At 44.5% G+C, this 57671-nt stretch carries 63 protein-coding genes and 2 pseudogenes (2 of these 65 only partly in view); 23 read left to right on the plus strand and 42 right to left on the minus strand.

Features of this window, described 5'->3' with window-relative positions; genetic code table 11:
• From NSS79_RS32640 to NSS79_RS32655, 4 genes are all read left to right on the plus strand, one after another.
• Positions 1–117, plus strand: partial view of a sigma-70 family RNA polymerase sigma factor gene (locus NSS79_RS32640; protein WP_342437595.1) — the final stretch only. It extends 279 nt beyond the left edge of the window; the window shows 117 of its 396 coding nt (coding positions 280–396); its start codon lies off the left edge, out of view; its stop codon occupies positions 115–117.
• A gap of 3 nt (positions 118–120) precedes the next feature.
• Positions 121–276, plus strand: coding sequence for a YvrJ family protein (locus NSS79_RS32645; RefSeq protein ID WP_342440486.1), 156 nt, complete (start codon positions 121–123; stop codon positions 274–276).
• Between the two features lie 4 nt (positions 277–280).
• On the plus strand, positions 281–478 hold the full coding sequence (locus tag NSS79_RS32650; RefSeq protein ID WP_342437596.1) for a helix-turn-helix domain-containing protein: 198 nt from the start codon (positions 281–283) through the stop codon (positions 476–478).
• Positions 479–575: 97 nt separating this feature from the next.
• On the plus strand, positions 576–1058 hold the full coding sequence (locus tag NSS79_RS32655) for a cell wall hydrolase (RefSeq protein WP_342437597.1): 483 nt from the start codon (positions 576–578) through the stop codon (positions 1056–1058).
• Positions 1059–1106: 48 nt separating this feature from the next.
• On the opposite strand, the gene NSS79_RS32660 is transcribed toward NSS79_RS32655, so the two are convergent.
• From NSS79_RS32660 to NSS79_RS32680, 5 genes are all read right to left on the minus strand, one after another.
• The gene (locus NSS79_RS32660) at positions 1107–1847 is read right to left on the minus strand and encodes a hypothetical protein (protein ID WP_342437598.1); all 741 of its coding nucleotides are present in this window, start codon (positions 1845–1847) and stop codon (positions 1107–1109) included.
• Between the two features lie 169 nt (positions 1848–2016).
• Entirely contained in the window at positions 2017–2469 is a 453-nt protein-coding gene (locus NSS79_RS32665; protein WP_342437599.1) for a hypothetical protein, read from the minus strand.
• Positions 2470–2645: 176 nt separating this feature from the next.
• Positions 2646–3149: an AbrB/MazE/SpoVT family DNA-binding domain-containing protein gene (locus NSS79_RS32670; protein ID WP_342437600.1), complete on the minus strand. Its 504-nt coding sequence runs from the start codon at positions 3147–3149 to the stop codon at positions 2646–2648.
• 239 nt (positions 3150–3388) lie between these two features.
• On the minus strand, positions 3389–3520 hold the full coding sequence (locus NSS79_RS32675) for a hypothetical protein (RefSeq protein ID WP_342437601.1): 132 nt from the start codon (positions 3518–3520) through the stop codon (positions 3389–3391).
• Between the two features lie 26 nt (positions 3521–3546).
• A complete protein-coding gene (locus tag NSS79_RS32680; protein ID WP_342437602.1) occupies positions 3547–4179 on the minus strand; it encodes a recombinase family protein in 633 nt (210 codons plus the stop codon).
• A gap of 803 nt (positions 4180–4982) precedes the next feature.
• Between NSS79_RS32680 and NSS79_RS32685 the strand changes: the two genes are divergently transcribed.
• Positions 4983–5453, plus strand: a complete 471-nt coding sequence (locus tag NSS79_RS32685; protein WP_342437603.1) for a hypothetical protein — start codon at positions 4983–4985, stop codon at positions 5451–5453.
• A 961-nt stretch (positions 5454–6414) separates the two neighbouring features.
• Here the strand turns inward: NSS79_RS32685 and NSS79_RS32690 are convergent.
• A complete protein-coding gene (locus NSS79_RS32690) occupies positions 6415–6783 on the minus strand; it encodes a hypothetical protein (protein ID WP_342437604.1) in 369 nt (122 codons plus the stop codon).
• A gap of 680 nt (positions 6784–7463) precedes the next feature.
• Here NSS79_RS32690 and NSS79_RS32695 point away from each other — a divergent pair.
• The gene (locus NSS79_RS32695) at positions 7464–8972 is read left to right on the plus strand and encodes an N-acetylmuramoyl-L-alanine amidase family protein (protein ID WP_342437605.1); all 1509 of its coding nucleotides are present in this window, start codon (positions 7464–7466) and stop codon (positions 8970–8972) included.
• 29 nt (positions 8973–9001) lie between these two features.
• Positions 9002–9547 carry a GerMN domain-containing protein gene (locus NSS79_RS32700; protein ID WP_342437606.1) on the plus strand — a complete coding sequence of 182 codons (546 nt, stop codon included), beginning with the start codon at positions 9002–9004 and terminating at the stop codon, positions 9545–9547.
• A 246-nt stretch (positions 9548–9793) separates the two neighbouring features.
• Here the strand turns inward: NSS79_RS32700 and NSS79_RS32705 are convergent, their stop codons facing one another.
• From NSS79_RS32705 to NSS79_RS32730, 6 genes and pseudogenes are all read right to left on the minus strand, one after another.
• The gene (locus NSS79_RS32705; RefSeq protein WP_342437607.1) at positions 9794–10312 is read right to left on the minus strand and encodes a transposase; all 519 of its coding nucleotides are present in this window, start codon (positions 10310–10312) and stop codon (positions 9794–9796) included.
• Positions 10305–10853, minus strand: a complete 549-nt coding sequence (locus tag NSS79_RS32710; protein ID WP_342437608.1) for a helix-turn-helix domain-containing protein — start codon at positions 10851–10853, stop codon at positions 10305–10307. The genes NSS79_RS32705 and NSS79_RS32710 overlap by 8 nt, the downstream gene beginning before the upstream one ends.
• Positions 10854–11211: 358 nt before the next feature.
• Positions 11212–11309 (minus strand): annotated as a pseudogene (locus NSS79_RS32715) (IS200/IS605 family transposase); the annotation flags it as partial.
• 126 nt (positions 11310–11435) lie between these two features.
• Positions 11436–11807, minus strand: a complete 372-nt coding sequence (locus NSS79_RS32720; RefSeq protein WP_342437609.1) for a hypothetical protein — start codon at positions 11805–11807, stop codon at positions 11436–11438.
• Positions 11808–12017: 210 nt separating this feature from the next.
• Positions 12018–13028, minus strand: a complete 1011-nt coding sequence (locus tag NSS79_RS32725) for a peptidoglycan DD-metalloendopeptidase family protein (RefSeq protein ID WP_342437610.1) — start codon at positions 13026–13028, stop codon at positions 12018–12020.
• 142 nt (positions 13029–13170) lie between these two features.
• Positions 13171–13461 carry a hypothetical protein gene (locus NSS79_RS32730; protein WP_342437611.1) on the minus strand — a complete coding sequence of 97 codons (291 nt, stop codon included), beginning with the start codon at positions 13459–13461 and terminating at the stop codon, positions 13171–13173.
• Positions 13462–13726: 265 nt separating this feature from the next.
• Here NSS79_RS32730 and NSS79_RS32735 point away from each other — a divergent pair, with 265 nt between their 5' ends.
• Positions 13727–14095, plus strand: coding sequence for a DUF1304 domain-containing protein (locus NSS79_RS32735; RefSeq protein ID WP_076110940.1), 369 nt, complete (start codon positions 13727–13729; stop codon positions 14093–14095).
• A 63-nt stretch (positions 14096–14158) separates the two neighbouring features.
• Here NSS79_RS32735 and NSS79_RS32740 read toward each other — a convergent pair whose 3' ends face one another.
• Complete coding sequence (locus NSS79_RS32740; protein ID WP_342437612.1) at positions 14159–14896, minus strand: YwqG family protein; 738 nt, start codon at positions 14894–14896, stop codon at positions 14159–14161.
• 128 nt (positions 14897–15024) lie between these two features.
• On the opposite strand from NSS79_RS32740, the gene NSS79_RS32745 reads away from it, so the two are divergent.
• A complete protein-coding gene (locus NSS79_RS32745) occupies positions 15025–15906 on the plus strand; it encodes a GNAT family N-acetyltransferase (RefSeq protein WP_342437613.1) in 882 nt (293 codons plus the stop codon).
• A 74-nt stretch (positions 15907–15980) separates the two neighbouring features.
• Here the strand turns inward: NSS79_RS32745 and NSS79_RS32750 are convergent, their stop codons facing one another.
• The 5 genes and pseudogenes from NSS79_RS32750 to NSS79_RS32770 form a co-directional block, all read right to left on the minus strand.
• Positions 15981–16937 carry a hypothetical protein gene (locus tag NSS79_RS32750; RefSeq protein WP_342437614.1) on the minus strand — a complete coding sequence of 319 codons (957 nt, stop codon included), beginning with the start codon at positions 16935–16937 and terminating at the stop codon, positions 15981–15983.
• Positions 16934–17491 (minus strand): sigma-70 family RNA polymerase sigma factor, encoded by a 558-nt coding sequence (locus tag NSS79_RS32755; RefSeq protein WP_342437615.1) that lies wholly within the window; start codon positions 17489–17491, stop codon positions 16934–16936. Before NSS79_RS32755 ends, NSS79_RS32750 begins: the two co-directional genes overlap by 4 nt.
• A 556-nt stretch (positions 17492–18047) precedes the next feature.
• Positions 18048–19287: pseudogene (locus NSS79_RS32760) on the minus strand (SMI1/KNR4 family protein).
• A 733-nt stretch (positions 19288–20020) separates the two neighbouring features.
• Complete coding sequence (locus NSS79_RS32765) at positions 20021–20902, minus strand: AraC family transcriptional regulator (RefSeq protein ID WP_342437616.1); 882 nt, start codon at positions 20900–20902, stop codon at positions 20021–20023.
• A gap of 129 nt (positions 20903–21031) precedes the next feature.
• Positions 21032–21868, minus strand: coding sequence for a hypothetical protein (locus NSS79_RS32770; RefSeq protein ID WP_342437617.1), 837 nt, complete (start codon positions 21866–21868; stop codon positions 21032–21034).
• Between the two features lie 684 nt (positions 21869–22552).
• On the opposite strand from NSS79_RS32770, the gene NSS79_RS32775 reads away from it, so the two are divergent.
• Entirely contained in the window at positions 22553–23479 is a 927-nt protein-coding gene (locus NSS79_RS32775) for a phosphotransferase (protein WP_342437618.1), read from the plus strand.
• Between the two features lie 179 nt (positions 23480–23658).
• Here NSS79_RS32775 and NSS79_RS32780 read toward each other — a convergent pair whose 3' ends face one another.
• Positions 23659–24588 carry an AEC family transporter gene (locus NSS79_RS32780; protein ID WP_342437619.1) on the minus strand — a complete coding sequence of 310 codons (930 nt, stop codon included), beginning with the start codon at positions 24586–24588 and terminating at the stop codon, positions 23659–23661.
• A 179-nt stretch (positions 24589–24767) separates the two neighbouring features.
• On the opposite strand from NSS79_RS32780, the gene NSS79_RS32785 reads away from it, so the two are divergent.
• Together NSS79_RS32785 and NSS79_RS32790 are read left to right on the plus strand one after the other, a co-directional pair.
• On the plus strand, positions 24768–25106 hold the full coding sequence (locus NSS79_RS32785) for a helix-turn-helix domain-containing protein (protein ID WP_342437620.1): 339 nt from the start codon (positions 24768–24770) through the stop codon (positions 25104–25106).
• Between the two features lie 205 nt (positions 25107–25311).
• Complete coding sequence (locus NSS79_RS32790) at positions 25312–26031, plus strand: SDR family oxidoreductase (protein WP_342437621.1); 720 nt, start codon at positions 25312–25314, stop codon at positions 26029–26031.
• Positions 26032–26180: 149 nt separating this feature from the next.
• On the opposite strand, the gene greA is transcribed toward NSS79_RS32790, so the two are convergent.
• Positions 26181–26666: a transcription elongation factor GreA gene (gene greA, locus NSS79_RS32795; protein WP_038597863.1), complete on the minus strand. Its 486-nt coding sequence runs from the start codon at positions 26664–26666 to the stop codon at positions 26181–26183.
• A 250-nt stretch (positions 26667–26916) separates the two neighbouring features.
• Here greA and NSS79_RS32800 point away from each other — a divergent pair, with 250 nt between their 5' ends.
• Both NSS79_RS32800 and NSS79_RS32805 read left to right on the plus strand, forming a co-directional pair.
• Positions 26917–28086, plus strand: coding sequence for an ATP-grasp domain-containing protein (locus tag NSS79_RS32800; protein ID WP_342437622.1), 1170 nt, complete (start codon positions 26917–26919; stop codon positions 28084–28086).
• A gap of 13 nt (positions 28087–28099) precedes the next feature.
• Positions 28100–28849, plus strand: coding sequence for an alpha/beta hydrolase-fold protein (locus tag NSS79_RS32805; protein ID WP_342437623.1), 750 nt, complete (start codon positions 28100–28102; stop codon positions 28847–28849).
• A gap of 110 nt (positions 28850–28959) precedes the next feature.
• Here NSS79_RS32805 and NSS79_RS32810 read toward each other — a convergent pair whose 3' ends face one another.
• From NSS79_RS32810 to NSS79_RS32840, 7 genes are all read right to left on the minus strand, one after another.
• Positions 28960–29247 (minus strand): DUF6509 family protein, encoded by a 288-nt coding sequence (locus NSS79_RS32810; RefSeq protein ID WP_038597869.1) that lies wholly within the window; start codon positions 29245–29247, stop codon positions 28960–28962.
• A 123-nt stretch (positions 29248–29370) separates the two neighbouring features.
• A complete protein-coding gene (gene rlmN / locus NSS79_RS32815) occupies positions 29371–30468 on the minus strand; it encodes a 23S rRNA (adenine(2503)-C(2))-methyltransferase RlmN (RefSeq protein ID WP_342437624.1) in 1098 nt (365 codons plus the stop codon).
• Positions 30469–30803: 335 nt separating this feature from the next.
• Positions 30804–32105 (minus strand): polysaccharide deacetylase family protein, encoded by a 1302-nt coding sequence (locus NSS79_RS32820; RefSeq protein ID WP_342437625.1) that lies wholly within the window; start codon positions 32103–32105, stop codon positions 30804–30806.
• A gap of 5 nt (positions 32106–32110) precedes the next feature.
• Entirely contained in the window at positions 32111–32833 is a 723-nt protein-coding gene (locus tag NSS79_RS32825) for a hypothetical protein (RefSeq protein ID WP_342437626.1), read from the minus strand.
• A gap of 237 nt (positions 32834–33070) precedes the next feature.
• Complete coding sequence (locus tag NSS79_RS32830) at positions 33071–33427, minus strand: nucleotide excision repair endonuclease (protein WP_342437627.1); 357 nt, start codon at positions 33425–33427, stop codon at positions 33071–33073.
• 102 nt (positions 33428–33529) lie between these two features.
• Entirely contained in the window at positions 33530–34504 is a 975-nt protein-coding gene (locus NSS79_RS32835) for an NAD-dependent epimerase/dehydratase family protein (RefSeq protein ID WP_342437628.1), read from the minus strand.
• A gap of 789 nt (positions 34505–35293) precedes the next feature.
• Positions 35294–35842 carry a TetR/AcrR family transcriptional regulator gene (locus NSS79_RS32840; protein WP_342437629.1) on the minus strand — a complete coding sequence of 183 codons (549 nt, stop codon included), beginning with the start codon at positions 35840–35842 and terminating at the stop codon, positions 35294–35296.
• Positions 35843–36362: 520 nt separating this feature from the next.
• Here NSS79_RS32840 and NSS79_RS32845 point away from each other — a divergent pair.
• Together NSS79_RS32845 and NSS79_RS32850 are read left to right on the plus strand one after the other, a co-directional pair.
• Positions 36363–37235, plus strand: coding sequence for an IS4 family transposase (locus NSS79_RS32845; protein WP_342437630.1), 873 nt, complete (start codon positions 36363–36365; stop codon positions 37233–37235).
• Between the two features lie 724 nt (positions 37236–37959).
• Entirely contained in the window at positions 37960–38304 is a 345-nt protein-coding gene (locus NSS79_RS32850) for a hypothetical protein (RefSeq protein WP_342437631.1), read from the plus strand.
• A gap of 366 nt (positions 38305–38670) precedes the next feature.
• On the opposite strand, the gene NSS79_RS32855 is transcribed toward NSS79_RS32850, so the two are convergent.
• The 5 genes from NSS79_RS32855 to NSS79_RS32875 all read right to left on the minus strand — a co-directional run bounded on the left by NSS79_RS32855 (position 38671) and on the right by NSS79_RS32875 (position 42257).
• Complete coding sequence (locus tag NSS79_RS32855; RefSeq protein WP_342437632.1) at positions 38671–39420, minus strand: hypothetical protein; 750 nt, start codon at positions 39418–39420, stop codon at positions 38671–38673.
• Between the two features lie 808 nt (positions 39421–40228).
• Positions 40229–40393: a hypothetical protein gene (locus tag NSS79_RS32860; protein WP_342437633.1), complete on the minus strand. Its 165-nt coding sequence runs from the start codon at positions 40391–40393 to the stop codon at positions 40229–40231.
• Between the two features lie 12 nt (positions 40394–40405).
• The gene (locus NSS79_RS32865) at positions 40406–40771 is read right to left on the minus strand and encodes a hypothetical protein (protein WP_342437634.1); all 366 of its coding nucleotides are present in this window, start codon (positions 40769–40771) and stop codon (positions 40406–40408) included.
• A gap of 60 nt (positions 40772–40831) precedes the next feature.
• Positions 40832–41059, minus strand: a complete 228-nt coding sequence (locus tag NSS79_RS32870) for a hypothetical protein (protein WP_342437635.1) — start codon at positions 41057–41059, stop codon at positions 40832–40834.
• A gap of 544 nt (positions 41060–41603) precedes the next feature.
• Positions 41604–42257: a hypothetical protein gene (locus tag NSS79_RS32875; RefSeq protein WP_342437636.1), complete on the minus strand. Its 654-nt coding sequence runs from the start codon at positions 42255–42257 to the stop codon at positions 41604–41606.
• A gap of 394 nt (positions 42258–42651) precedes the next feature.
• Here NSS79_RS32875 and NSS79_RS32880 point away from each other — a divergent pair, with 394 nt between their 5' ends.
• From NSS79_RS32880 to NSS79_RS32890, 3 genes are all read left to right on the plus strand, one after another.
• Positions 42652–43893 (plus strand): ISL3 family transposase, encoded by a 1242-nt coding sequence (locus NSS79_RS32880; protein ID WP_342436644.1) that lies wholly within the window; start codon positions 42652–42654, stop codon positions 43891–43893.
• 111 nt (positions 43894–44004) lie between these two features.
• A complete protein-coding gene (locus tag NSS79_RS32885; protein WP_342437637.1) occupies positions 44005–44274 on the plus strand; it encodes a PH domain-containing protein in 270 nt (89 codons plus the stop codon).
• Positions 44275–44310: 36 nt separating this feature from the next.
• Positions 44311–44622, plus strand: a complete 312-nt coding sequence (locus NSS79_RS32890) for an antibiotic biosynthesis monooxygenase (RefSeq protein WP_342437638.1) — start codon at positions 44311–44313, stop codon at positions 44620–44622.
• Positions 44623–44745: 123 nt separating this feature from the next.
• Here the strand turns inward: NSS79_RS32890 and NSS79_RS32895 are convergent, their stop codons facing one another.
• The 6 genes from NSS79_RS32895 to NSS79_RS32920 form a co-directional block, all read right to left on the minus strand.
• Positions 44746–45582, minus strand: coding sequence for an EcsC family protein (locus NSS79_RS32895; RefSeq protein ID WP_342437639.1), 837 nt, complete (start codon positions 45580–45582; stop codon positions 44746–44748).
• Positions 45583–45905: 323 nt separating this feature from the next.
• Positions 45906–46187 (minus strand): hypothetical protein, encoded by a 282-nt coding sequence (locus NSS79_RS32900; RefSeq protein WP_076113518.1) that lies wholly within the window; start codon positions 46185–46187, stop codon positions 45906–45908.
• Positions 46188–46266: 79 nt separating this feature from the next.
• Entirely contained in the window at positions 46267–47679 is a 1413-nt protein-coding gene (locus NSS79_RS32905; RefSeq protein WP_342440487.1) for a hypothetical protein, read from the minus strand.
• A gap of 71 nt (positions 47680–47750) precedes the next feature.
• Positions 47751–48446, minus strand: coding sequence for a DUF6033 family protein (locus tag NSS79_RS32910; protein WP_342437640.1), 696 nt, complete (start codon positions 48444–48446; stop codon positions 47751–47753).
• A gap of 194 nt (positions 48447–48640) precedes the next feature.
• A complete protein-coding gene (locus tag NSS79_RS32915) occupies positions 48641–50629 on the minus strand; it encodes an FAD-binding protein (protein ID WP_342437641.1) in 1989 nt (662 codons plus the stop codon).
• A 201-nt stretch (positions 50630–50830) separates the two neighbouring features.
• The gene (locus tag NSS79_RS32920; protein WP_342437642.1) at positions 50831–51637 is read right to left on the minus strand and encodes a MerR family transcriptional regulator; all 807 of its coding nucleotides are present in this window, start codon (positions 51635–51637) and stop codon (positions 50831–50833) included.
• Positions 51638–51841: 204 nt separating this feature from the next.
• On the opposite strand from NSS79_RS32920, the gene NSS79_RS32925 reads away from it, so the two are divergent.
• From NSS79_RS32925 to NSS79_RS32940, 4 genes are all read left to right on the plus strand, one after another.
• Positions 51842–52930, plus strand: coding sequence for a GIY-YIG nuclease family protein (locus tag NSS79_RS32925; RefSeq protein WP_342437643.1), 1089 nt, complete (start codon positions 51842–51844; stop codon positions 52928–52930).
• Positions 52931–53043: 113 nt separating this feature from the next.
• Complete coding sequence (locus NSS79_RS32930) at positions 53044–53634, plus strand: hypothetical protein (protein WP_342437644.1); 591 nt, start codon at positions 53044–53046, stop codon at positions 53632–53634.
• A 91-nt stretch (positions 53635–53725) separates the two neighbouring features.
• Positions 53726–54397 (plus strand): hypothetical protein, encoded by a 672-nt coding sequence (locus NSS79_RS32935; protein ID WP_342437645.1) that lies wholly within the window; start codon positions 53726–53728, stop codon positions 54395–54397.
• 313 nt (positions 54398–54710) lie between these two features.
• Positions 54711–54833: a hypothetical protein gene (locus NSS79_RS32940; protein WP_269322456.1), complete on the plus strand. Its 123-nt coding sequence runs from the start codon at positions 54711–54713 to the stop codon at positions 54831–54833.
• A 188-nt stretch (positions 54834–55021) separates the two neighbouring features.
• On the opposite strand, the gene NSS79_RS32945 is transcribed toward NSS79_RS32940, so the two are convergent.
• The 4 genes in view from NSS79_RS32945 to NSS79_RS32960 are tightly spaced (at most 15 nt apart) and all read right to left on the minus strand, a layout consistent with a single transcriptional unit that may run on beyond the window.
• On the minus strand, positions 55022–55834 hold the full coding sequence (locus tag NSS79_RS32945; RefSeq protein WP_342437646.1) for a S41 family peptidase: 813 nt from the start codon (positions 55832–55834) through the stop codon (positions 55022–55024).
• 3 nt (positions 55835–55837) lie between these two features.
• Complete coding sequence (locus NSS79_RS32950; protein ID WP_342437647.1) at positions 55838–56527, minus strand: hypothetical protein; 690 nt, start codon at positions 56525–56527, stop codon at positions 55838–55840.
• A gap of 1 nt (position 56528) precedes the next feature.
• Positions 56529–57134 carry a hypothetical protein gene (locus NSS79_RS32955; RefSeq protein ID WP_342437648.1) on the minus strand — a complete coding sequence of 202 codons (606 nt, stop codon included), beginning with the start codon at positions 57132–57134 and terminating at the stop codon, positions 56529–56531.
• 15 nt (positions 57135–57149) lie between these two features.
• Positions 57150–57671: the 3' portion of an ABC transporter ATP-binding protein gene (locus NSS79_RS32960; RefSeq protein ID WP_342437649.1), read on the minus strand. The gene runs 393 nt beyond the window's last position; only the last 522 of its 915 coding nucleotides appear in the window; its start codon lies off the right edge, out of view; it ends in the stop codon at positions 57150–57152.

Genomic DNA, 57671 nt, shown 5'->3' on the forward strand with positions numbered 1-57671 from the left:
CAAAAGCTAAATGATAAGGAAATAGCCCGGATATTGGGAGTATCTCAACAGAACATCTCGAAACACCGCTTAAAAGCTCTAACTAAATTGCGCAGCTTAATAACGGGAGGAGGATGAATGATGACGGAGAGTGACATTGCTACTTTTATTGCTAATTTAGGCTTCCCGATTGCAATTACTTTGTATCTACTTATTCGTTTTGAAAAGAAAATATCGGATCTAAGCGATGCCATTAATGGCTTGAAGAATGAAATACAAAAAAACGTAAAGCGGTGATTTTATGTTGGCCGAACTTTTAGCACAAGCACAGCAACACCACGATCAGGAGGCAACATTACATATCCTAGAATCTTTCACACCAAAGATCAAAGCCTCCTTGCGACAAGTACCCGCCAATGATCGAGATGATTTAAAACAGGAACTCTATGTCAAAATGATTGAGGTTATACAAACTTTTGATATTCGTGAACTGAAATAAAATTTAGAGAGTGGTTGTAAAATCTAAGGCTCAATTCTCTTTATATAATGAGACGCCGGTGATCCACAAAAAACTTAACTTAATGGAGGTAATATTTATGGCAATTGGTGATAAACTAAATTCGTTTAACGATCTTAAAGGACGCGACAGTGTCGATCTGTTGGCAAGAACACTGTACGGAGAAACGGAAAATGACTCTCTTTCACGTGTTGGTGTTGCATGGGTTGTTCTTAACCGTAAAAATGCTACAACAGGAGAATTTAGAAACCAGAATACCATTGAAGAAGTCGTCCTTCATAAAAATGCATTCTCTTGTTTTTGGGATAGTAACTTGGCTAAATGTCTTGCTCCAAATACATCAAGTGCAGTTTGGAAAAACTGTGTTTCTGTCGCTCAAAACGTCGCTTCCCTTGAAAATCCAATCGGAGACAAATTGTTTTATACTCAAATCGATGTTTTTAACGCCAATAGCAAAACTGAAAATGGGAAGCTCTTATATAAAATGAGTGGTAAATGGGTAATTGTCACTTCTAAAATCCTGAAAGGTCAACACATGTTCTTCAATTATACCAGTCAGTAAGATCAACAAAAAAAGCTTGCCCAAAGACTTTTTGGGACAAGCTTTTTTCTATTTTTCAATAGGTTTAACTTCAATTTGATCTGCAACAAATTCATTCTTGGTACTGTCGAATTTATAAGTGACATTGAAATCACACACATATGTGGTAGTTCCGGGTACAGCTGCCCCAAGTTTTAATTTTATTTTTTGATTTTCCAATGAATAAATATATACGTCACCAAAACCAAGGCGATCCTGTTTTTGATCCGGCACTGGGTCAAACCCATAATTAAAGTTATATTCTTTTCCTTTTGCTTTCACTGAAATGTCTAACGTATCGTCACCCTTTTTAGCAACATGCGTCTCGATCTGATTTGCAACAATCTCCTCATAGCTTTGTACTTTAATTTCGGATAGATCCTCGGCACTAACGACATGAATATCATAATTGTTTAAGCCTGTTCCTCGCCCAGTTTGGATGATAATTACGGCTTCTTCTTTTCCATCGCCTGTTACATCCGTATAATATACCTGCGGAGCAGTTCCAGTATCAACAGGGACATTCCAAGAAAAGTCTTTTTTATTCCCGTTAATATCCAGTGTTGCGCCATCGTTTTTTGTGTAAAATTTTACTTTTCCATCCTCTGAAGACCCCAGCAATTTTGCATCCGTATCTTGCACCGGCTGTGTTGTTACTTGTTTACTAGGAGACTCCTCCGTTCCTTGTGAAACTGTTTCAGGCTTATTTGATCCACATCCTGAAAGCAAAACGACACTCACCACCATCAATACACCAAGCTCTTTTTTCAAACCTAAAATCTCCTTTCGTCTACCTAACTGAAATTATATCAGAGCAAATGAACCCATGAATAACATAACATTAACATTATTTACGATTAAAGTTAAAATTATGTTATATAATCCAAACCAGTAAATGAAAAAAAGCGTCCCCGACAATCCAGGAGCGCTTATCTGATCCTCAGTTATATATGATTTGAGCTGTCTTCCATGATGGTCCACCATATGCGTGTTTCTTCACATCCCATTGCATCGTGACTTCCAGACTTTGATCATGCGAAGTATTCCCTGGGCTACTGCCTTTAGAGAATAGATGCTGTTCAATCCAGCGTATGCTCTCTTCTGGCACAATCGGCTTCTCATAGTGACGCTCATGGAAGATATGATCAAAGAACGCTATCCTAATTTTTGTTGCAATGTGTTCAATTCTATTTTGAACACCTGGAGGACTGTAGGAAGTAATGATGATTGTAACTAACTTGCCCTCTTTTAAATCTTCTTCCTGCCCGACTCTCATTTCTACGTCACAATCATAGACTGTGACTTCCCCTGCATCATTTGGAACCAAGTGGCCCGTTAGATAAGGCCATTTGAAACGATAGATTCCTGAATGCAATATTACTTCTGTTTTCATAGTAACACGCTCCCTCTTCATTAGTTTGATTACCTTACTCTTATAGTATAAATGGATCGCAATTATTCGAGTAGTGAAGCCGGAATCATGGTTCCACTTGCTTAAAACCAAACAACAGTTGCAACCAGGAAACAAAAAAAGTTGCAACCGATTTATCTATTCGCCACATCCGAAGATCAGTGGGCGGTGTTATTCAATTTTTTCACCAACTGACTGACTCGCCCCTGGGATATACCCAGCATCTCGGCCCACTTTTTTCGTGGTGCATCCGGGTACTGTTCCATGACCTTAGCCAGCCGGAGGAGTGTTTCCTTGCTTCGTGTCCATTTTGGTTTAATCGCTATTTCTTTTTCAGTGTTTACTTCCTCCAACGCAGCGGCCACTTCTGGATCGAATGCCGCTCCCCCTTCAGGCAATTTCTCGTTTCCGGAAACCTGTTCTAAACATGAACCACAGATGAAATAATCCTTAAAATAAGACAGCCCTTCCGTGGAAGAGCAAAACATGCACTCCAGGGTTCGATATTTCCTCAATGTCAGACGTTCATTTGCATCATCTACAAAATATTCAAACGGATCGCCAATATCAATCCCAAGTGTGCGCCGCAATTCCATCGGTAATAGAATACGACCCAAAGCATCCACCTTACGTACCATTCCGGTATTTCTATCTTTCCTCATAACAACTCCCTCTCCATTTTTTCCTTATTATACCATATGAAATATTTCACCTCATTCGGCCCTTAGTCATTTTTTTAATCGACCATACTTTAAATGTTCGTGTTTTAAACAAAAACAAGCCCGCTGCAGGAGCTGGCCATGAGTCTAAATTGTCTTAAAAACCGAACATTATAGTTCCCATCCTAAAAGTTTATGTAATTCGCTTGGATCAAATTGATTCCGATCTCGTTTTAACAGTTCTACAATAGCAGCCGCTTCACTTGCCATTCCTCCATGACCATACCGTCCGGTCGGTAAGGACGCGCAAGCTCGCGTTCAATCCATTCTTTCCGACCGGAGCGAATATTCACACCTATATACTGTAAATCCATGCACTACACTTCCCTTCATGTAAAAATCAATTTTCCTCGTACTCTCTTATAATTTTGTAAAAAGTGTTCTTCTTCAGCTCTAGCTTCTTCATGAATTCTACAGCCGATAGCTCATTATTCTTCCAGCCTTTATAGTTTGCATCCAGGATGCCCCTCTGCCCTTGTGTAAGAGTGTTCAGATTCATTTGCGGCCGTCCCAGGTGCTTCCCTTTTTTCTTGGCTTCAGCAATCCCTTCAGCCTGCGCCTGTTTGATCCCCTTACGTTCTTCTTCAGCCAACCAACTCAGGATCTGAAGTACCAGATCCATAATGAACTGCCCGATCCCCTCCAACTCTTGATATTTGCGCGTATCAAGAATGGGAATGTCGATTACCACAACATGAATTTTCGCATCGATCAGCCATTGCCACTCTTTCAAAATCTCCTGCTTATTCCGGCCAAAGCGATTGATAGACTTCACGAATAACGTGTCACCTTCTCGCAGCACACGCTTTAGAAGCTGATACTCTGAACGCTGAAAATCTTTTCCGCTTGCCTTATCAATAAACATGTACTCGTCTGGAATCCCCTGTTCTCGTAGCGCTGAAATCTGACGATCCTCATTTTGGTCTTTTGTAGATACCCTAGCATAGCCGAATTCTCTTGAAAATGTCCTCATAAAACCCTCCAACCGTTTATAAGTTTTCATCAATACCTTTAGGGACTGTTTTTCGGGCTTTATTTGGCAGTTTGCAAAGATATACCTTTACGGCCATTGGTAATTTCTAAAATTCATAATATTACGTTCCAAGATTCCATCCTCATGCCGACATCTAGGAGTGGGCCAACTGCAACGCTGGCTGCCACGACAGGATGTTAGCTGAAAATATTTTTATCAATGCACAGTGGGAATCCTTCAGCTCACCTGGCAACCGTGAGTTGGGTAACAATACGCCGAGCAGCAGGATGGTGCTTCAGCTTGCACATCCGGAGTCCCCACATGCCACCTTATGATCTGTGAGGATACAAAAAAAGTACAAAACTATTGACATCATGAATTACTATTTAAATTGTAGTGTATTGGACGATGGGACTAATGTCAGACAATACATAGTAAAAATTTAGGTCATAACTGAAAATAATGCTCTATAAATGAGCGCTTTCTATATTATATTTTTTTGAATTTTTTTTAATATTAGGAAGGCTTTAATATTCTCATTCTCGAATTAGACAGAGTGAATACGGATTAATGGGAGGGTAAACCGTCGAGGAAATGGTGTGGATATCCAAAGTGCGATCATAGAAATGTGTATCCATAGATTGGGAAACAGGTCTCAACCTCTGTTCCCGCCTACACTTTTCTCCAAACCACTAGTCATCTCAACATGATACCTCTATCTTTTAAGAATGTCGATGTAGGAATCTTAAGAAAACAAAAGCAAATGAAAGAAAATATTAATTTATAGTGGGAGTGTGATTTTTTTGAAGAAAAGTCTTCGACCTGTTGTGTACGGTATCCTGATTATTATACTTGCTATATTAATTATTAATTTTTTTAATTCCACGGAGATAAAGAATCGTATGTTCCCTAATACAACGTTTAAAAAAGAAGTTATTGAGAAGATTGAAAATAAGGAAATCTCTTCTTTGTTGTTAATGGAATGGACTGGAAGTGAGGATATAGTTACCTTAAAAAATAGGGCGGATATAGATTATATTCTGGATTCTTTAGCTCCTTTAAAATTTAAAAAAGTGAGTAAACTTCCCGATACTTCTAAAGAAACTTATTATATTATCATTAAGGATCAAGGAAAAAATTTATTCTCAGTTAGTCTATATGGTTCAGAGTATATGATAATTACTGATTTTATAAAAAGCTCTATTCAACAATATGAAATAGCAAATGATATTGATCTTAATGAAATTAAGAATTTCTTGGAAAGCGAAAAATAAATTATGCTAATTCACTTGAATAAATTATGAGCTGATAATGAAACTAAAACAGTTAACCTCTTTAACTGGACCCTTTATTAAAGACACTTTTATAAATAGAATGCTATTTGTATAGCACAGATTCGAGTGGTTATTTAACCAGATCAAAAGTTGATGTCCCTGGAGGCACACTTGTAACTTTCTCTAACCTGGACACTAACAAGTTCTACTTCATTGCATTTGGAGTGGAAGCTCTGGGTAAAGGATATGAAGGTGACATCACTGTTTACCATCACAATAAGGCGGCTCCCTTCAGCGAGGAGCCGCCTTGTTATTTCTGCAGAGACTCTTTCACTTACTATTTAATCTACTCCATGATCTAGCGGTACCATCACGCCGCCACTTGAAGAATTTTTAGAGAATTAACCAGTAAAGTTCCCGGATGCGCATACTCCCCCAAAGGTGCTTGCAGCAACAATTGTTCCTCCCGATGCAACAGAAGAAAATATTTCTGATGTGTACTGGATCTGGCGTGCGTTTACTTGAGCTGCAATAGGGAAATCGAATGTACTCAATCCTATGCATTCAACCTCCCCAGATACAACAGATGTAAAGGTTGTTGTGAAAATGATTGTCCCATTTTTGCGAATATTAATAGTGATCGTCGTGCCTACACTATCAGCCTTACACTCGCATAACCACTTAAAAAACTCTCGTAAGACTTTGATTTGCTGCATCACCGCAGCCAGTCGATATCGTTACACCAGCCTACAACTTTATTTTCTCAATCGAAGAATTTGAATCCAGGTTGCACGCGCTAAATCGCCTTGATCCTGAGAATGAGGGTTACCAGATCTTTCGATGCTTTTGCAAGATTTGAATATGTGCTTCTCAAAAAAAATCCAATCGCTATGAAAAACGCGATTGGATTTTTCTTAATAAAGAACTCACTAGTCTTCACGGCTAACAAGTCTCATAGTTCTCAGCCAATCTCCTCCAAAGCTGAAAGTGGGACATAGCCTGATTTTCCATAAAAATAACTTTCAACTGGCACCCACGTGACTCCGTTCACAACGACATAATCATGACCGCCTACCAACTCGGCACTTTTATTATCAGGATCATTAGAAGGATATAAAGATATGACATATGCTCCATTAGGGGTTGCTCTCATATTGGTTGCAGTTTTGACTCTCCAGACTGTACTCATAATATGAACTCCACCTTGGGCGACTGTGATACTAGAACCTACAGCATTTTGAGTATCAGGTCTAGCACTATCTGCAAATGCCCCAGATACCGGAAGTGCCAATGCAGCAACTAAAGAAACAGCAATCAATTTTTTAAACATTTTCACGTCTCCTTTTAATAGTCTAAAATATTTTTTGACTATCCTTCTTAAATATGTAAATAAGAGGATATACATAATATAACAAATAATTACACAAAAAGGTAGTCCGAATTTTACGTTCTTGAGACACGTCAAGAAAAAAAGATAGTGATAGTATTATTCAACTCTTTAAAGGACGTGCCTTCACAATAACAATTACTCATATGCAAACCAAGAGTTATTAATGATACCTGTAAGTAAAATTTCAACTGATGAGTGCCTACCCAGTTTCAGGATGGTTAGAGAAATAATCAACCGTAGTTTTTTTATATTTCGAGTAACTTTTTGTGTTTTTTCTCGTCTATTAATGTAAATACTGTATAATTTGGGAGGTTTTTCGACAATGAGATTAGTGTTATTTTCTTTTTCTGTTCTATATTACAATGTTCTGCTCTTTTCTGGTAAGGAATCTGCAGGCAGATTCAGCAGGCGATGTTGACTTTTCAAGATAAATTTAGCCCGAGGGGAAAGGCTAAACTGAGCTGTTTTTCGGACAGCCTGAACACTTTTAATAATGTAAACAATAATACAGGGTTTGCAGATGTTTTTCCAATTATATCCTTTTTCTCGTTTTATTTTTCAACCGCTAATTATGGGTTTGAGCCGTTATATAAGTCATTAATTTTAAACCGAGGTGTAAAATGAAAAAATCAGTACTATTGTTTTTATTTAGCGCATTAATACTACTGTTAATGCCAGTTCAGTCTCATGCAGCAACAACTCAAACAAAAATTATTTTAGATGGCCAGGAACTAAATCTACCTAATGAAGCTGAAGTCGTAACAGTTCGCAATAATATTATGATTCCCATTCGAGTGGTAGCTGAGAATTTAAAGTTTAACGTGAATTGGGATAAAAAAACACAGAATGTAAATATTCAACAATTATCTAAAGCAATCACATTAACTGTTGGAAAGCAAGAGGCGTCCGTGGGAAACAGTACGGTTTCACTCAATATGGCCCCACAAATAATTAAAAATACCGTTGTAGTTCCAATTCGGTTTGTTAGTGAAGAAATGGGTTTGACGGTAGTCTGGAATAACAAAGAAAAGACAGTTACTCTAGCAAGCCCTACTTTTCCACCATCGTCTCCCGACAACGGTAGTCAGAATGACGAATTAGCAAGCCTTACTTCTCTACCATCGTCTCCTGCTAACGGTAGTCAGAATGACGAATTAGCAAGCCCTACTTCTCCACCATCGTCTCCAGTCAACGGTAGTCAGAATGACGCGACAATTAACCTTGTTCACGAAATAAATTATGCAAACAATCAACTCGTCGTCTCTTTAGACCATGAGGTTACTCCAGTGATTACTACACTCAAAAATCCCGACCGTATTGTAGTGGATTTCCCATTTACGGATTTCGGTAATATGAGTCAACCCGTGCCAGATGGATCCATGGGAAAGTTGAGTACTGGTGATATTCCGAATCTTACTGATGTGCGCTATTCTCTTTTCAAGAATGATCCAGCCCAAGTTCGAATAGTTATTGAATTAAACAATGTAAGTTCGGTTAATTATTATCAACAATACATCGCCGGCAAATTCATCCTTGATCTGAATATTGTAAACGCCTCAAAACCAGCACCCCCGATTACTGGTTCTGGCAAAAGAATTGTAGTTATTGATCCAGGCCATGGAGGAAGTGATCCAGGTACAACAAGCATTACAAACAAACATGAGAAACAGTTTAACCTTGCTTTAGCCCTTAAAGTTCAGGCAATCTTGTTACAAGAGCCTGAAATAGAAGTGGTCATGACTCGCGAAACAGATATTTATCCTACACGTTCAGAACGGGTTAAATTAGCTAACGATCTAAATGCTGATGTGTTTGTATCCATACATGGAAACAGCGTACCCTCTTCCCCACAGATAACGGGAACCGAGACGTACTACTACCAGCGTGCAAGTAGTAAGGAACTTGCAAACATCGTTCATAAGCATTTGGTCGAAGCAATGGGACTATATGATCGTGGTGTAAAAAACGGCAGCTTACAAGTCATTCGGGAAACAAAGATGCCCGCAATCCTTCTCGAAGTGGGTTTTTTAAGTAATAAGTCTGATGAAGAAGCTATGATGTCAGAGAGTGTTCAAACCCAGGCGGCTCAAGCCATCGTAGATGGGATAAAAGAGTATCTGAAGCTATAAGACAGCAGAAAACTAGAGGATGTGCTTCTATGAAAAAGGGAATTTATCTTGTCATCTTAGTATGTGCAATTAGTTTATTAGTCGTAGGTTGTGGAAACAAGCACACTTCTTCAGGGCCGGTGCAAGGTTCTAATCCTGAAAGTACTGCACAGCCAACGGAAGCTAATCAGGAAGAGGAGAACAAGCAAACTCAAGAAATTCAGGTTTACTACGTTGATACTCAACTAACTAAACTAGAGAAGAGTACGAAGGAAATTACTTTTAAAGATAACTCTGATAAATACAGTAAGACGTTTGTAGCTCTCGAGAGTAACGATCAAACCCAGTTGGTCTCCTTGTGGAACAAGATTGATTTACTGTCAACAAAATTTGAGCAAGGAATGTTGACATTAGATGTGCATATTCCGGATGAAGCAAGATTAGGTGCTGGAGGAGAGCTTCTAGCCTTAGATGCACTTAGCGAAACATTTTTTCAGTTTGAGGAAGTCCAAAGCATCGATTTGCTTGTCGATGGAGAATCACCTGAAAGTCTAATGGGCCATGCAGAATTGGATCACCCAATAAACCGTGAATAAATCTTCTCTTGAAGAATAGCCAAATTTTTGAGGAAATTAAGGAATCTTCCTTGAATTTATTGAAAATATTTTGAGCAATTTGTAGTAATCTTTTGGAATGTCATATTGGCCTATGGATTCTATTGAATCAGAATGTTTCGTTTCCTTAGGCTCGACCTTCATCAGTTTCTTTAGGTTACAATGCTGCACGTGGATGATCCATTTCGATTCAACGGGGTATACACATTTGTAGTAACTAGTGCCCCATCAGACAACCTTGATCTTATTTTGCTCGCGTAGAATAATGGCCTTACGTTTATTCTTGTTTCGCCAGCGAAGATACGCTTGAATGGCCAACCCTAAATCTTGGTGTTTGGCAAAATCACTACCTTCGAGGACGAATTTTCGTAGGGGCCTAAAATGACATTCGATTCGGTTAAGCCACGATGCGTACGTTGGAGTATAGACTAATTCTACATTGTTCGCTGCGGCCCATTCCTTCACTTTGTTGTGCACATGCGGAGAAAAATTGTCCAGAATGATGTACAAGCGTTCCGACCGATGAAACCGGCGCCGAAGCACATGGAAGAAACGAAGAATATCCTGATGCTTCTTCGTTGTTGAAGCATGGCCGTAGAGTTGGTCTGTTTTCAAATCCAATGCCGCAAGCAGAAGCTTTACTCCATGCGGACGGTTGTAGGTTGCCCGCAGCCGTACCGGTCTGCGTTGTTGAAACCAACCTTTCCCGCGGTAAGATTGAAGAGAAGGCGGGCCAAATTCATCCATACAAATTACACGCCCGCCCGTTGGTGGGTTCTGGTAGAGGTCTTCGATTCATTTTTTTAGACTCAAAGTCCGGATCGTTTGAATCCTTCCACGATTTTGTGTTTTGGTACGTAATCTTGGCTTCGCCTAGAATGACCCGGAGCGTTTCAATGGAGATGGAAGAGACGATCTTGCGTTCCTCCACGGCTTGTTTCAATTTAGAGAGCGACCAATTGGTGAACGGATAGCCGGCCACTTTGGGAGGGATTTGGGCAAGTTCAATGATCTCACTGCGTTCTTCTGGAGTGAAGGTGGGCGGACGTCCCCCGCAGTATTTCGGTTTAAGGGAAGGCAACCCTTCCTGATTAAACCGATGAATCGTGTGCCTAATATGCTCGCCTAAGATATGATAAAGCCGACTGATTTCCGGTACTTTCATTTTTTGGGCAGAAGCCAGAATAAGCAGAGCTCGCCGAACCTGAACGGGGTCGGCACCTTTTCGTGCAATTCGCTTGAGTCGGTTGCCTTCTTCCTGAGTCAAGTCACGAACAAAAATAGTCATACCGCTCACCTCGAGAAGTTGGATTTACGTACAATTACCCGTTTTCCCAACTATGATCTCTGAAGGGGCACTAGGTAAGGCATAGTTTTTAATCAAGGTCAGCAATTGGGTTGCCCCCAATTACTGACCTTTTATAATTACTTTTTAATTCGAATGTCATCTCTTTCCCCTTTGCTTGCAGCGATTCGTGTGACAAGCAAAAGGGGAGAGTAGATTTGTCTGCCTTCAATAAGTGGTACAAATGATCAACCTCTAAAAGCTTAGAGGAAACAAATGGCCAAGCCTTATGGGAAACTAGACTTGGTCATTTGTTATTTCCATATAAGTCCAAATACTTTGCAGTTTGTATCAGTTTCGCATCACGGATACCTTCCTTGTATTGATTGTAGATTACCTTTCGTTTATACTTTGGGATGAATACGATATGGGATTTGCACACCATTTGGTGCGTGCCATACTTTCTCTGGCTTGTGCCACAAAATCACTATAGCAAGTGGTTTTTTATTTCCCACGCTTCGCGTACTCAACGGGCTGAAGCCCACGAATAAAAGCGTCTGCGGCAAATATGCAGGCGCTCATGCTTTAATCTTCACCTTCTATGCCCTCATAAACCTCCGTTAAATAGTGCTGTGCAGCAAAAACAGTAAAGTCTATATTGGACTCGGTAGGGAACCCCGAACGCTCCAAAGCCTGTTTAAAAGCGTCTGAGTTGAAACTTACGGGTTCATCGATGTATTTCTGTTTGACCTCCAGCAAAGCCCACTTTTTTGGAAACGTAATAATTCCGTTGAACGCTTGAACAGCAATATAATTGTCATGATCGGCAGTAATGCGAACTTCCGGATAATGCTCTTTATGAGCTTGGACATATTGGTATACATCCTCGGCTGTTTCTACCAAATCAGGTGAAAGATACTTCCCCCCACGCTCTATAAATCTATATGCCTTGAACATCCATTCTCCCCCTCATAAGCACCCATGCCAGAAAATTGAATCGTCTGTGTTTAAATATATAGAGTCTGTTTCTATGGAACTGCGTCCGGCCCTAACCTCAAATATCTTACTGATGCCCTTGATCATCTCATAAACCTGACCTACAGTCTTGCCCTCGTATCCAGGTGCGGATCCCTTACCCGTACAATGATCTTTTCATTTAGCACATTCCTATCCCCCAACAAACGGCAACGGATTTACCTTTCTACCGTTGATAATGATCTCGAAATGTAGATGGTTTCCGGTGCTAGTGCCTGTTGATCCGCATCCTCCAATCACAGTTCCCGCAGATACTTGATCCCCTACCTGGGCATTGATCGAAGACAAATGGGCATAGGTGGTCACATACCCGCCCCCATGATCCACACGCACATACTGGCCGTAACCTTTACTTGGATTACTTGGATTACTTGCATCTTGCCAGCCGGCCATAATAACCTTACCAGCTTTAGATGATGGTATCGGCTGACCCAGAGAACAGGCAAAGTCTACGCCTTCATGGGGTTTACCTACTTCGCCAGTAACCGGATGTGTACGTGGGCCAAATCCGGACGTAACCTGACCGTTGACCGGACGACTAAACCCAGCCTTACCCGGCTGTGGAATCGTAATCGCATCGTACCCTTCCGTCACGTAAAGCGTAGCGTATTTCATGACTTCGGAAATGTATTCCTGGCTGTGGTTGTATTGGTACAACGCAGCTTCAACGTTACCTGACGCTGCGTCGTTCTTCCCCAGGTAATTTGCTGCGGAAAAGACTGCATCCTCTAAATCCCACATATCCGCTTTACCATCACCATTCGCATCTACGCCATAGCCGCCATATTGGGAGATTACGGCCAAACTGATCTTTTCCTCAGTGCTGAAATCTCCCTTTCCTGCACCACTACAGGAGCTATGCCCCCATCCGATAAAAGTACAAGGCATGAACTGCATATGACCTTCTGCTCCAACGGATGAAATCATAGGATCTAACGTAGAGAACCGGGTTTCAATGCGGTGGACCGCAGCTAACAGATTCCAAGGGACTCCATATTTCTGTGCGGCAGCTTGGTAGATTGGAATATACTCCGCTGGAATCTCAGATTCCCCGAGCTGAGAAATAGTCCCGCTCCCCCATCCACCGCCCCCGTAGTTCCCCTCTGAATCCGAGCTGCTGCTGAACATCATGACCATAATCATAAGTACAAACAGCGCACCCAAAAAGAATCGGAATCAGTTCCTATACCGTAGGCTCCCTCTGGCTTATCAAAAGTGAAGATAGGAAATAATAGCAGCATGGCCACGCTAATTCCTCCATAGCACACCACACCCAGCCAAACCACTACCCGAAAAAGCAAGCGGGGTTTGGTTGCTTCACTGCTCCTTGAAAGCCTCCGGCTTTCCTTGCACCTGTAATCCGTCTCCATAGCAAGACAATTAACGATGAAACAATCAATACATACGCTGGGATTAGCGGCCATCGCAAGCCTTCAAGCAGCCAATGAATTACAAACAAAGCACCCGATACAGTAACAGCTGCCCATAGCATAGGCCGTGACTTTTTGGTGCCAAGCAGCAACCCTATAAGCAGCATTACATTAAATACGATAAATATTGCCTCAAATAATCTCATCTCCTGAACCCCCCCTTAAATATTTCTGTGGCTTGAATCTGCCGTAGACAAACAATAAAACCTCCTGTAACAGGAGGTTCAAGAGTTAATATGAAAAAAGACAATTTCCTGAGGGGCTTTGTACCAGGAAGAGGCAATTAGGAACTTCACTTTTACAATCAATTGACAAAAATTCGGATATTAGATATATTTAATTTCGTAATATTATATTTTGCAAAATATAATTTGGATAACTACTAATTAAAATGGAATGGAGGAGATTGTGATGATGATTTTGAGTACGATACTCGTAGCACTGGTTGCGCTTGAGCATGTATATATTTTAGTTTTGGAAATGTTTATGTGGACTACTCCAAGAGCGCAGAAGGCGTTTGGAACCAGCAAGCAGTTTGCGCAGGATACAAAGTCACTAGCCGCTAACCAAGGACTGTATAATGGCTTCCTGGCCGCTGGTTTATTATGGGGATTGCTTCATCCGAATGAAACGACCGGATTTCAGCTTCAGCTATTTTTTCTGATCTGTGTCGGTGTTGCAGCGATTTATGGCAGCGTCACTGCCAAGAAGTCGATTTTATGGGTTCAGGGCCTTCCGGCCTTTGTGGCTATTCTGGCTGTTCTTGTGGCGAATCTGTAGGTCAATTTCCCCATAGTGAGCCATCCTTTGTGGATGGCTCTTTTTGTCCCCTCTTACAGAACATTAACCGGCATCAGACTTAAGCGCACTAAAGTCCAAATTCTTAAGCCGTTCTGTTTCAATAAATATCATCAAATTGTCGCCATCATGCCAACACCATTCAAGATCATCATCGGAGGCAATGGTTAACAGAGAGATCCACCCCGCTCCAGGCGATGGATCATATGCCAGTGTACAATGAGAAGGATAACCTAGAAGGTAGTCTGAGCTTTTATGCAAAGAATCTCGTATTTCCGTGTATATGTCGTTCTCTTCTTCCCCGAAAGGCCAGTCCTTCACCTGGTATTCGTCATAAGGAATATCCATCGCCGGGATAAATTCAATCACAATAGTCTTGCCATTATCGGAATCGGGCGGCGATATCTCCTCCAGATCTATGGATTCAGGAATATATATAGCATGAACATATCCGTCCTCAAAAGCCTCCAGGCAACCCTCACCCTCGGGATCATCCGCTACAAAAAGACTTAGGAGTCCTGTAGATGGCAAGTCTGCTCCAGTTAATGAGATTTCCGCAAAATTGATTTGGCCCAGGAATCGATATGGATTGCCCGCATATGTAGGCCATTCGCTACCGGCTGGTAAATCAGGCGCTCCTCCAAAACGGCTACAGCCCAATCGTGGTTCAACATCGTTATTCTTAAGTATATCCATTGCCGGTCTCACAACTTGGCGTAGATACTCTTTATGGCGTGCTATCCCTGACTGTTCTATCGTCTCTAAAAAGTCGTTGTTATTCATTTGTATCTCCTTCTCCTTGAAAAACTTTACGATTTCAAGCAGCAAGTTTTGTTTAATATGTTCTCTGCATAGATTATAAAAAAATCTCATGATACCTTATTTCATATAACGACAGAGGAGGTCATAACATGAAGATTACGTTAAGAAGGTATAGATTACTTTCCGATTTCGAAAGAGTCTCTCAGTTCATGAGATTAAACTTCAAGAAGTATCAGTTGGGTGGTAATGTCCCGCAGCCTTTTTGGGAGTATGCGCATACACACCCTTATTTTAATCATTCTCTAACACATCGATTCGGTATTTGGGAGGAGAACGAAGAAGTTGTAGGTGTAGCTTGCTATGAAATGGACGTTGGCGAATGCTACTTTTCAACCAAAGAAGGATATGATTTTTTAAAACATGAAATGGTTGAATATGCAGAGACAGAACTGTCTAAGAGATCAGCTGACCAATACAGCCTCGATATTAGGGTATACGATTATGAAGAACATCTTATAAAATTGCTTGTTCAAAAAGGATATCACAAGGTATACAGTGAGCCAATCCGAGTTTACAATTACGTTTCGGGTTTTTCCACGCGCACATTACCCGAGGGATTCACTTTCATAACTTTAGAAAATGAAAATGACCTGCGTAAAATTAACGATGTATTGTGGCGGGGATTCAACCATGGAGACGAGCCTGACGATGACCTTGATTCCAGATTGCTCATGCAGAGTGGTCCACATTTCAGAAAGGACCTTACCGCAATAATAAAAGCCCCCAATGGAGAGTACGCCTGTTTTGCCGGAATGTGGGTTGATGGTGTGAACGATTTTGCATATCTTGAACCCCTTGCTACAGATCCGCGATATCGCAGTTTAGGGCTGGCAACTGTAGCCGTAACCGAGCTAATGAAGCGCACTGAACCATTAGGAGCTACATATTGTTTCGGAGGCGCCCCCGACTTTTATCCCAAAATTGGTTTTGAAACCGCCTGCCACCGGGAAATGTGGTCAAAAGCATGGTAACCAAACGGCAGACAGAAGCGGATATTATCCGACCCTATTCCCGCTTCTGTTTGCCGGAATTAACCGTTAACTTCTCATCTAGACTCACTAAGTCCCTTTACTTCTATTACCTTTTTACTAAACTGATACGCTACAGTAACATTTTCTATAATCGCAGTATCCTGATATGCAAGAGAACCCTCAAACTCCAAAGTATCATTGTCTTTCCACACTATTTTATCTGCATAGCTATAATTCTCATAATCCGTGCGAATCCATGTATCTAATTCTTTTTGTGTACCATATTTGACTCTTGCAGATTCTACTAACTCTGGACTTGTCATTCCCTCTTCAATATTAATAATTTGAACGAATTCACTTTTATTAGAGCATGTCACTATCGCAACTAACTTCTTATTGGGTGAAGGAATAATATCTGTAATATACATAGATGGTGGAGAAAAACTTGAATATTCTTTAAGCACATTGTCTTTTATTCTCCAGAGGACATTTTGACTTCCATAATCCGAATAATTGTTAAATAACGTAAACAATATACTTCCGTCTGCCAACTTAAAAACATAAGGGCTCCGGTAACTTTTTGACAGAATATCTATAGCGAAAGCAGCCGAATCGGCGATTTTTTGATTATCATTTTCTAAAAATGGCTGGAGTTCCTTTAACGCTTTTTCTCTCAGCTTTTGATTATTAAAGCATTCTACTAGCCTATTAATAGCAATATATACATGTTCCTCGTTATCACTTTTTAAAGCGTGCAGAAATTTATCCGCATCATATTGAGTAACAGGCGCTAGCTCCATGTCTTCAGCTCTTAAATAACGTATATAAGGCTCTGCATTTTGATTATTTTTATAATATTCTGTTGCTAATAAAGCTGAAGCGGTTGAACTATAAAGGATAAGGCAGGCAACCAAAACAACCCACTTTCTAGAAATACTTTTTTTCCTTTTCTCTGTTCCACTGTGCCCGGCCGCTTCAATTAAGTTTTCATCAATTAATCCGATTTCTCTATATAACTCTTCACTTTTCATAGGTTAACCCCCTCTTTCTCCAGATGAACTTTAAGTTTATTTCTTAACCTAAATAAAATGGACTTTACTTTACTACCACTCATATTAAATCTCATAGAAAGATCCTTTATTGAATAGGAGTACCAGTACCTCCCAATAAATAAATTTCTTGCTTGCTCATCTAAGGCATATAAAAATTGATTGATTAAATTGGCTATCTCACCTGCTTCATACTCTGTTTCTACAGTATCAGGGGAAGCTAAACATTCTTCTAATTCAGTTAAAATAACTTCAAACTCACGATTACGCTTTTTCGCTGAATTATAACCATGTTTATCAAGCGCAATATTACGTGTGATCCTCCCTAGAAATACAGGGAACTTCCTAGGCATATTAGGGGGTATTGCATTCCATGCTCCTAAGTATGTATCGTTCTCACACTCTTCAACATCCGAATTACTGGAAAGTGTGTTTCTTGCAATCACTCTGCAGTATGCCCCGTATTTATTCTTAGTCTCTATAATGGCTTGCTGCGAACGCTGTAAGTACAGGCGAACTATTCCCTGATCTTCCATCCGGTATTCTCCTTTACAAATCTTATCCCTCTTATCTATATAGTAGAAAGTTCGTAGGATTGGTTGCACTTTTCTCGACTCTTTCCTATTAATTAGAGCGTGTCCTCAAACTGGAAGAGCTCTGGGGAAGCAGGGTTTAGTATTGAATGAAGATAGGGTCCCTAAAAGCACACAGCGAATTCGTTCACTCGGACTCAGGAGACGCTATCGAGAGTAAAACCCCTGTTTATTCTCTTTTGTGGACCCAGATGCACTTATCTGCTCTGGATTCTATCTAAAAACGGTCTTCAGGGAGAAATAACTGCGCTGGAGTCCGTTTCCTTACTGTAACAGGCTAAAAGCCCCAAATAGGTGCAACTCGGTCCGTTTGTGCTCAGAGCCAGGAATACACTTTCCGGACGCACACGCCCTTGTTCAAAAATGTTTTTTTATTATTCCTTATTCTCGTCCAAACAGCAAGAAAGGCCCCTCCCTTTCAGGACGACCTTTTCCTTGAGAGATTGAACCAATGTTCTCTTCGCGCCAAGCCTCTCGATTTCGATATGGATTACTATACTCATGATTCATCTTTGTAAAAATAGTCATCGGTCAAATGCAGTTCCCGCAAACAACCGATAAACTTTTCTCTGTAATTCGGATTGCTTTTATACTCCGGCCATACCGCCTTATAGTAAGGCAGCAACTTCCCGTGCGGAATAATCCCCCAGTATAAAATCGAGTTATTCAGAACCTGCGGGCCGCCCCCCATGAACATCTGTTCAATGATCTGCCAGCTTCCCAGCACCACAATCTCCCAAGATATATCCTGCATAACGCAACGTTTCCGGATCTTGAATCCTGTCGAGCCTTTGCAGGATCACTGGAATAAAATCCGTTAAGTTCACAGTTTTACTGGAAGCATGCAGAATCCTTAAAGCTTGCAGAAAACCCTCATGCCCGCCCGATTGCAACAGCTCCAGAAGATATTTTCTACCCGTGTCAAAAGAGGTTTTACAGATAAGTGATATTGCTGTGGTCTGATTTTTTGGACTTTGCTCTGCAACATTTTTCAAAAAATCAAGGGTTGGCTGGGAAATTTTCTTAAACTTGAACATTCCATCCAGCGCTTTTGCCTGGATTTCTTCGTTTGGAGCGCTCTGATAAATCTGGATCAGCGCATTCTCATCACCCGGCATTCGACTGCCAAACCACCCGTTATCATAATCCAGTATAATTTCATCCAGCCAGCGCTCATACCAGTCCAGAAAGTTGTCTTCATAGACAAAGAAAAAGGGATGATCAGGATAAAAACCGGAGGTGTACACAATTCTCCCCCTGTGTTTCCCTTCAAGCACGAGATACATATCGTATTCGCAGCCTTGGGTGCCTATGCACAACATGCCGCCCAGCACCTTATTACGGGCGTCGTCGTATTCCTCATCGGGGATGTCCTCGTCGTTGGTCAAGGGCTCCGTCAGATGGTTCCATTCCTCTTTGGTCATCCCGGGATGCAGAACAGCTTCTGCAAGGAGTGCCTGGTGCTCGGTATAGGAGGCTGCCTTTTCGACCGAATAAATTCCATAATAGGGCCCGGCGCCTCCGTTGCCGACCTTCGTTAAAAACTGTGCGAAAGGCTCAGGAAGTGTGACCTGATTGTGGGCTTGCCAGTCCGCCAGCTCTTTTGCTGTAAGCTTCCCATTAACCCTGTATTGATGTGAGGATGATCCAAACTCCGAGAAAGCCGTGTCTTTGCGCATGGCTTGATTCAATTTGTTTTTTATTCGATCCAGTTGCGTTTCTTTCTTCCCAAACCACATATTTGAACCCTCCTGTTGACTATAGCCAGACTTTCTTTGTTTGCCACAACAATAGTATGTATATAATTTATATCCGTAAGGTACAACAGTTCCTGTATGCAAGGCAGTTTTAAAAAGGGCCACCCTTCACAGGATGACCCTTTCTTTTGTAGATCAAGCTTCCGCCTGACGGGTGCTCATTTAATCACTCATAATTATACGTTTATACGATATGGGCAACAATCTTTCACTTCAACTTTTACACCGGATAATACCGCTCCTCTCCCAAAATGGTCCCGTTCGCATTCTACCGCCCGCTGCCGTGATGGTTACAGTGCCTTTTGGTGGTACCCTTGATTACTCTTTCTGCATGCCTGGCCAATTCAACTGCCAGGATCATCGCGGAGAATAGTAACCGCTTTCATTTCCTTTCAAACGGAGTTACGCCTTTACTATAATCTTAGTTCAAAAAGAAAGGAGCGGGGTAAGCCCACTCTTCAGGGATAAAATTGTACTGTTCTAACGGATACCAGCCATTACTGTATAGCGCAAAAAAACTCTCAGAAGTCTGTTTAGCACCGTTCCGACCAGAGTGTTACCTACCCTGCTCCTTTGGTCCGCATGATGCTAATACTGGCTCCTGCGAGCTTTTCTTCAAAAAACTTGCCCCTACTTGTAATAAGGTTCACCGTGATTGTCTGTAACGGCAAGTATCTTTTTATGAAGACCGCCATAATGGCGGCCTAAAATTAAATTACGACTTTCTTCTAACCGGGATCCATACTTCGCAAATCGATTCGGTGTGATCATCATTTGCCCAATTGTACTTCTCCAAACATGGTCCTTCAACTTGTTCAAAATTCGAGGACGGGAACCACTCCGAATAAATTCGTTTCCAGACGTTTAGGATTTCTAACCCGATCTCCATGTCGTCTGGAATCGATTCTCGACTATCGAATACCGCGTAGCTTTGATTAGGAATCTGAAGGATGTTCAGCCCATCCGGTACTCCTCTTCCTTCTGGCAACTCGACACCCATCATATAGCTCTTAGTACCATCCTCGCTGAAATCAAAGTAATATCCGTTTAACAGAGAACCTACAGGCCTACCAACAGTCTCGTTAATCTGGTCATGCGTGCCATTCTTCCAAATTACCTCTACGAAAGCCGGTATCTCCGTGAAAGGGTCTTTCTTGATGATGACGACCTTGCCGATTGCTGTTGAAGCCTTTTCATCGACAATACGATAGTTCATTTCTGTTTCTCCTTTAATCTGAATTTGAAAGGAGATTCGAGAAAACGCTTTGAGCTTCACATTCTTTTTCTTTGCCGCAAGTGGTGTTACGCCATGCATCCGTTGAAATGCTTTGGCAAATGCTTCAGGACTCTCGTAACCATATTTCAGCGCAATATCAATGACCCTACTATCCGATCCTGCCAGATCTTCCGCCGCAAGCGTGAGCCTTCGGTTACGCATATACTCGGTCACCGTAAAGCCCGTCAAGGCATGGAATATCCGCTGAAAATGGTACTTCGAAGACATCGCAGACCTTGCGATATCGTCGATCTCAATATTCGATTGCAAATTCTCTTCTACGTAATCAATCGCCTGCCGAAGCAACCGAAGCGTTTCCACTCGCTCTCATCTCCTTTCATTATTCAGTCTAGAAGAACGGCTGAAAGAATTCCTGTTCGAAAGTGCTTCGTTTTGTCTGAAAAACTTGCCCCTACTTATGATAAGGTTCACCGCGATTGTGAAACATCCTTATCTTTTTTTCAAAAAGATCCACCATTGCCGGTCAAAACCGGGAATAAAAATCTCTTCGCACCCCTCAATCCCGTTCAGCCAGCGTCTGGTCAGGGGAATGATATTCTCAAACAAATCTGCCGGGTAGCCCCAGTCAAGGTCCAATTGGAACATATAATGATTCATAGCGATAATGCCATCTGTTCGCAAAAATATCAATAAAGTGCGGATCAAGGTGATAAAAGGCTGCATGGCATGAACTTCGAGTGTATCTGAGGCAACCTCCTGCTGAAGAAGTTTGATCATGGCCGGCAAAGTTTCCATCCAATCCGTATGGATAGTGTCGATTCCAGCCTGTCCGCACAAAATCGCCTGGATGATATCATTGACCGCATGCTGAAAAACGATAAGATCCACTGACCTGGAAGGCAGATGTTGTTCGAGATAAGCTGCATCGTCCTCTATGATTTTCATTTGCAGGGGAAGGCCCCGCGTTTTCTGCAGCAAACTGATGGTGAGGCTTTTATTCATATTCGCTGTTATGTATGTACTGTTCGGATGGGTTCGTGCCATGACCTGGGGAACCATATCTGCATCGCCGGAAGCCACCTCCAATAATGTCAGTTCATCTCCCAACTGCAGTGCTTCAAAAACCTCCGCCCAACGCGCTCTGAAGTAGACCTCATTTACAACGGTAAATTGGGCAATCGGACTTTCCAGCAACAGTTTAAGCTGGTGTTCAACCTCGTTTTGCGGGAGGGAGAGATATTGCTTCAGTTCTTGCTCGCTCAAAAAACGTTGTGCCCGCTCATTTATTAATGGGTAGCATTTGTCTACGTCGTCTAACGGAATCATTTAAGCTTCCCCTTCCTGGCTATACCTATATTTGCTACTATTATATTTATTAATGGATTTTCCAACAATCGGAATTATTAAAGATATATAGGTTAAACTAAAGGTTTTTGGGGACCCCTATCTACTCCATTCCTGCTCTGGGCATAGACGGACCTAGCTGCTCTTATTCGGGGCTTTTTGCCTGTTACAGTAAAGAAACGGACTCCAGCGCAGTTATTTCTCCCTGCTGGCCGTTTTTAGATAGAATGCAGAGCAGATAAGGTCCGCTGGGTCCGCAAAAGAGAATAAACAGGGGTTTTACCCTCCTTAGCGTCTCCTGAGTCCGGTACGAGTAAATCAACCCGCTGCGGGCTTTTAGGAACCCCACTTTCAATACTAAATTCCTGCTTCCCCGGAGTTCTTCCTGTTTGTAGACACGCCCTAGCAAAATTGATTATCCTGCTCTCCAAACACATCGCAGGCAAGTTTAATAAGGCCATCCCTTGCGGGATGGCCTTCACTTTATAAAAATATTTTTACTTTGAATGGATCAAACTTTCAAACATCAATCTCGCAAAAAAGAGTCCCGAAATTTTCCAAGACCTTATCCAACATCATATCAAACGGGGAATTATAAGTCTATACTTTTTTGATCATATATGTAAAAATATGTTCGTTAACAAATGTATGGGAGGGAATGAAAATATGATTCCAACATGCTTTTCAGCTTATTACACATTGATCCCCTTATTTAATGAAATTTCTGAATGGTCACTTTTAAGGAAATGGTCTCTTTCAGAAGTTTACAGAGTAACGTTGAGAACAGGGGAATCGCGAATTATTAAATGGGGCGGAAGTGAAATGGCCGGGGAAGCAGAAATTTATCAGAAGCTAGTGCACCCACTGCAAATCAAAGCCCCGCGCATCTTTGAATTTATTCAACTGAAGGACAGCGGAGTAATCATCATGGAGGATGCCGGAAAAAGAAATTTGGAACAGCAACCGGAGCCTGAGTACTTTCTTGAGGCTTCGAGGGAATTGCCAAGACTTAGAGTGAGTGCAACAGCCAACTTAAGGATGCTACCAAGAAAGACCATTGAAGCATATTCAGTTTCAATGAGCGGATTTCTTCAACTGTTGGATGATTTATTGAAATCGAATAGGTTAGAAGAAAACAGAGTGTTACTAAAAGTTGAGAAAGTGTTACCTCTTCATTTAGAAAAACTATATCAAATGGTCCCCACTTCTCTAGTTCATCATGATTATCATGCAAAAAACCTTTTGATTCAAGAAGATGGCATTATGCCGATTGATTGGTCCAATGCTTATTTAAGTCCTCATCTTGGTGACTTGTATTGCTTAATTACGGAAGCACACACCTTCTGCAATCTCTCAAAAGAAGATATGATTTCAGCTTACTTAGAGGGAACTAATTTACATATTAATCATTTGAACTGGCAAGTGCGAATTGGCGGTTTATGTTGGCTGATTAAAACATTACGTTGGCTTGTATATGGTGGTATAGAGATAATCCCAGGATCAGAAGCTTGGATACCCGATCTGCTGAATAATGTAGATAATCTATGTGAGGAATTGATATATGATAGTCAGAGCTCCCCTGAATTAGTATAAATCGGACATATTTATGACGACTCTTTGAGCGGACCCTCCTAAGGTGTTTGCTCTTCACACTACATACATTGCTGTGAACCGTAACCTACATAAGGGCTATAAAATAGGGGCTGCTTATTCTTTATGGGCGCAGGTTCTGTGAAGGAACGGCATAAACCCAAGGTCCGCTGCAAAGCTCGTTACATGCTGCCGACCACCACAATGAGCACCGGCAGCACCAGGAAAGAAGCCAGCGTTGTCCATACAATGCAGCGGGATACCAGGGAGGGAGAACTGCTGAACCGTTCGGCCAGCACGACGGAATTGACGGCGACAGGCATGGACGCCAGAATGAGCAGCACCGAAAATAAGGTGCCGGTAATATTCAGCAGGAGCAAAACGAGTGCGGCAAGCAGCGGAGCCAGCAGAAGGCGGACCGTGATGCCGGTCCAGAAGGCAAGCTGCACATTGCGCTCTGTCTGGGCCGCTTTGACCTTGACCATCTGCGCGCCCAGAATCGCAAGCACCACGGGCGAATACGCCCCGGCCACCATTGCGACTCCGGATGCCAGTTCATCCGGCATATGCAGGCCGAGCGCCCGCAGCATCAAGGCCAGAATTGCCGCATAGATGGCCGGCAGCGAGAACACCGATTTAACAGCGCTGCGCACCGAGAACTGTGATCTCGCAGCGAAATAAACGCCGATGGTATTAACGATTACCATCTGGCCAATGACATAGACCGATGCTTTATCGAGGCCAAGCTGGCCGAAGGCCAGCAGCACCAGCGGAAGCCCGTAATTGACGCTGTTCGTAAACGTGGAGACCAGTGTCAGTCCGGCGGCTTCCGCCGGAGCCAGCTTCAGTATTCGCCCGAGCACATTGGCCAGGCCCCATAAAAGAAACAGATTCAGCAAGGAGAACGACAGTGTCTTATAGACGTCGTCGAAGGAAATTTCTGCAGTAGCCAGCGTATCGAGAATGATCGCCGGACTCAAAAAGTACAAATAGAGCGTTAACAGCGGTTTCGTATCGAGGTTCTTGAACCGGCCCAGCAGCGCTCCGGCGATGACCGGAATGGACAGCGGCACTATGACCTTAAATAACGTCGACAACACAGTCTCAATCACGGGCCAGGACTCCTCTGTTCTATAGTTACTCCCTACTATACCTGCTGAAGCAAGGCCCGTCTAAGATATGGAAACAATATGCTTAATAGAAACTGCCTATGGCTGCACATAACTTCCCAAAAGATAGTATTGTGATATGATTAAGAAAACTCGCTATTCACTCAGGAGGCTAGTTGAATATGAACCTTTCAGAGCCTGTCATTATAACCAAGGGCACTCCCGGCGAACCCTGTCCCATTGCCAAAACACTCGATATTATTGGAACCAAATGGACCTTTCTCATTATCCGTGATCTGCTGATCGAAGGCACGATGCGCTTCAGCGATCTGCTGAAATCCCTGGAGGGAATCAGCCCGAAGACGCTCTCGCTGCGGCTCCGTGAGCTGGAAAACCATGGCATACTGGAACGTACAGTATATCCGGAGGTACCGCCGCGTGTAGAATATACCCTGACCGCGAAGGGGGAACAGCTGGAAGGAATTTTTATCGAGCTTAAACGATACGGACTCACGCTCTAAAAAACTTTAATCCGGCAACCCTTCCACCGCACAAAACTATACTTTTGGAAACTGTATAACAATAAGGTAACTACTTCCCAAAAGGAAGTTATAGACATATACTCTCCTCACAGAGCACAACATGCTTACTGTTGCTTCCGAAGCGAGTTTTATTGCGGCGGATGTCTGAAAGTAATGCTCCATAAACCTTTGAGGAGGAAAAGAGATGTTAACAGGACAAAAAGTAGTTATTGTCGGCGGAAGCTCGGGAATCGGTTTGGAGACGGCCCGACGGGCCGCCGCGGAAGGTGCGGAGATTGTAATTGCCAGCCGTTCCCGGCATAAGCTGGAACAGGCCAAGTCTGCCATCGGTACAGGGGCGAAAGTAACTTCACACATACTGGATGTGACAGATGAGGAGCAGATGCGGCTGTTCTTCGAGCAGACCGGGACGTTTGATCATCTGGTTGTCAGTGCGGCCGAAACAAGCGGCGGGCCTTTCCTGGCAACGCCGACAAGCACTGCCCGCTCGCTGTTCGAGAATAAATTCTGGGGCCAATATTATGCCGCCAAATATGCGGCTCCGATGCTGAACCCCAATGGCTCCATTACCCTCTTCTCGGGGGTTGTAGCGTTCAAATCCATGATCGGCTCCTCCATGTTGGGCGCAGTGAATGCTGCTGTCGCAAATCTTGGCCGGACCTTGGCCCTGGAGCTGGCCCCTCTGCGTGTGAACGTCGTCTCTCCAGGCATTATTGACACGCCTTCCCGGGCAGGGATGGCGGAGGAATCCCGGAATGCCTTTTACAGCAGTACAGCTGCCAAGCTGCCGGTACAGCGTGTAGGCACCGCGGCGGACGTGGCTGAGGGCGTGCTCTACCTGATCCATAACGGATTCACCACAGGCACGGTAATTCATATCGACGGCGGCCATAGCCTGATCTGAAAGCGGCAGAGGCGCAGGTCCGGAAGCTGCGTTCCGTCATTCCCCCGGGCCGTTACGCCGTAATACCGTTATTCCGGAGATGCGCTCACCTGTCTACAACAAAAATCCTCATCCCCAGCGAAATGACAAGGGGATGAGGATTTTGTTTGTTACAGCATTTTGATTTCAAGCAGCTCATATTTTATGATGCCCATCGGGGCATTGACGCTGATGATGTCGCCCACTTTTTTGCCGATCAGCTCTTTGCCCAGCGGACTTTCATAAGAAATCTTGTTGTCGAGCACATCAGCCTCAGCCGGGCCCACCACTCTATATTCGATTTTTTCGGAGTATTCCACATCATTCAGGATCACGATGCAACCTACACTGACTGCACTCAGATCCATTTTGCTCGAATCAACGATCTGGGCTTTCGTCAGCATTTTCTCCAGGATCATAATCCGGGTTTCCATGAACGATTGATCTTCCTTGGCCGAGTGGTACTCACTGTTCTCCTTCAAGTCCCCGTAGCTGATCGCCAGCTTAAGGCGGGCTGCCAGTTCCTTGCGTTTCACCGTCTTCAGATCCCTAAGCTCTTCCTCTAACTTAGCCAATCCTTCTTTAGTCAAGAATACTTCTTCATTGGACTTAGACATGTTCTACAACTCCTATTTTTGCCTGCTTTATTGTATTTTACCCCATATTGCGCAAACATGCGAAGAAGAAAAGAAAATTATCTCCTCCTCCTTTACCCGGCACAAATGCTAAGTTGCCAAGGCCGAAGAAGTATGAATCCCACTTAACTCTCCAAAAACATTGACGGATAGGGATGGACCTGATAAATTAAATTAAATTAATCATACAATTTAACTCGGAATTATATTCCAGCCAAAGGGGTTGATCGCCGTGAACTTTATTTTCTTTTCCCCTCATTTCCCGAGGAACAGCGCCGATTTCTGTACTCAGCTGCAGCGTCAGGGTGTGCTGGTGCTCGGGATTGGTGATGCCGAATATGCACACTTGGAGGACAAGCTGCAGCTCGCACTGACGGAGTATTACAAAGTGAATGATCTGGAAAATTACGAGGAGATCTTGCGGGCGGTAGGCTATTTCACACATAAATACGGCAAGATTGACCGGTTCGAGTCACTGAACGAATATTGGCTGGAGCAGGATGCCGCCATCCGCAGTGACTTCAACATTTACGGCACCAAGACCGATTTCGTCTACAATCTGAAGCAGAAGTCCAAGATGAAGGAATTTTTCCGCAAAAGCGGCGTCAACACCGTGCAGTTCTCCACCGGAACCACCCGGGAGAGTGTCGATGCGTTCATCCGTGAAGCCGGCTTTCCGCTTGTTGTGAAGCCCGATCTCGGCTCCGGGGCCAGCATGACTTACAAGATCAATAACGAGGATGAGCTGCAGCAATTTTTTGACACCAAACCCGCTGAGGTCCCCTTTATTATCGAAGAGTTCATTGACGGGGTCATTCTGACCTATGACGGACTGGTCGATATCCATGGTGAAGTGCGCTTTGCCGTAAGCCATCTGTTCGAGAACAGCGTGATGGAGGTCGTCAACACCGATAACCATCTGTATTATTTCTGTCTGCGGGAGATTAGTCCGGAGGTTGAGGCGGCGGGCAGAAGCATTCTGAAGGCTTTTGACATCAAGGAGCGTTTCTTCCATATCGAGCTGTTCAAGTCGAATAAAGATGGCCGGATTATTGCTCTAGAAGTGAATATGCGTCCGCCCGGTGCCTGGATGACCGATGCCATAAACTTCTCGTACGACGTGGACATCTATAAGGAATGGGCCAGCATGATCGCACATAACGAGGTCGGCGGACCCTATGAAGGCAAATATTATACCGGCTATGCCAGCCGCAAGAAGCATAAGCATTACACCCACAGCCATGAAGACATCTACCGCACCTATGGCGACAAGATCGTGAATTATGCCGAGATCGAAGAGGTATTCAGCAGAGCCATGGGGAACAGCGCCTATCAATTCCGTTCCGCCGCATTAGAGGATGTCAGAGACATCGTGAACTATATTCAACAAGAAGAGGGATAGGATGTGTTAACGGATGAGGACAAGCTACCATAAGGAGTACAGCCATAACTTGCACAGGGAAATGGAGTATAAAATATACGGCCACGCCGGCAAACCGATGCTGGTCTTCCCTACGTCACTCGGCAGATTCTATCAATACGAGGATTCGGGCATGATCCAGACGCTCTCTGAATTCATTGAGGCCGGCAAGCTGCAGATTTGGGCCTGCGACAGCATTGATGAGGAGACCTTCTTCTCTTCTCACTGGAATCATGAGGACAAAGTGCAACGGCATGAGCAGTATGACAAATACATCACGCAGGAGCTGATCCCCGGCGTTCTCGACCAGAGCAAATGGAACAATGGCGGCAGTGACCAGCGCATTCTCATCTCCGGCTGCTCCATGGGCGCTTACTACAGTGCCAGCTTCTTTTTCCGTTATCCGCAATATTTCGATACCTTGATCGCCCTGAGCGGCGTCTATTCCACCTATTATTTCTTTGGCGACTATATGAGCGACAACGTCTACCTCAACTCTCCGCTCCACTATTTGCCGGGACTTCAGGATGATTATTATCTGCAGCAATACCGTGACAGCAACATCATCATTTGCGTCGGCCAGGGCGATTATGAGGACGAAATGCTTCATGAGACCCGCCTGTTGCAGAAACTGCTGCAGCGCAAGGAGATCCCTGCCCGGTTCGACTATTGGGGCCACGATGTGAACCATGACTGGCCTTGGTGGAACAAACAGATTCATTATTATGTCAGCGGCTGCCTATAGTCGTTATAATGTTGCAAAAAGGGGAGCTGCCATAACTGGCAGCCCCCCTTTTTTATGCAGAACCCGTCTTACTGCCTCAGCTAGCCATCGGGGTTCTCGTGCATACTTCCTTACTCCGGCAGATGTTCTGTACAGAACAAGGCCAGTGCTGCTTCCTCGTCCTCTTCCATATCGAAATCCAAAACGCGGCCTGTCGTCGTTTCCAGCAGATCGTAACTGACGATGGCGCTCTTCTCTTCCTCAACTTTGAAAATCACGCGGGCCGATACCCCGTTCTCTTCGTACAGTTCATCTTCTTCCGGCACATCCAGGTTAATCATGAACTCATATCGCTTGCCGCTTAAAATACCGAATGGGTCTCTTAAATTTTCCACGGTGTAGCTTGTAAATGTCAGCACAACGCATACCTTCTTTCCTAATCACTGCCAAGCTATTGTATCACAAAAATCCTTAGCAGGTGATGGAAGGGATTACTTCCTGCTAACCAGGCCGTCCGCAAACCGCTGAAATGGTCTCCCGGCTTACCCGGCAACTATCCCGTTCTTATCCGCGCTGCTGTCTTTGGTCTTCTTAATCTGCTTGCTGCGCAGCTGGCCGCAGGCGGCATCAATATCTGTGCCATGCTCCAGCCGGGTGCTGACGCTGACTCCCTGCTTCTTCAGCGTGTCAAAAAAGGCCCGTACCGACTCCCGCTCGCTCCGCTGGTACTGACTATGTTCATCCACCGGGTTGTATGGGATCAGGTTGACGTTGGCCAGCTGACGCCGGTCGCCGATCAGTTCTGCCAGCTCCAGCGCATGCTCCTCGCGGTCATTGATGTCCTTCAGCAGAATGTACTCCAGCGTAATTCTCCGGTTCGTCTTCTCCAGATAATAATCAATCGCCGGCATTAACTTCTCTATAGGAATCGCACGGTTGATCTTCATAATCCGTGTCCGCAGCTCATTATTCGGCGCATGTAAAGAAATCGCCAGGTTGACCTGCATATTGGCATCGGCAAATTCTCTGATTTTGTCGGCCAGACCGCTTGTCGAGACGGTAATGCCCTTGCCGGCAATCGCCAGCCCTTTGTGGTCCTTGATGATCGTCAGGAAATTCAGCAGGTGTTCGAAGTTATCGAACGGCTCGCCGATCCCCATCACTACTACATGGCTGACCCTCTGCCCCAGTCCGGCCTGATCGAGATGCTGCTGCACCTTCATAATCTGCTCCACAATCTCGCCGCTGGACAGATCACGGCTCTTCGCCAGCAGTCCGCTCGCACAGAAGCTGCAGCCGATATTGCAGCCGACCTGGGTGGTGACGCAGACGGACAAGCCGTATTTCTGCCGCATCAGTACCGTTTCGATCAGATTGCCGTCCTTTAGACGGAACAGGAACTTGATCGTACCGTCAGCCGATTCCTGCTTCACATGCTCATCCATCGTTTGAAATACATAATGCTCGGACAGCAGCTGCACACAATCCTTATTCAGATCGGACATCTCCGTGAAATCCGTAATCCGCTTGCGGTAAATCCAGTCCCAGACCTGGGCTGCACGGGACTTTTTGTGGCCGCGCTCCGATAGCCATGACGCCAGTTGATCCAATGTTAATCCATAAATGGATTCTTTATTCATTTCATATCCTCTTTTCAAAACTTTAAAGTTCAATCTATTCTACCTTGACAGGACTCTTCCAACAACATCTACTTATTGTCTCAAATTTCGTATATTAAAACAAGGGAAATCCCTGCCTGCAGCCCCGTATCCGTGAAGTTACCGACACACAGCTGGAGCAGTATGCAGCCGGCTATGACATTATATCCAGACAGACTTGCCGGTCGTTACCCTCCGGTAATTTTCCGGAGTCTAGAGCAGTGAGTCTATTCGCTTCTTCTAACAACATATTAAGTTAGTTGTAGGGCATTTAAAAAGCGTATCCATGTGCGATGGATACGCTCAAACCCTGCAAATTATTTAAAGATGGCGAATTTCAAGCCTTTGCTCTTAAGATATTGGATGATTTCAGGGAGGATCTTTACGGTTATGCTTTTTTCATGCAAAAGATAGATGCCGCCCGACGGATCGGTTGCGCGGAAATAATGAAGAATCTCCTCCGGGCTGTCCGCCTTCCAATCCTCAGGGTCGCGGTTCCAGAGCAGCACCTTCATATGCTGTCTGCCGACTTCAGCCGCCAGCTCTTCATTTACCGCTCCATACGGAGGACGGAAGACCGTTACCGGAGACTGGATGAGCTGTGCCAGTGCGTGGTTAACTTGACTTAGATTGTTCCGGTTCTCTTCACCGCTGTTCCTGGTCATGACGCTGTGATCCCACGAATGATTGCCGACCGCCATGCCCTGCGCATCCGCATAGATTACTGCCTCAGGGTAGTGGAGCACATTCTGTCCAATAAATAAAAAATTGGCCGCAATGCCTTCCGCCTGCAGAATATCCACGATCTCCTTGGTATACTTCGAGGGGCCATCATCGAAGGAGAGCGCCACATATCCCTTGGGCAAGGCGTATTCATAGCTGTCTCCGCCAAGCTCAATCTCCTCGTACAGCAGCTTCTGCACTTCTTTCTCATCCACTACTGGTACCGTGGCTGCTTCGGCTATACTGCTCTCAAGTGAAGTCAGCCGCACCACAGGGGCATAAGGAACGGACAAGGTGTCATATTGCTCAGAACTATGAGCACCAGCCTCAGACTGGGTGACTTCCACCTTCGCTTCGGCACTGTCCGAGAACAGTCCATCGTCCATACGCAGCAAGAATACGATCAGCAGAAGGCTCAACACAAGTCCCCGCAGAGCAATCGACCGGGCCCCAGCCCTGGAACTGCTGCGCTTAACCGGTTTCGGCACTGCCGCTACCGCTGGGGAGGGAATCACCGCGGCCTCTTCCTTCTCCTTCTCCTTTACCTGCTCAGCACCCACCCATTCCGGCTGCTTCAAGCGATGAAGTAAGGAGATATATTCTTCGGAGCAGGCGAAATACAGCGTTTCGCTGAAAGTCCGGTTCATTTTGATAAGCGAGCTGAAATGTGTCTGGCGGAAGGGATCCCACTTCGTATACAGTGACAGCCGAATCCGCTGTCCTTCAAAAGGGGGGAGTGCGTTCATTTGCAAATATGTAAGTTCATCTATGTCGACCATTTGTCTGGTAAAGGCACCGCTGCGGGTTAGACCTACCTCCATCCGATAACCGTCCTGCCCGTGCTCAAGCGACAGCAACTCTATCATCAGAGCGGCGCTTTTTTCCTCAACTGGCATAAATATTATGTATCCCCATTCTCATCACTGCGCTCTGCAGGCAGGCTGCCGCCGCCAAAAGGTGCTGTCATCCGGTTGGTGAAATCGCTGATCATGCTGGAGAGGTAGGCTTTCTCCTGCCGGACCGTTTCGTATTTCTGTCGAAGATGGCCATTTTCCGTCTCCAGGCGTCCGATTTTTTCTTCCAGCTCATTCATTTTCTTGAGCTTCTCCGCATGGACCTCATTGTGCTTCTGCACAAGGTTAACGTATTTCCGCTGCTCCAGATCAATGGTGCTCTTGAGTTCGTCCATTTCTGCAGAAAAAGTGATATGAAGCTCGCGGTAATCCTCCAGCACCTGATCCACCTTCAGATTACGCTCTACCAGCTTCTGCTCCAGCTCCATAATGTTCTTCTCCCGGTCTTCAATCACCTTGTTGAGGTTCTTGAGATCCTTGTTCAACCGCTCCACATGTCCGCTGGAATGCGCAAGCCGGTCCTGAAGCTCACGGTTATTCGTCTCGGCATGCGTCCGGTCCTGAATCATCTGTTCAACCGCAAAAATTAAATCCAGTGATTTCTTGTCCAGCTGTGCTTTGCCTGTCGAAATCAGGCTGTTCTGGCTGTCACTCTTTTCATAGCTTTCCGAATCTTCAGGAGGACTTTCCGCCAATTGTACCTTTTGAACCATGCCCGGCTTCGGCGTCTTGTCCACCGCGTCTCTTTTCTTAAAAAAAGGAGCAGCCATCTATATATCACCTCATTATAAATGTCAAAAAATGTCGAGCATATACGAGTTTATTATAGATGATTTGTCCTGGATGTAAGTGAGCCTTAATATCTAACTTTCTTAAATACATCTAAAGACCCAATTCGCTGCCCCAGTAAGGATTAACCACGCCGATAGGCCGGATTTCCGCGGTTGCCGAACTTTTCGCACAAAAAAACGCAGCCCTATTGGACCGCGCCTTTTGCCCTACATTCGCTATTTATACAGGACTTTCTCCACATTGTACTTGGCTTTCAGCTTGTTCACAATGTAGGTTTCGTAAATCTCTCTGTCGACCGGATCCTCAACGAGGTATACCTCAATCTTGGTGACTTCGTCGCGATGGGGCTTCATTACGGATACGTTATCTTCAAAATGCTTTTTGATTCTGGGTCTCAGCTTTCTGGCCTTGCCTACAAACAACAGCTCGTCGTTGTCGTTATAGAACATAAAGATGCCGCCGGCTTCCCGCGTAATCAGGTGGAAATCCGTAAATCCGTAAATATGGCTCAGCACAGGATTCTCCTGCTTGGTAATCGTAACATCCGGTGCCGGGATGGTAATGCTGATCATTCGTGCTCACTTCCCTCTTGTATATAGAAATAAATAGTATCACAGATCAAGTGGCCTGACTATTTCTATCTTCTGCGGCTTTGATGTATTTTATAAGCGTGTTCACAAAGATTTATCCTGCCGGGCCTTAAGCACGCGGATCGTTTCCGTAATTCCCTGTTCAAACGGTGTGGCCGGAATCGGCCCGACGGTACGTTCATATTTGCTGCCGCTTAAAATAAGGGGCTCCTTCGTTAAATAGAGCATCTCGACAATCTCCTTCATGACCGGGATGAACAGTCCCAGCAGCGACAAGCCGGCGGCACCGACGGGTATAACCGGTTTTGATGATCCGCTAGCCGCCCGGGCTATTCGGACGATCTCTTTACCCGAGATGATGCCCGCACCTGGAATGTTCCAATTCTGCCCGTACGCTTCCTCCCTGCCCGCCAGCTCCACCATCATCACTGCGGCATCCGGGAGGTAGACGTATTCACGCGGAACGCTCATATTTCCGATGAACATCGCCGGTTTCCCGGCGGCAATCGCCTCCAGCGTAGAGCCCAGATACGATGCCTCGTTGGCGGTAGGACCGTAATAATCGGGCAAGCGGACGATCATTCTTTTGGCCCGATTCCAGCGCGGGCTGAAGAACATCCGCTCAAATTCAAGCTTGACCTTTCCCTTTTGGGTATGCGGATTCTTTGGATATTCCTCGCTAATCGGCTGCTCATTCCGTCTTTTGCCGTACGGATAAATGCCGTCCACCGCAACAACTCGGGTCCCTAGCTTGCTTGCCGCCTCCAAGACCGCTTCCCCCATCGGCAGCAGCTTGGTGCTCATCTCGTGATAAGGCACCGAAGCACAGTGGAAAATAACATCCACCCCCTGCGCGGCCTCCTGTACATCGCCCGCCTTAAATACGTCGCCGGTCTTCAGGCGGAGTCCTGTTGGACTCCCCAGCTTCGCAGCAAGCTGCTCCAGCTTTGGCAGGGATCGCCCAAAGGCGACCGTTTCCACCCCTCTTTTCAGCAGCTCGGCAATAATGACCATTCCTGTTCCTCCGGTTGCACCTAACACGACAGCTTTGTTTAACATTTTAATTACCTCCTGATTAGTTGGTTTGGGTTTGGGTTTGGGTTTGGGTTTGGGTTTGGGTTTGGGTTTGGGTTTGGGTTTGGGTTTGGGTTTCGCCATGATCAGTAGTGATTGATCACTAACTTAATGTTTTCGCGTTTCTGACTGTCACGGACTGGAGAGACGTTATCTTGCTGATCGGAGTCTATTTGACTTCCATTCGGACCCAGATGCACCTATTGAGTGAGAAAATCAACAAATTGAGTGCGATTGGGAACAATAGCTGCACTGAGGTCCGATCACAGCCGCAAACAGGCAATTTCTCCGAAATAAGAGCTCTGGTGTCCGGTACGCGATAGAGATTAACCATCAGGCAACCGGATTGGCTTTAAGGTGATATGGATTAGCGATATAGCGAATCGGCTTTAGCGATAGGCTATGAGATCGGCGTTACGGCGATTCGGATTAGCAATAGGCTATCAGATCGGCGTTACGGCGATTCGGATTAGCGATAGGCTGTCAGATAGGCGTTAGGACGAAACGGATTAGCGGTAGGCTATCAAATTGGCGTTACAGCGATTCGGGTACTTAACCATATGGCGTACGGCATACCGATGGGCACTATTGCTTGGCGATTGACTATTTAAGCAGTTGATGAGCAGCTCAAGATACCGTTGTTCCTTAGTACTTTAGTTACTAATAGGGCGCTTTTGTTATTGGCTAATCACTAACTAAAACTCATTAATATCTAAGGGACTCCGCCCTTAGATCCTGCTCACTAACCAAACTCACCCTAGTACTCGCTGGTACTTACAGATGCTTTGGCTTTAGTTCCGGCATTCCCAGCGCCATTGCGATATTGCACAGCATGCCGTTGGCCATAAAGGTGCTGACCTCAACCTCTGGATGCTCCATTCCGGCAGCCACAAATTTCCCCTTAACCAGACTGGTGACTTCAAGCATTCCCTTCTGCATCGCATGGAGGATCATTTCATCACGGATGCCCAATGCCTGCACTTGCAGAAGAATCTCATTAGGATGGGTCTCCATCAATTGCTCATATACCCGGATTGTTTCCGCAAGCATCTGATCTGCAGGAGCCTCAACACTCTTAAAGGTGCGGATAATCCGCTCAAAGGCACGGTCCAGTGCGGCTACAAACAGTTCCTCCTTGTTCTTGAACAGCTTGAAAATATACGGCTGGGAGATACCGACTCTCTCCGCCACCTGTGCAGTGGTCGCCCGGTAATAACCGAGTTCGGCAAAAACCACAACCGCCGCCTCCAAAATCTGCTCCCGCCGGTTAACGGAGGTCGCTTCAGCTGTCTTAGACCGGACCGTACTGGGTTGTTTGTTCATGATGGCCATATGCCTCCTTTTCTGATGAAGTAGATAAAGTAATTCACGCCTCACTAATTGGTTATTGATCAATCACTTTCTTGGTTAGAAGTATATACTCCAATTCATAAATAATCAAGCCTGCATTTTAAACGCTTAGCCTACTGTTCCACCTTTACAATCACGTGGCTGTCGTCCTCAGCAGGGATGAAGGACTAGATGGAAATGTCCGTATCACTTGCAGCCAGAGTGCCGTTTAGGATATTGTCCGCAAGTCTTCTTCGAATTATAGTTACGCTTGGGATTTCCCCTGAGCATTCTGTCCGATACCACACTTGCGAATGAACCACCGCTGAACCAGCTTATGTTGCCCCGTTCAAAATAAATGTATTTACTGCAACTATCCAGGGGTACAATAGGGCTTTTTTAGAGATAGATGTATTTCTTACAGACCTGTTGATTAACCATAAAAAGGTAGAAAAAAGGCCGCCCATTCGGTAAAGTGTTTGTACCCTACAAACATCCGAAACGAGGCGACTTCATGAAAAAGTCTACTTCATTATCGAATATTCTGCAATTGGTGATTCCCGAAGAAAAAATGCTCCCATTCTTGGAAGAACTAAAGTATATCGATGTGGCGCGAAAGTTTACTGTCTATGATTTATTTCTATTTTTGGCCGAAGCCGCCTTCCAGCAGTGGGAGGGGTATCGGGACGGAGAACAGCGAATGGCCCTTTGTGGGCAGCGTTCTGTGGATCACTCGACCCTCTCGAAAAAAGCCAAAGACGTTCCTTTTCAATTATTCAAGCGTTTGCTAGATCTCATGATTGGGCTGTGCAATCGAAAGACTCGGCGTGTACTCGGTATTCCGAAGGAGTTGCTAATCGTTGATTCCACTACGATTACGGTAGGTCTGGGACGGTTGACTTGGGCTCCGCACAAAGGCCAAAAAGCAGGCGTTAAGCTACACGTGGGGATCATTGGAGACCAAGGCGAATTGCACAAAGTTACCGAAACGACTGGATATGAGCCTGATTTGAAGAGTTGCCCTGACCAGCTGGACAGAAGATTTATTTTGGTGGCAGACCGGTCTTATGGTAAACACAAGCTGTTTGACAGTTACCAAGAGCAGGAAAACCGGCAGTATTTTGTGATTCGTCTTCGGGATAATACAACCTTTACGAATCCAATCTCACGATGTCGAAAGCATCCCTTTTCGGGAAGTATTAAGCAAGATTTGACCTGCCAATTGGGAAAGAACATGGCACTCTCCCAGAACAGATCTCGGGTGGTCATTCTAGAGGATCCCAAAGGAAATCCCGTTATTCTCGCCACAAATCTGCACTGGTATTCCCCCGAAGGGATTGCAGAAATCTATAAAAAACGGTGGCAGATTGAAGTCTTTTTTCGTTGAATTAAGCAGCATCTAAACATTCCAAAATTATTCGGAACAACACCAAATGCAGTGTATGGACAGCTGTACACAGCTTTACTGATTTATGTTTTGCTTAAGTTCCTGTTTGAGCAGGGAAATGCTGCGGTGCATCCGAGTGCTAAATTAACATTCGTCGACTTTGACCGGTTATTTACTTTGGAAACTTTACCACCGGAATGGAGGATTTATTTAGCCAATGTAGTGTTTCCCACTCCCATAATTTAGCTAATCAACAGACCTATATTTCTTACAACTAGAATTGGCGAAAAGCAACGTTTTGGACGGCGGGAAGAACAAGAGAAGTAGCTTGATTTCCTTGTTTTTGGGGCGGGGTTCTTCCGCCCCAAAGAACATCCACACTTACTAACGAATACCCGAGATGCTATTCTCTACTTTGTTACACAAACTTCCCGCTTATGAAGCTTCTCTTAATAGAGGCTTGGTTTAAACCAAGCTCAGGTTGCAACAATGGGCAGCATATGAAAAAGCACGCTCTCAGTACGCAGAAAAAAAATAAAAAAAATCCACATAATGTTGCGTAACGTTACGTAATATGATAATATGAACTCAGCTAAGGTGTTCTTTTGTAGAAAGCAAACCTTTGATGGGATTCAATCTTTGCTTTCATATCCCTACAAAAATACTTTTAGTTATAATGCGTAACGCAACGTAATAATACATTATATTTAAAGGAGAGATTTCTATGACCTGCGCTTCTAATATTAATACTTTTGTTAATGGCTCAATCACTTATAACGGCACGCGTTACGATCTTCTTGCGCTTGCTAAATGGGTATCTTATCAAAGTTGGAGAAAAAGCGGTGGACTTAATGGGCTTCCTGTTTCCGTTATTATTGCACAGTGGGGATTTGAACATTATTCTTGGACATTACCTAGCCTTCAAAGTTCTTACAATTTCGCTTACCAAGACGGTACCTGTGGAGCCACTTCTGGAGTATACGATCCTAATAACACCACTCCAGGTAAACGCCTGAAATTCACTAACATGCTGGACGCTATTCGATCTTATGCCAGATTATATTATTGAAGGCTACCCTCATGTTCGCTACGCTTATTCAGGAAATGGTGGTAATAGCGCAGGAGCTGCCGCGGCTGCAAATGCTTTAAGTAGTGGATATTGGACAGGGTATACGAAATCAGCTACCTCTTATTGCTCCAGTACTTCATATGCTGTTAACAGTTCAAGCACAAAACGTGTCTGGGCAACAGCAGGGTACTCTGGAATGGATGGTACCATTACAAGCTCTAATAACACTTGCTTGAACACCCTGCACTATATTCAAAAGACTGATCCGAATGTATATGGGTTGTCGAACATCTACTAAATCGTTGTGTAACTTGAACAGAAATATACCAAAGAAACTCTTCCACTTTATAGCGGAAGAGTTCCTTTTTATTCAGCAACTAATTGCTTCTTGCTCAAATCCAGTTTGTAAACTACGTCTTTCGCATCTTCTTCAGGGGTGCCAGCACCAACAGGCGGATGAACAACTAAACCATCATTTTCGATACTTAGTAATGGTTCAGATTCAGAATAGAGAATTGTCTTAGAAACTCGGTCTTTTTTTACGATCTCTAATGCGAATACGTCTCCACTTTGTTTATCGATCGCGAATACATACCCTTCCAATCCATGCCCCGTTTGGTATTGTGGAGTGAGGATATAAACATCAGCATCTTTAAAACTAACCTTTTCAAGGGTTAGTTTCTTGTCAGATGGCTGGACAAATAAATAAGCCGGTAGTTCCAATAGAACCTTATCCTGATCTCCTTGTCTGTAGATAATAGAATAATTGCTCTGGAAGGTCTGATCTCCCTCTTGCCCCAGCGTACTCGATACGTTCAAGTGTCCTCGTTCTTCCTTACCATTTGAAATCATAAGCAGTGTTCCCTTATCCGTTTGTTGTTCTGCCCGAATCGCTTGGTCTTCATTAACAGAATCAATGACAATTGAATCCGTGAGATCAGACTTGGGGAAAACACTAGCTATACCACCAGAAGGGTTTTGTTCTTGAGTAGATGAATTGTTTATATTAGTGGTTTCTTGATTTGCGGTGTTGCTGGGTGTTGCCGTTCTAGGGTTTTGTTGTTTGTTACAGGCAACGAGCAAACTACATAATAATACCGATGATGCTAATAGCAAAGCATGCTTCTTAATTGTAATCTCCCGCTTTCATATAATATAGACTCTCCTTAGATTATACAGAATATTATATCCAATAAGTTCAAAAAAATGTAAATACTTAATTTAAAATTGCGTAACCTTTCGATTCCCCCATCTCTTTTCACCCCGTTTATTTCCATATAAACACTCTCCCTATATAAACGGAAATAAATGAAAAAAGTTACCATAAATATATTATAACGTATTGTATTGCTACGTAGTATGATATGATATAAAAAACACCTTTTTAAAAAAAGGTTCGATAGCAAATGAAGTTATTATTTTTCTGCTTATTCTCTCCTTAAAAAACATCATTTGATAAAAATTACAACAAAACTTCAATATTGTAACCTAAAAAACCGCAACAAATCGCCCCTTTTAGACGTAAAAAATATACTACTATGGAAATAAAGCCCTTAAAATGCGAACGTACGTTTGGTATAATGGACAAACCTAATACAGAAACGGTATGCAATTAAAAAGGGGGTCCCTCGTCTTATGTTAGTTAACAAAAATCAATTTCCTGCAAACCTATCCACTCTGTTATCAGTAGATGTAAAGCAACATATTATGTGGATCTTGGATGCAAGTCCGACATCTCAATTCTATTGTCATGTAATAACTGAAATACCTAATATCTATGTTTATCTGATCGAACACAACCCGTTGGAAACGTACACTATTTGTCATATTTTTTCATGTGACCAAATTGGAGAAGATTTTTCTTATCAAAGTCTTTCCTCCAACCAAATAAATATGATGAATCAATTTGTCTTACAAGTTAATATTACTTAGTCTTCTTTTCCCTTATCACACGTTCATATTCTTCTTCAATTGTTTTAGATAACAGTTCAGTTGCTGTCATATTCAGCTTTTTCGCGGCTGTAGCTAACTGCTGTTTAATGTAAACAGGTACGTCGTAATGAAATTTAACTTTATTTCCATATGCCATTTTTAATTCCTCCTATCCTATGATTTCTTGGTATTTTTTTTCGATAATACGGATCAATAATTGAGTAGCTGACATTTCTTGTAATGCAGCTGCTTCAATTAGTTTCTCCTTAATTTCAGGCTGGAACTCATAGGGTAATTTTAATTTAGGTTCTACCATGCGGCCATCTAATGTCTTTTCAGCATCTAATGCAAGCTTCACTAGAGAATCTAAGGACGAATCATTAGAAGCTTCTCTTCCATACTTGGGCAATACGCGTATTAAATACTGCTTTAATGTCTTCTGATTTTCCTCCGGTATTTCTATCCCAAAGTTCTCACCATCTATCTTAATGTCACAGTCCACCATAAATCCAAATAAATTGATACTATACTTCATATTCACCCTCCTTTTCAGCTATGGTTATTATATAGCGATTTGTAACGTACCACAATATTATTATTCATTTTTTTGCAACTCATTTTCATTACTATTAGAACCAATTCCCAGCAAATCCGAAAAAATAGCGTTGCCTTTAGCCTTATAGTTAGCTATTAAACTATGTGTAGCCAGGACTACAAGCTGAGATTGGGACAATCCGGTATTATTAGCGATATTCAGTAAATCCGTTCTAGCTTTTTCCGGAAGATACACCGTGAGCCTAGAAGGCTTTTCTTTCGATTCCATTGCCATCACCTTATCATTATTTATTTCTATTGTAGCATATAATATGTGTTATTGTAACCTATATCATACCACAAATAAAGCGTTTTGTAACGTTGCGTTTTGTATTATAATGGAGCTGAAGAAGGGAGGTTATTACTTATGGATCTACAGGCTGTTGTTCAGCTAATCGGAAACGTTGGATTCCCAATTGCCCTTTCTCTGATTCTTCTTCAGACGATACTTGTCAAATTTAATAAGCAAATGAATGGATTAGAGAAGCGCTTGGCCTCAGCTTGATAAGACAATGAATCTATTGGTTAGGACGTTTCATCAAAGCGCACCAAAAACGCTTAGCTTAATAGCCAAGATAAAAAGGATGATGGTTGAAGTCGCAACCCTTTACTATATGTTTTAAACTCCGGTTAGTTCTAACGGGATTTAAAACGTATTTTTTTCTCTTCGACTCTATTCTGATCCTCCTACAGTTCCTGAAAACTCACACCTTTCTAGATTGTACACAGCAAAAAAGGCATCTCTAGATCTAAACTAGGAATGCCCTTTTTCTTTAAAGTATATTTAAATCAACTAAATAGTTGTCCAATTCATTAAGATCTTGAACTGTAAAAGATATTACTTGAAGGCTATTATCTAAATCTAAGTAAAGTTCCAAGTTTGTACGCTCTTCTAAATCAAATACTAATACCTGACCTAATTTAATACCCTTTTTTTCTAAAAAATCGATAATGTCAGCTGCTCTTCCTTTGTTATCTTGAGATCCTTTAAGTTCATATATCTTTATATCGCTGTTCTCCTTTTGAAATTCCAAAAGAGTGTTATTTAAAATAAACTGATTCTTAGTAATTTCCTTTCTATTAATTTCACCTTCAACACCAAAACGAGATAAAATTTTGGTGTCCTCTAAAAGTTGTTTTCCTTCACTATTAAAATAAGAATAATAGAGATCATGTACAGTATGAAGCCCGGTAAGCTCCTTTTGGATACTATAAGCGTCCGATCGGTATAGATCTAGTGAATAACTTGTAGAAGATATTCCATACACCATTTCAAGCGGTCCAACATTAGGATCGTATTCTGGAAGAATATATGATCTATCTCCAAGTACGGTCTTAATTTTCTGCACCCACTCTTGATATGCATCATCACCAGGCTTAGCGACACCATTCTCTGGATTTTGTGAACATGCTGATAAAATAACCACTAAGCACCCAATGATAATGGATAGACGTAAAAGCTTAATATTAACCACCCGCAATCTTATAATTATGAGCCTTACACCCGGTTCTGCCGGATGTTCGTGATATTTTTCTCAAAGCGGGATGAATTGTATTCCTGTGTCCCTGAAGTAATAGCATAATCATAGTAACTCCTGCGGGAATAAGCAAGAATCGGACAAGCTGTGGACAAGGAGACTCAGGCGATCCTTTGAATGCTTATATGCCGGAGACCAGCCAGCCCATAAAAATATAAACTGAAAAAAAGGCTCAAAGCCGTAATCAGTGCTTGACGAAGTGACCGAAGGATGAAAATGGAAAAACATCTGTTACTCCTGTATTGTTGTAAGTCTCACCGAACAACAAAAAAGGAATAAACAGATGCAGATCCAGTATATCAATGAAATGCTCGACATACCAGAGCTACAAGTTCGTCAAATTCGGTCTATGGTGGCCGACGAACTTCATATCGAAGCCATTCCACGCAGCTATAAACAATGCTGTCCCCTGTGCAAATCCGACCAAAACGTCATTCGTAAGGGAAGTAATGGCATGCGGACGGTAAGGCATTTGCCAGTGTTTGCGAAAAAAACCTTTCTGCATGTGCCTTCCATCCGATTGTCCTGCACCACTTGCGAAGCCGGATTTGGATGGTTCTATGAATTTGTCGGACCCAAGCAGCGCTACAGCTGGCTTTTTCGTTTCCATACTTTCGAACAAGCGCTCGGATCAACGGCTGCACATAGCGCTCGTATGCAGCAATTACCTACCAGTACCGTACAACGCATGCATAACGAGGCTGTTCCGGTGGAGTGTGAACGCATCGAGAAGCACGTGTGGACCGAAGCGAAAGAAATGCCCAATCTGGTTTTAGGTGTCGATGATTTTGCCATCCGAAAAGGTCATACCTACAATACCGGTATCCATAATCTCAAAGGCGAGACCATGCTGGATCTGCTTCCGGGTCGAAAGCTAAACGACTTGCGGGCGTATGCCAACACTCATCCAGACTTCCTTCTGTTGAACCCCAAAGCGGTTGTCATGGATTTAGCACAGGCGTATCATACCTGGATCAGCGAGTGCTTTCCCCACGCGATTCGCATTGCGGATCGGTTTCATGTTCATGGTTATGTGATCGACAGTGTACAGGAGGTTCGAAAAACCGTTCAACCTACGCTATCGCCACGGGCAAGGGCTTACCTGAAAGCCCATCATCGCTTGCTTAATCCGCCTGTGGAATCGCTGGAAGAGGAGAGCCGGACGAGACTGGAGATGCTGCTAACCTTCTCCCCACTACTTCGTAGCGTCTGGGAATGGAAGGAAGCATTCTCGACCTGGTATGACTGTTCGCCGAGCTTTAGTGCTGCCAAACTGGGTTTTGAGCGTTGGTGTAAGCAAGGCGAGAAGATGGATCATCCTGCTGTTCGTAGCACCTTAAAGACGATGCGCAATTGGAACATAGAAATCGTAAACTACCATCAATGCCGATGGACAAACGCAACGGTGGAAGGTCGTCACAATCGCATTAAAGCCTTCCAGCGTCGCCATTACTTTACGCGAAATCGTAGCCGTTATAAAGCAGGCATTCTCATTGAATGTAACCGCCATCGTATGTTTCGCTAATAGTCAAGCACTGATTTTGAGATTGAGCCGAAAAAAAACCTGATTTTGTATATTATAGTAGGGAACCTTCAGTTGGCATTATGTAGATTTCAGGAGAGGGGAGCAAGCTATATGTTAGGAATTAATGTTACACAATCGGATGAAAACCTCGTGATCAAGTGGCAGCTGTCAAAGTTTGAAATACCTCTTTCAGAGATTGTGGAGGTTACACAGGACGATACTTATGGCGGTTCTGAAAAAAATGCCATTCGAATCGGCACTCCTTACGGCACAACGGACAGGGTTGTCATTAAAACACAGTCCAACATTTATATTTTATTTACCTCAGATGCAGCGGCAATTATAAAAAAAATAGAGGATCTAGGGAATTCTGAAAGTTAACCGCTTCTGTTAAAATAGGAATCTGGAGTGATACATATGAGCAAATATGGGATGTACGCTAAATTTACTGCACAACCCGGCAAACGCGATGCTTTGGCAAAAATCTTGCTGGAAAGCGCGGCTGCTGCTGAGACTGTCGAGGAGTGTGAGCTTTACATCATCAATTTCTCGGAGACCGAACCGGATATTCTCTGGGTTACCGAGGTATGGAGCAATCCGGAGGCACATGCGGCCTCGCTCAGCCTGGAAGCTACCCAAGCGGCTATCCAGCACGCCATGCCGCTGATTGCCGGTGTGGAGTCCACAAAGCTCAAGCCCGTAGGCGGCAAAGGACTGTCGTTTAAATAAACGGAGACGAACCTTTAGTGGAGAATATAAAAGGCAATAAGCACAGCCTGCAGCGGCTGCATTTATTGCCTTTTTTAGCGTTATCTCGACTCAGCTATTCATAAAATATCTATAGCCATTGATCTATTCCATTTCAGCCAGCCTGGCGATAATTCTACGCTTGCGGTACAGCATCCGCGCGGCCTCAGCCACATCCTCCAGCGCCTTCCGGTTAAGATATGCGCCAAAAAACATCCCGGCGACGGGAACGGCCTGCAGCATCTTTTTCCAGCCCCAGTTATCGCGGTATACCGTAATAACCTCCTTCCAGCCCTGGATCTTGGAGACGGCAGCATTCGTTCCGGCAGTGATATCGCCGTTGCCTCCGGCCTGCAGATTCAGCTCCTGCAAAATCGTCAGTTTCCCCACAATATCCGAAGACGCGAACTGCATCACCTTCACCGTAAAAATCCGTTCCGCCTTGTCCGTTGGATTATAGCCATAGCATAGACCGATTTCCTGAATGACCTTCAGCGACAGGCCCAAGATAGCGGGAATATCGGCAGCAAGCGTGAAGACCCCTCCGAACCCGGTTGTAGCCCCTTGCGCCGTTGCTACATTCCGGCTGCTCTGACTCAGCTTCAGCGCGGCTTCATCCATAACAGCGAGCGGAAACGGTCCCTTCTCGCTTCCCCCGGCAGCCCGGCTGGAAGACTCCAGGAGCGAGCTCACCTTACGTCCAGCCACCAGATAGTTGCCTCCGTTCTGGATATAACTGCCCAGTTCATCCAGCAGCTTGCCCAGCTTCTCGTGTATCACCTTTGGCGTGATTTTGTCCAATAGCTTGAACGGCAAGCGGGTGATCCGGTCCCAAATCATCAGCTTGTTCTGCTCTTTTTCCCATTTCACAATTACGGCAAGCGCGGCATGCAGCTCCGCAGCCGTTTCAAAGCGCGGCAAGCCTTCAGCAGTTTCCGGCATAGGGTAACCTCCTAAAAGTTTTGTGAGCATTTCTTCACTGAGTTTACTTCGTACAAAACTTGCTTAGAAAGCATACACTTAGTTTTGTGAGCATTTCTTCACTGGTTTATACGTTGGGTATAGTTACGCCTTAATTCAAAATTATTCACTTAGTCTGAGTGTGACAGACCGCCTCTTAACTTTATAACCGAATTAGCGGCTCTTGATTGCCCTCATCCTACTATTCGTTTCCCGGGTCATGCCAAACAGGCATTTCCGGAGACTCACCGGAAATGCCTGCGGCTGCACATACTGCCTGGGAAACACCATCATTGAGCTGGGCTCTAATCCTTAATCTGGCTCTGCTGCACTTCCAAAGCGGCTAACCTTTCCTTCTCATCCTTTAGTCTTTCTTCGGTTAGATCAACACCATGGCCGCCCACCGAGCCCTCCGGGGCATGCCGGACTGCATTCTCGGCATGCTCCAGACTATTCTCGGCTTGGGCAAGAGTCTGTTCATTCGGATGGCTTAAAGCCTGCGTTACTGAGTTATGCAGCTTGGTCACAGAATCTTGCGCCTGGTCCACCGTGCTGTTCGTCCGCAAACTGGATTCATAGTGCCTCATAAGTTGAATACTCCCCCTTCTGTCACGCTTTCCGATCCTCTTTAGCATGGATAAGGGGAGGCTTTCTTATGCATAATATCTACATCAGGAACATGGCGACAATCGTCGTCGCCGAGAGGCCCAGCAGCACCGGCTTCAGATTCCGCCGGGCCAGCTCGAACGGGCTGACGCCGCAGATGGCGGCAGCCGGAATGAGCGCCCACGGAATCAGCGTGCCGCCGCCAACCCAGATGGCGGCCACCTGTCCAAGGGCAGTCAAGATCGCCGCGCCGGAATGAATCGCGGCAGCAAACATCTGGGCAATCGGGCCGACCAGCGAGATGCCGGAAAAGCCGGAGCCGTCAAGGCCGGTGATCGCGCCGATCACCGTTAATGTTACGGCTCCTACCGCGCCATTCAGCGGAACGTGATCTGCAAGGGCCACGCCAAGATCATTCACGATGCCGTGCGAGCCGCCGGGCAGCGTGTTCCCAAACAGCTCGGTGAAGGCCGAATCACCGAGATAAAAGAAGGCCGCGATGGGGATGACCGGGCCAAATACTTTAAAACCAAAGACAAATCCCTCGATCAGGTAAGAGGTGATTTTCTCCAGCCCCTGGTTAGGATGGGCCAGCAAAGTGATCGTAATCAGGATCAGCACGGCGGTTCCGCCAACCAGGGCCGTAGCATCTCCACCCTGCAGGTCAAGGATAAACATCGCGACTACATCGAGCAGGAACAGCAGGGGGATGGCGATAGCCAGCCCTTTTTTCAGACCGGGGCTCATCAATACCGGAGCTGTATCCTCCGCTCCTGCTGACAACGGACCTGAAGAACCTTTGACCGACACCAGCCCGTCTCTCCAGGTTCCATTTCTCTGATCTCTGCGCATCATCCAGAACGCGGTGACCGTAGTGACCAGTCCCATCACTATAACAAGCGGCAGGCTCGCCTCCATAACACTGGACACCGGAAGACCTGCGGCATCTGCGGTCAGCTTCGGTGCCCCCTGAATTATATAATCACCGGATAAGGCAATCCCGTGGCCGAACAGATTCATCGCCATCGCTGCGCCAAGCGCGGGCAGACCCACCCGGACAGCCACCGGGAGCAGTACCGCCCCGACCAGCGCCACCGCAGGTGAAGGCCAGAAGAAAAGCGAGGTAACCATCATAATCAGCCCGATCCCCCAGTAGGCCATAGCCTGCGTGCGCAGGAACCGGGTAAGCGGAGCCACCATCGTTTCATTAATGCCTGTAACCATCAGAATCCGGCTCATGGCCACAATAATGGAGATGATCATAATTGTGCTCATCAGCTCTTTGGTCGCATAGACAAATGAATTGAAGATTCCTGACACCGAACCACTGAGCGTACTTGTTGCAAGCAGCCCCAGGGCAAAAATCCCGGTCACACAAATCATCGTTGTATCGCGCCGCCTGATCAGCAGCGTCATAATAAACACAATAAAGACCAGATACACCCAGTGAACCGCAGATAACTGAATGCTCATCATCTTTGGCGCCCCCTTTCCTACTCAAGCAAGATGGTGCTATATGCTATGCGGAGGGTTGGGCTATTGTTCTACTGCCTCTTGTCTGACTTGCTGTTTCTGATCAGCAAACTTAGCTTTAGCAAATCCCTGGAGGACAAAGCTCTGATGGCTGCAGGAGGCGCCGGTTCCCCTGGCTGGGTAACAGGCTGCTTCCCGCAACCCTCCGGCATGACCAATTCGGTTTCATTCCGCGCTACTGCAGCAATATGTGCCTGCTCCGCTTTTTCCTTCAGCTTATCTGCCTCGATTCGTCTGCCTTTCTCCACTTCCCCGGGAGAGGCTACTGATGCAGACCAAACCGTATATGTACCATCTTTGTGTACAATCAGACTGTGCCCTGTCACTGTGACCCCATGCAGCTCTTCCATCTGGGCCAGACTCTTCAAATCTTCATGGATATAGCTATCAATATAACCGTAAACCTTCTTCTTTATGGAAGGGTCCTTGCTCATTAGATGCAGAATGTTCGGTGCCACCACCACTTCCTGCAGGCTGCCGCTTGTACCTCGCTTGGTAATGTCCTTATCATCTGCCGGGATGGTTTCGATACTGACTGTAAAGTCGTAAATATCCCTAATCTTCTGCGCCTGCTCCTCAGTCATAGCCGTAACTGAAGCCAAGGTTTCAGAGAAGCCAAGGGAGGGCGCTGCTGCGGTATCCCTGATCTTGTTCTGCGGCGGTCTTTTTATTGAGCTTCGCTGAACTCTGGATATTGAAATGTTCATTCAGCATTCCTCCTTCCTGCATAAACAATGCACTATACCCTATTTATCGGCGCATAAGAAAGAGTTATTAAACCGTGCAAGCTCCACGCAAAATCTAAAAGAATCCCCAACAGTCCAGTCGTAACTGTGATTCGCAAAAAAAACCACCCCGGCGGTTAGCCGAAATGGTTCATTCAGAAAAGTATTGGGGAAACTCATTTCCCCAAAGCGCTGCTGGCAGCATCTTCACCGCCAAGACGGCCGGAAGTGAATGAATAGCCGATGCCGACACCGTTACCCACATAGGTATCGTTGAACAGCACGCCTTCCGACTCCAGTCCGACAGCGTACAGACCTTTAACAGGCACACGTTTGTCGTTCAACACCTGGAACTGGGTATTGACGAGCAATCCGCCGACAGAGCCCAAGTTGTTGATCTCGGCAATAATCGCATAGTACGGACCGCTTTCTCCCATAGGAAGCAGATAGTCCTTCGCTTTGCCGAATTCAGTATCCACGCCTGTCTTGGTCGCTTCCTGGTATTTGCTGAAGGCCTCTGCGAATACAGCCGCATCCATCCCAGAATTTTTAGCCAACTCTTCAATGGTGCTGCCTTTATAGCCATCTCCATTCTCTACCATGGAGTCAAAGACTTTGTCCGCATCCTTCCAAGGGTTCTCCAGCGTGAACTGCTTCGCAAATGTTGCGTAGAATTCCGGCGGCATTCCCGGCAGACCAGGTGCTTGTACACCGTTCATCCCTTTAGCCTTCAAAGCGTCGATCTGTGACTTGGAGACAATCACATAATGATAGGCACCGTTAAATGCACTCGTATTAGCGGCTGCCACTGCGGTAAGCGTAGCCGCTTCGTCTCTGAATCTCGCCCCGGACGAGCCTACATTCATGAAGTTCGGCAGGTAGGAGAGCATCAGCGGGTAGCTGGCCTCAAACGGCTCATATTGTGTCTTCAGCTTCTCTGTTGCTCTGGCCAGCGTCTGGTGCAGCATTTGTCCGCCGAAGTTATCAGGAACCTTGGCCCCGGCAGCCCAGGACATTTCCAGGCCTTCGCCGATATTCTGGCCGAGTCCGCCGTTTACACCCTCAAACCCGAAGGCTTTCTTAACCATTTCCTTGTTGGCGGCATAACCGCCGGTGGCCATCACAATGCTTTTGCCGGTAATCTCCAGCGTTGTACCGTCTGCCTTCTCGGCTACTACACCGGTCACTTCTCCATTACTGCCTGTAATCAGCTTCTTGGCCGTAGTTTCTGTGATGACCTGTCCGCCTTTTTTCTCCACCGATTCTGCCAGCATGGCCCGGAGCAGGTCCTGGCGGGTCTCGTAGGCCGGAAGCATATGCAGCTGTTCACCTGCGAAATTGATAAAGGTGGTTTTGTAGCCTTTTTGATTCAGCCAATCATAGGTATCCCCGGACTTCGTCACATACTGGCGGATCGCCGCCGCGTCCACACGCCAATGGTTATTGACGATCCAGTCGGAAATTTCTTTCTCCACACTGATCTTAAGCCCGCTGCTGACGGCAGCCGATGAATTGTAGAATTTACCCGCCCAGGATAAATTGCTCGCTCCGCCGATCGTTGCCGTCTTCTCGATAATAATGACCTTTGCGCCTGTATCCGCTGCGGATACCGCCGCCGACACGCCAGAGGCTCCCGCACCCACAACGACAACATCGGCGGCCAGCTGTTCTGTTTTGCCTTCGCCCGCTTTGGCCACAGTTCTGGATTTGAAGGCTTCCACATTGCCGCCTGCCTGCTTCAGCGCATCTTCAACAGCAGTCAGGATCGCTGTGCTGGATTCGGAAGCTCCACTGACTGCATCGATGGCCAAGGTTTGGCCGGCTATGATTTCTTCCTTCACTTTATTGATAGCTTCAACGCCGATGCCTGCCGTCTCATTCTGGCTTACGACTTGAATGTCCGTAATCTTCTGGGCTGCGTCCAGTGTAACTTCCACCTGAACCTTGCCGTCTTTGCCATCAGCTTCCGCCTTGTACGTTCCCGCTTTGAAAGAAGCCGGGATTTCCCCCGAATCGGCTGTTGGCTGCGTCGCTTCAGGCGATGCAGACGGCTGCTCCGAAGCGGCCGGTTCACTCGAATTGCCGCTGCAGCCTCCGATGATCGACAGGATCATGACCAGGCACAGCGATAACATGAACATTTTGGTGATGGATAACTTGCGCATTGCTTATTTGCCCCCAGTATAGTTTAGTGGCCGTCCTTATTTCTCTCTTCTCGGACCGCCCATGCGTATGTCCAGAGTGTAAACCTTGGTGCAGCACCAAGGTCAATGAATTATATGTGAAACTTTTCTCAAAGTGGGGGCTTGGACGGGCAACCCTCTGCTTTTTGAAGCAGCAGTCAGGTTGTCATCCAATGGGCAGGTTTAGATAGGAATATTAATCTCCAGATAGGTTTTGTTCGTTCCGCTCCTTCGTTCCGTGAACAGAATTTTCCCGATAATATCACCCGTGATGGCATAGCGGTGCTCTTCGGCATAATCCAGCATGAATTGAAAAGCACTCCGCTCGATGTACTCTTCACAAGAGGTAGCAATCACCGAAGATATGCAGGTCGCCGGCTGAAGATATTCAACACTTTCATTCAGGCCCACCTCAAGCTTCTCCTGATCCTCCTCCAGCAAAGCCAAACCCCAGCTGTAATCCAGCTCCGCGCTCCCGTAGATGTTCTCCGTATTTTCAATCCGCAAGGAATAGAACGTAAAGGGCAGCAGCTCCATCCAGGCTTGGACCGTTCTTTTCAGGCAATCCTTCTGCAGCAAATGATTTTTGTTCGTCTGTTGGATTCTGTATATTCCCGGTATCTGCTTGATCCGGCATTTATAGAAAAAATGGCCGATCACCTTCAGCTCCTTATGGATTTCATTGATCTTGTTCAGCAGCATCGTGCTGCGCCTGATTTCCGCCTCCAATTGCAGCTGCGCGGCGGCGATCGACTCCACTACCTGCTCCGAAGGCGCATCATTAATCAGCTCGGCGACATCCTGAAGCGGAATCTGCATACTGCGGTACCACCGGCTGGACAACAGATTCCGGGCATCCAAATCATCGAAATAACGGTAGTTGTTATGATGATCCTTCATTGGTCTGACAATATCATGCTTCTCATACAGCCGCAGCGTATCAGCCGTTATCCCCAGAATGGATGCGAACTCCCCGATTGAATATTTCATGAAATCCCCCCAGTTTTGTCGAAATTTATATTTTATATCCTTAATGATAAGGGGTTTTGACGGGAGCCTTTGTGGGTTATATCACATCGCCATATTTCTCACACGCAGAGCGGAACATCGGACTTTTCCAGTCGCCGCCGCCAATAGCATCGTTTATACTAGAATTTACTAGAGAACGTAATCAGCGGAGGAGATTTCATGCCTATGAATCTAACAGAAAAGGTGGCAGCCCTCCCTTTATCGCCCGGAGTCTATCTGATGAAGGACAGCCTCGGCCATATCATCTATGTCGGCAAAGCCAAGCAGTTGAGGAAAAGGGTACAATCCTACTTCTACAATTCCAAGGGGCATTCGCCCAAGGTAAACCGGCTGGTCAGCAACATCAGGGATCTTGAATATAGGGTGACCGATACGGAATTTGAAGCCTTTATGCTGGAGTGCCAGCTCATTAAGGAAATTAAGCCGATGTACAATAAAAAAATGAAAAATCCGCTCGCCTACACCTATATCACCATTCGCAATGATACCGCCTACCGGCAGCTCGAAGTGGGCTATGATCCAGGACAGGCTGAGAACAGCCTATCCTTTGGTCCCTTTACCAGCAGAAGCACAGTGGAACGGGCGGTGCAAGGCATTAAGGAATGTCAGAAGATCCTCTGCAGCAGTCCGCATGCCCAACGGACGCTCTGTCTCAACCATTCTCTGGGCCTATGCATCGGGATGTGTGGAGGCGGAGAAGCGCTGGAGAAATACAATGGCATTATCGGCCGGATCATCACCCTGCTGAATGGAGAGGACACGGGTATCCTTGAGGATCTGGAGCGGCGAATGGATGAGGCGGCGGAGAGATATGATTTCGAGGCGGCGGCCAAATATCGCGACTATGTCGGAGCTGTCCAGTCCCTGCTGCAGAAGGAGAAGGTTACCCGCTTCACGTCAGAGAACCAGAACATCGTCGTTCTGGAACCGATGAACGAACAACTTCTAAAGCTTATTCTGATTAAAGGCAGCCGCATTCTCTTCCGGGCCAAGCTGGAAACCGGACATCCGGATATGGCGCAGCTGCAGGCCGGCATCCAATCTGCTATTGCCGAGACCTTCACCCAATTGACACCGGAACCGCCGGAAGCGGTCAACCGCCATAAAATTGACGAAGCTCAAATCATCTACAGCTATTTAAAAAGCAATTCCGGCAGCTATATCCTTGTTCCCCAGGAGCTGCTTCATCCAGAGCATCAATCGTCTCTTCGCGGGGCAGTGCGTGAACTGCTGGAGAATTATTTCGGGCTGTAACAAAAACGGCTGAATGTAATCATTGTAGTGCAGGCCGTAGATTCGTACGATTTCAGTAGTTACGTTCTCGCCAAAATGGGAAATCTTAAATTCAATCTATAGGAGGAAAACAATTGAATCTCAAAAGAACTTATACCTTATTAACAGCAGCTCTTCTACTTCTTGTACTGGCAGGATGCAGCAGCGGCAATGCCGAGCCCGTCACCATGGAGCCGGATACTTTCTCCAAGCAGGATATGGCCATCTACAAGGCGGTTAACAGCAAGGAACGCGTCAGCTACGGCATGAGCCGCAAGGATGCGGAGAAGGTGCTGGGGACCGGAAATAATGGGATTCCGAATTCGTATACATATGATCCCGGAGTGAGCGTGATCTACAGGGATGATAAGGTCGTATCCATAGCGCTGTGGAAAGAATCTCAAGGGGTATATAGAACTGCCCGGGGAGCTGAAGCCGGCATGAGCCATGCGGGTATTAAAAAGTTGTATGGAGAGAAATATGCGATAGAGAATGCTGAGAATTATATGGATTATTACTACGATACAGAAACACGTCAACTTGTGAAAAGTTCTGAAAAGGAGTTGAATTCGCTCTCGGGGGAAGCGCTCAGAGGCATACATATGGTTTCAACAGTCTATGATGAGGAAGGAAAGGCCACGATAATCATACTGATGGATCGGCAGGCAGCCACTACTATGAAATAGTTCCTTGAGAAGGAATACGTAGATACAGAAACTAACAATTATTATAATAACTTCCGATTAAATAATGTATTACATTATTTAGGAGGTTGGTATGAGCGATTTTTTCCAGGATTTTAAGTTGTTCGAGAGCAATGCGGAAGAATTTCATATTTTGACACCGGAGTGCATCTATTCAGAGATTGGAAAAGAGAATGAAGCACTTGTCGTTCAAGCACTTGCGAGAGGAGAGGATTTTCCGGCAGAAGTCCGTCATGGAAAAATATTTTCAATCGGGGATATTGAATCCGTATCCTCGAACAAAAAGGGAATGTTTACGAATATTGTAACTAGATCTAGTTTCGGAAAAACAGAGACTGACTTTATCGTAATTACGGATCCCGACATTCGCGAAGATTTCATCAGGTTATTACACATACATATGGGTAGTGAATATAAATTTAACAAAAAGCAGCTAACAAGCGTCACAGCTTCCTTAAAGCCCTTATTTTATGTGCTAATAATTCTGGGGGTAGGGGCTGTTATGACTCAACTTTCAATCAATGCTCAAACTGAACCTATTGAGGAAGGTCGCATTTTGAAAGCTAGGGTTCGTGTTCTTTATTATTTACTGGGCCTGATTAACCCCGTCTGGGTAATGGTTTTTACCGGGATTGCCTTGTTCATTGCACTTGTAATCGTCATTCGCAGAATTGCAAATCCGCCACATATTATCCAAATCAAGCCTGCTAAAAGAAGGGTAGCTTATTTGGCCAGATTTCGATGAACTGTTAAGTTAACTAACTATGCAGGTATGCGGCATGGCATTGCTGCCCTGTATTCAAAAAAGAGTCTGCCCTCCGGTTATGACCGCTCCTACTGGGGCGGTTTTCTTGTGGCCGGATATCAAAAAAGCCATCCCGAAGAACCGCTTTATCATGAGCTATGTCAGGAGAAGCAAGCGAAGCCTCTCTTATCGGTGAACCTTCTTCTACTGGACCCGGCCCACTCAGCGTACTGACCGCTTTGCCAATAGGCCGCTGGCTCCCGGTCAAGCACCTCCGTGCCTGCATTTTGATCCCTTTACCAGCAGAAACACGTTGGAACGGGCGGTGCAAGGCATCAAGGACTGCCAGAAGATCCTCTGCAGCAGTCCGCATGCCAAACGGACGCTCTGTCTCGACCATTCTCTGGACCTATGCATCGGGTTGTCTACTCTTTAAAGATAGACGGCTCCTTAACATACCATTCCGTCAAGCCACAGGTTGAACAGACATAGGGAACAAGTTCACTGGTTTTTTTAGCTGCAAATGCTCTATCCTGCTTTTTGATAGCAGAAAATTGTCCAACCGTATTTGTCGCTGTACATCTTGTTAGCTTGATGCCGCAATTCCGGCACATATAAATCATTTCAATCATCTCCTTGTATAATTTTCAATATCTGATTCATACACCCTTCCGTTTCTACAGGGATGATATTGCTCTGCAGGTCGTGTACATCACAGTGATCTACATACCATCTTGCATCCGTTATCGAGAAATGATAGCGATACTTGAGATTGGTTACAGCATGCAGGGTTACTGTCTTTTTCACCGTACCCTCTCCAATTAAATGCACGTTGTGCAGTTTTTGGACAAGCATCAACGCCAATATTTCACTACAGCTTGCTGTATGAGGGTTTACAAGTATGAATATTTTTTTAAAATCATAAAATTCATTATTGATTTTTTGGTATATTACTTGCTTCTCCTTGTAATTCAAGATCAACATGTTACATCTGGGAAGAAGCTGCCTGGCGATTTTCAGACAAGCGTCTAATTTACCGCCGCTGTTATTTCTGAGATCCAGGATCAAATAACTCATTTTAGCGTACTTATCAAGCAGGCTGCCAATCTCCGCTGACGACTCATCATTAAAACTAGTAAACGCAATGTACAAAATATCATGCAGCTTGATATCATATTTTATCTCATTCATTCTTTTCCGCTTTGCGAATGATTTCACTGGGTAAAAGTAATTAAATTGAGTATATATCGAATCCGTTGTACTATTCACAAATTGCTGAAAATCCAGATGAGAGATCTTCCGTCTGTTCAATAGAGCCTGCTTTTTCTCTTTATAACTATCCTCCATTAACAAATTTAATTCCTTTTCTTCATATACCTCGACAAGCATCTCCACCAGGCGCTTTGGAATATAGCGATGCGATCTGAGTTTGAGCATTTTTTATTCCTCTAATGTGTTGCTATCCTCAAATGTCTTAAGTAGCTTCTGTGTATTGATAATTAATTTCTCTTTATTCGGGTTATTAACGATCCAATAAGAAATCAGTAAAATGAATAGGGACAAGACAAATGCTACACCTGTAATTTGCAGAGACACCTCTATCCCCTTACCATAATAAAATAAAAACAGAAAAGGATTGGCATAAATCAACAAACCTGCTGCAGATGCCAAGACTTGCTTAAGTTTGGAGTAATCCGCAAAATGAATTGTAGAAAATCCTATTATAGAAGCTCCAACTACAATATTCAGAACATTTTGCAGTATCGCCTGACTTGTTATATTGAAGTCTAAATCGAATAGGAAAGGACCGCTAAGAACAGCTATCCATAAGATAATGTTGGAATATATGAATCCAATTACTGTAGTGCATACAAGGTTTACCAACCATATTTTTTTTATCGAGGTGTTAGTCGCCAATATGACTTCAGTGGATACAAGTTCTTCAATTGAGAAAAATACAAAGGTTTGCAGTAGAATTACGCTCAGAGAATAAAATGCAACTACATTTTCTGTTTTTATATTCAATATTAATAATAGAAACAAATAAGCTACTGGTAGGATGAAAAATACAAGCACTCTGACTTTGCTTCTTTGGAATTCGCTATATTTCTTCCACATTAACGCTCTCATATTACAGGCTCCTTCTCACGATTCTTTCTTTCCTTATTTTCCTTCTGAGAACACCGTTCATTACTATAATCAATAGAAAACTGACGAGCACTGCAATAATAAAATCTTGTTTATTAAGGCTTAAGATCACGTAGTAGACAAGGTAATCAAGCAATAACACAGCAAATTTATATTTCTTCCCAAAATGCCATACCAATTTATATAACATTAATTGATATGCAGTAACCCAGGCTAATAAGCACGCAACCTCTATGAGATTCATATTGAAAGATACATCTGCTGCAAATAAAATCATAATGTTAACAACTGAAACTACAATACACTTACAAATTAAATAAATTGTTTTGCCAAGCCATACATCTTCAATATTTATAGGCAATGCCAGCAAGGACTCTATACTTTGGTTTATATCTGAAATGATCATTTCCATTTGAAAGACAAAATAAATAGCCAGCAGCAAATAAACATCATAATTTTGAAAAGCACTTTTATATCTGATTAAAACGTAGTTCCCAAGAATAATGAAAAATATAGAAAGCAAATTTGCTTTAATCCTTAATTTATCTTTTTTAATTTCTCGCCAAACTATAGTTTTATATATGCTCATAGGCCTCCATACAAATTACTCATTAATAATTTTATTGTACAAGTGCTTCAGATCATTATTCACTCTCTTCATTTCCAAAATTTCCACATTATCACTTACAATCCACCGGGATAAATAACTTACCTCATCCTTTAATTGAACAAAGACTCCATCCTCTATCATTTTGCAGGATAGAACAAAAGGCTGGCTCATTAGTTTGTTTATCAGTTGATTATTATCTTCCGACTTTAGAACATATGTGTTGTCTGAATATGCTTTCTCAAGTTCGTTGTATGTATTCACATGAAGAATGTTCCCCTTTTTGAGAAAGGCCACATGCGAGCATACCTCCTGCAATTCATTAAGATCATGTGAATTAAAAATAATGGTACATCCTTTACCTGTAAGCTCTTGGATAAACTCCTTAAGGAGCATTCTGCCTTCTACATCAAGGCCTCTACTAGGTTCGTCTAAAATCAACAATTCCGGTTCATTAATGAGCGCACGGGCAATAGCCAGTCTTTGTTTCATGCCCCTGGAGAAAAATGAAATCTTATC

The organism is Paenibacillus sp. FSL L8-0436, assembly GCF_038593025.1.
In the GTDB taxonomy this organism is placed as follows: Bacteria; Bacillota; Bacilli; order Paenibacillales; family Paenibacillaceae; genus Paenibacillus_AQ.

Bases quoted from the DNA above. Each gene is read 5' to 3' on its own strand.
- NSS79_RS32785 (WP_342437620.1), top strand. From the start codon at position 24,768: ATGAACCTTTCAGAGCCTGTCATTATAACCAAGGGCACTCCCGGCGAA.
- NSS79_RS32690 (WP_342437604.1), bottom strand. From the start codon at position 6,783: ATGTTTAAAAAATTGATTGCTGTTTCTTTAGTTGCTGCATTGGCACTT.
- NSS79_RS32695 (WP_342437605.1), top strand. From the start codon at position 7,464: ATGAAAAAATCAGTACTATTGTTTTTATTTAGCGCATTAATACTACTG.
- NSS79_RS32820 (WP_342437625.1), bottom strand. From the start codon at position 32,105: ATGCCAGTTGAGGAAAAAAGCGCCGCTCTGATGATAGAGTTGCTGTCG.
- NSS79_RS32905 (WP_342440487.1), bottom strand. From the start codon at position 47,679: ATGAGCATTCAGTTATCTGCGGTTCACTGGGTGTATCTGGTCTTTATT.
- NSS79_RS32850 (WP_342437631.1), top strand. From the start codon at position 37,960: ATGACCTGCGCTTCTAATATTAATACTTTTGTTAATGGCTCAATCACT.
- NSS79_RS32925 (WP_342437643.1), top strand. From the start codon at position 51,842: ATGAATCTAACAGAAAAGGTGGCAGCCCTCCCTTTATCGCCCGGAGTC.
- NSS79_RS32655 (WP_342437597.1), top strand. From the start codon at position 576: ATGGCAATTGGTGATAAACTAAATTCGTTTAACGATCTTAAAGGACGC.
- NSS79_RS32775 (WP_342437618.1), top strand. From the start codon at position 22,553: ATGATTCCAACATGCTTTTCAGCTTATTACACATTGATCCCCTTATTT.
- NSS79_RS32915 (WP_342437641.1), bottom strand. From the start codon at position 50,629: ATGCGCAAGTTATCCATCACCAAAATGTTCATGTTATCGCTGTGCCTG.
- NSS79_RS32825 (WP_342437626.1), bottom strand. From the start codon at position 32,833: ATGGCTGCTCCTTTTTTTAAGAAAAGAGACGCGGTGGACAAGACGCCG.
- NSS79_RS32865 (WP_342437634.1), bottom strand. From the start codon at position 40,771: ATGAAGTATAGTATCAATTTATTTGGATTTATGGTGGACTGTGACATT.
- NSS79_RS32675 (WP_342437601.1), bottom strand. From the start codon at position 3,520: ATGGATTTACAGTATATAGGTGTGAATATTCGCTCCGGTCGGAAAGAA.
- NSS79_RS32790 (WP_342437621.1), top strand. From the start codon at position 25,312: ATGTTAACAGGACAAAAAGTAGTTATTGTCGGCGGAAGCTCGGGAATC.
- NSS79_RS32770 (WP_342437617.1), bottom strand. From the start codon at position 21,868: ATGATTCCGTTAGACGACGTAGACAAATGCTACCCATTAATAAATGAG.
- NSS79_RS32860 (WP_342437633.1), bottom strand. From the start codon at position 40,393: ATGGCATATGGAAATAAAGTTAAATTTCATTACGACGTACCTGTTTAC.
- NSS79_RS32920 (WP_342437642.1), bottom strand. From the start codon at position 51,637: ATGAAATATTCAATCGGGGAGTTCGCATCCATTCTGGGGATAACGGCT.
- NSS79_RS32755 (WP_342437615.1), bottom strand. From the start codon at position 17,491: ATGGAAGATCAGGGAATAGTTCGCCTGTACTTACAGCGTTCGCAGCAA.
- NSS79_RS32735 (WP_076110940.1), top strand. From the start codon at position 13,727: ATGATGATTTTGAGTACGATACTCGTAGCACTGGTTGCGCTTGAGCAT.
- NSS79_RS32830 (WP_342437627.1), bottom strand. From the start codon at position 33,427: ATGATCAGCATTACCATCCCGGCACCGGATGTTACGATTACCAAGCAG.
- NSS79_RS32910 (WP_342437640.1), bottom strand. From the start codon at position 48,446: ATGAACATTTCAATATCCAGAGTTCAGCGAAGCTCAATAAAAAGACCG.
- NSS79_RS32890 (WP_342437638.1), top strand. From the start codon at position 44,311: ATGAGCAAATATGGGATGTACGCTAAATTTACTGCACAACCCGGCAAA.
- NSS79_RS32945 (WP_342437646.1), bottom strand. From the start codon at position 55,834: ATGCTCAAACTCAGATCGCATCGCTATATTCCAAAGCGCCTGGTGGAG.
- NSS79_RS32730 (WP_342437611.1), bottom strand. From the start codon at position 13,461: ATGAGATTATTTGAGGCAATATTTATCGTATTTAATGTAATGCTGCTT.
- NSS79_RS32950 (WP_342437647.1), bottom strand. From the start codon at position 56,527: ATGAGAGCGTTAATGTGGAAGAAATATAGCGAATTCCAAAGAAGCAAA.
- NSS79_RS32700 (WP_342437606.1), top strand. From the start codon at position 9,002: ATGAAAAAGGGAATTTATCTTGTCATCTTAGTATGTGCAATTAGTTTA.
- NSS79_RS32880 (WP_342436644.1), top strand. From the start codon at position 42,652: ATGCAGATCCAGTATATCAATGAAATGCTCGACATACCAGAGCTACAA.
- NSS79_RS32845 (WP_342437630.1), top strand. From the start codon at position 36,363: ATGAAAAAGTCTACTTCATTATCGAATATTCTGCAATTGGTGATTCCC.
- NSS79_RS32740 (WP_342437612.1), bottom strand. From the start codon at position 14,896: ATGAATAACAACGACTTTTTAGAGACGATAGAACAGTCAGGGATAGCA.
- NSS79_RS32935 (WP_342437645.1), top strand. From the start codon at position 53,726: ATGAGCGATTTTTTCCAGGATTTTAAGTTGTTCGAGAGCAATGCGGAA.
- NSS79_RS32885 (WP_342437637.1), top strand. From the start codon at position 44,005: ATGTTAGGAATTAATGTTACACAATCGGATGAAAACCTCGTGATCAAG.
- NSS79_RS32840 (WP_342437629.1), bottom strand. From the start codon at position 35,842: ATGAACAAACAACCCAGTACGGTCCGGTCTAAGACAGCTGAAGCGACC.
- NSS79_RS32955 (WP_342437648.1), bottom strand. From the start codon at position 57,134: ATGAGCATATATAAAACTATAGTTTGGCGAGAAATTAAAAAAGATAAA.
- NSS79_RS32900 (WP_076113518.1), bottom strand. From the start codon at position 46,187: ATGAGGCACTATGAATCCAGTTTGCGGACGAACAGCACGGTGGACCAG.
- NSS79_RS32720 (WP_342437609.1), bottom strand. From the start codon at position 11,807: ATGTTCAAGGCATATAGATTTATAGAGCGTGGGGGGAAGTATCTTTCA.
- NSS79_RS32870 (WP_342437635.1), bottom strand. From the start codon at position 41,059: ATGGAATCGAAAGAAAAGCCTTCTAGGCTCACGGTGTATCTTCCGGAA.
- NSS79_RS32705 (WP_342437607.1), bottom strand. From the start codon at position 10,312: ATGGATGAATTTGGCCCGCCTTCTCTTCAATCTTACCGCGGGAAAGGT.
- NSS79_RS32895 (WP_342437639.1), bottom strand. From the start codon at position 45,582: ATGCCGGAAACTGCTGAAGGCTTGCCGCGCTTTGAAACGGCTGCGGAG.
- NSS79_RS32805 (WP_342437623.1), top strand. From the start codon at position 28,100: ATGAGGACAAGCTACCATAAGGAGTACAGCCATAACTTGCACAGGGAA.
- NSS79_RS32835 (WP_342437628.1), bottom strand. From the start codon at position 34,504: ATGTTAAACAAAGCTGTCGTGTTAGGTGCAACCGGAGGAACAGGAATG.
- rlmN (WP_342437624.1), bottom strand. From the start codon at position 30,468: ATGAATAAAGAATCCATTTATGGATTAACATTGGATCAACTGGCGTCA.
- NSS79_RS32745 (WP_342437613.1), top strand. From the start codon at position 15,025: ATGAAGATTACGTTAAGAAGGTATAGATTACTTTCCGATTTCGAAAGA.
- NSS79_RS32650 (WP_342437596.1), top strand. From the start codon at position 281: ATGTTGGCCGAACTTTTAGCACAAGCACAGCAACACCACGATCAGGAG.
- NSS79_RS32680 (WP_342437602.1), bottom strand. From the start codon at position 4,179: ATGAGGACATTTTCAAGAGAATTCGGCTATGCTAGGGTATCTACAAAA.
- NSS79_RS32645 (WP_342440486.1), top strand. From the start codon at position 121: ATGACGGAGAGTGACATTGCTACTTTTATTGCTAATTTAGGCTTCCCG.
- greA (WP_038597863.1), bottom strand. From the start codon at position 26,666: ATGTCTAAGTCCAATGAAGAAGTATTCTTGACTAAAGAAGGATTGGCT.
- NSS79_RS32725 (WP_342437610.1), bottom strand. From the start codon at position 13,028: ATGATTATGGTCATGATGTTCAGCAGCAGCTCGGATTCAGAGGGGAAC.
- NSS79_RS32670 (WP_342437600.1), bottom strand. From the start codon at position 3,149: ATGAGGAAAGATAGAAATACCGGAATGGTACGTAAGGTGGATGCTTTG.
- NSS79_RS32710 (WP_342437608.1), bottom strand. From the start codon at position 10,853: ATGACTATTTTTGTTCGTGACTTGACTCAGGAAGAAGGCAACCGACTC.
- NSS79_RS32750 (WP_342437614.1), bottom strand. From the start codon at position 16,937: ATGAAAAGTGAAGAGTTATATAGAGAAATCGGATTAATTGATGAAAAC.
- NSS79_RS32665 (WP_342437599.1), bottom strand. From the start codon at position 2,469: ATGAAAACAGAAGTAATATTGCATTCAGGAATCTATCGTTTCAAATGG.